Source organism: Geodermatophilus sp. URMC 63 (genome assembly GCF_053502565.1).
The window spans coordinates 1,531,515-1,586,511 of sequence record NZ_CP199956.1; the positions used below are offsets into that span (position 1 = coordinate 1,531,515).

The 54,997-nt window shown below is 75.4% G+C and carries 56 protein-coding genes, 2 pseudogenes and 1 riboswitch (2 of these 59 only partly in view); of the genes and pseudogenes, 20 read left to right on the forward strand and 38 right to left on the reverse strand.

Annotated elements, in window-relative coordinates; all coding sequences use genetic code 11:
* Both ACWIZO_RS07455 and ACWIZO_RS07460 read right to left on the reverse strand, forming a co-directional pair.
* A protein-coding gene (locus ACWIZO_RS07455; protein WP_448641862.1) for a DUF1707 SHOCT-like domain-containing protein crosses the window boundary here: on the reverse strand, positions 1 to 158 show its 5' portion. The gene continues 271 nt to the left of window position 1, outside the view; the window shows 158 of its 429 coding nt (coding positions 1-158); its start codon is at positions 156 to 158; its stop codon lies beyond the left edge, outside the window.
* 131 nt (positions 159 to 289) lie between these two features.
* Entirely contained in the window at positions 290 to 721 is a 432-nt protein-coding gene (locus ACWIZO_RS07460; RefSeq protein WP_448641863.1) for a MarR family winged helix-turn-helix transcriptional regulator, read from the reverse strand.
* Between the two features lie 49 nt (positions 722 to 770).
* Between ACWIZO_RS07460 and ACWIZO_RS07465 the strand changes: the two genes are divergently transcribed.
* Positions 771 to 2,636 carry an ABC transporter ATP-binding protein gene (locus tag ACWIZO_RS07465; RefSeq protein WP_448641864.1) on the forward strand — a complete coding sequence of 622 codons (1,866 nt, stop codon included), beginning with the start codon at positions 771 to 773 and terminating at the stop codon, positions 2,634 to 2,636.
* Here ACWIZO_RS07465 and ACWIZO_RS07470 read toward each other — a convergent pair.
* Positions 2,633 to 3,721 (reverse strand): winged helix DNA-binding domain-containing protein, encoded by a 1,089-nt coding sequence (locus tag ACWIZO_RS07470; protein WP_448641865.1) that lies wholly within the window; start codon positions 3,719 to 3,721, stop codon positions 2,633 to 2,635. The two genes, ACWIZO_RS07465 and ACWIZO_RS07470, sit on opposite strands and share 4 nt — an antisense overlap.
* Positions 3,722 to 3,774: 53 nt before the next feature.
* Here ACWIZO_RS07470 and ACWIZO_RS07475 point away from each other — a divergent pair, with 53 nt between their 5' ends.
* Positions 3,775 to 4,341 carry a GNAT family N-acetyltransferase gene (locus ACWIZO_RS07475; protein ID WP_448641866.1) on the forward strand — a complete coding sequence of 189 codons (567 nt, stop codon included), beginning with the start codon at positions 3,775 to 3,777 and terminating at the stop codon, positions 4,339 to 4,341.
* 22 nt (positions 4,342 to 4,363) lie between these two features.
* Here ACWIZO_RS07475 and ACWIZO_RS07480 read toward each other — a convergent pair whose 3' ends face one another.
* The 18 genes from ACWIZO_RS07480 to ACWIZO_RS07565 form a co-directional block, all read right to left on the reverse strand.
* Positions 4,364 to 5,263 (reverse strand): NAD-dependent epimerase/dehydratase family protein, encoded by a 900-nt coding sequence (locus tag ACWIZO_RS07480; protein WP_448641867.1) that lies wholly within the window; start codon positions 5,261 to 5,263, stop codon positions 4,364 to 4,366.
* 93 nt (positions 5,264 to 5,356) lie between these two features.
* On the reverse strand, positions 5,357 to 6,595 hold the full coding sequence (locus ACWIZO_RS07485; protein WP_448641868.1) for an EAL domain-containing protein: 1,239 nt from the start codon (positions 6,593 to 6,595) through the stop codon (positions 5,357 to 5,359).
* Positions 6,596 to 6,782: 187 nt separating this feature from the next.
* Positions 6,783 to 7,391, reverse strand: a complete 609-nt coding sequence (locus ACWIZO_RS07490) for an aggregation-promoting factor C-terminal-like domain-containing protein (protein WP_448641869.1) — start codon at positions 7,389 to 7,391, stop codon at positions 6,783 to 6,785.
* Positions 7,392 to 7,639: 248 nt separating this feature from the next.
* Positions 7,640 to 7,797: riboswitch (cyclic di-AMP (ydaO/yuaA leader) on the reverse strand.
* Positions 7,798 to 8,029: 232 nt separating this feature from the next.
* Positions 8,030 to 8,455, reverse strand: a complete 426-nt coding sequence (locus tag ACWIZO_RS07495) for a VOC family protein (protein WP_448641870.1) — start codon at positions 8,453 to 8,455, stop codon at positions 8,030 to 8,032.
* Positions 8,456 to 8,486: 31 nt separating this feature from the next.
* Positions 8,487 to 9,317, reverse strand: coding sequence for a TcmI family type II polyketide cyclase (locus ACWIZO_RS07500; RefSeq protein ID WP_448641871.1), 831 nt, complete (start codon positions 9,315 to 9,317; stop codon positions 8,487 to 8,489).
* The gene (locus tag ACWIZO_RS07505; protein ID WP_448641872.1) at positions 9,314 to 10,594 is read right to left on the reverse strand and encodes a cytochrome P450 family protein; all 1,281 of its coding nucleotides are present in this window, start codon (positions 10,592 to 10,594) and stop codon (positions 9,314 to 9,316) included. Before ACWIZO_RS07505 ends, ACWIZO_RS07500 begins: the two co-directional genes overlap by 4 nt.
* 41 nt (positions 10,595 to 10,635) lie before the next feature.
* Positions 10,636 to 13,485, reverse strand: a complete 2,850-nt coding sequence (locus ACWIZO_RS07510; protein WP_448641873.1) for an FAD-dependent monooxygenase — start codon at positions 13,483 to 13,485, stop codon at positions 10,636 to 10,638.
* A complete protein-coding gene (locus tag ACWIZO_RS07515; protein ID WP_448641874.1) occupies positions 13,482 to 13,820 on the reverse strand; it encodes an antibiotic biosynthesis monooxygenase family protein in 339 nt (112 codons plus the stop codon). Before ACWIZO_RS07515 ends, ACWIZO_RS07510 begins: the two co-directional genes overlap by 4 nt.
* Positions 13,817 to 15,169 (reverse strand): beta-ketoacyl synthase N-terminal-like domain-containing protein, encoded by a 1,353-nt coding sequence (locus ACWIZO_RS07520; protein WP_448641875.1) that lies wholly within the window; start codon positions 15,167 to 15,169, stop codon positions 13,817 to 13,819. Before ACWIZO_RS07520 ends, ACWIZO_RS07515 begins: the two co-directional genes overlap by 4 nt.
* Positions 15,166 to 16,461: a beta-ketoacyl-[acyl-carrier-protein] synthase family protein gene (locus ACWIZO_RS07525; protein WP_448641876.1), complete on the reverse strand. Its 1,296-nt coding sequence runs from the start codon at positions 16,459 to 16,461 to the stop codon at positions 15,166 to 15,168. Before ACWIZO_RS07525 ends, ACWIZO_RS07520 begins: the two co-directional genes overlap by 4 nt.
* Positions 16,458 to 16,880, reverse strand: coding sequence for a cupin domain-containing protein (locus ACWIZO_RS07530; protein ID WP_448641877.1), 423 nt, complete (start codon positions 16,878 to 16,880; stop codon positions 16,458 to 16,460). Before ACWIZO_RS07530 ends, ACWIZO_RS07525 begins: the two co-directional genes overlap by 4 nt.
* On the reverse strand, positions 16,877 to 17,845 hold the full coding sequence (locus ACWIZO_RS07535) for an ACP S-malonyltransferase (RefSeq protein ID WP_448641878.1): 969 nt from the start codon (positions 17,843 to 17,845) through the stop codon (positions 16,877 to 16,879). The genes ACWIZO_RS07530 and ACWIZO_RS07535 overlap by 4 nt, the downstream gene beginning before the upstream one ends.
* Positions 17,842 to 18,339 (reverse strand): SRPBCC family protein, encoded by a 498-nt coding sequence (locus tag ACWIZO_RS07540; protein ID WP_448641879.1) that lies wholly within the window; start codon positions 18,337 to 18,339, stop codon positions 17,842 to 17,844. The genes ACWIZO_RS07535 and ACWIZO_RS07540 overlap by 4 nt, the downstream gene beginning before the upstream one ends.
* A gap of 53 nt (positions 18,340 to 18,392) precedes the next feature.
* A complete protein-coding gene (locus ACWIZO_RS07545; RefSeq protein ID WP_446758125.1) occupies positions 18,393 to 18,656 on the reverse strand; it encodes an acyl carrier protein in 264 nt (87 codons plus the stop codon).
* A complete protein-coding gene (locus ACWIZO_RS07550) occupies positions 18,623 to 20,140 on the reverse strand; it encodes an acetyl-CoA carboxylase biotin carboxylase subunit (protein WP_448641880.1) in 1,518 nt (505 codons plus the stop codon). Before ACWIZO_RS07550 ends, ACWIZO_RS07545 begins: the two co-directional genes overlap by 34 nt.
* Positions 20,137 to 20,667: an acetyl-CoA carboxylase biotin carboxyl carrier protein gene (gene accB, locus ACWIZO_RS07555; RefSeq protein WP_448641881.1), complete on the reverse strand. Its 531-nt coding sequence runs from the start codon at positions 20,665 to 20,667 to the stop codon at positions 20,137 to 20,139. Before accB ends, ACWIZO_RS07550 begins: the two co-directional genes overlap by 4 nt.
* Before the next feature lie 2 nt (positions 20,668 to 20,669).
* The gene (locus tag ACWIZO_RS07560) at positions 20,670 to 22,436 is read right to left on the reverse strand and encodes an acetyl-CoA carboxylase carboxyltransferase subunit alpha (protein WP_448641882.1); all 1,767 of its coding nucleotides are present in this window, start codon (positions 22,434 to 22,436) and stop codon (positions 20,670 to 20,672) included.
* A gap of 46 nt (positions 22,437 to 22,482) precedes the next feature.
* Positions 22,483 to 22,809 carry a TcmI family type II polyketide cyclase gene (locus ACWIZO_RS07565; protein ID WP_446758129.1) on the reverse strand — a complete coding sequence of 109 codons (327 nt, stop codon included), beginning with the start codon at positions 22,807 to 22,809 and terminating at the stop codon, positions 22,483 to 22,485.
* Between the two features lie 422 nt (positions 22,810 to 23,231).
* Between ACWIZO_RS07565 and ACWIZO_RS07570 the strand changes: the two genes are divergently transcribed.
* Positions 23,232 to 23,912 (forward strand): LuxR C-terminal-related transcriptional regulator, encoded by a 681-nt coding sequence (locus ACWIZO_RS07570; RefSeq protein WP_448641883.1) that lies wholly within the window; start codon positions 23,232 to 23,234, stop codon positions 23,910 to 23,912.
* 426 nt (positions 23,913 to 24,338) lie between these two features.
* The gene (locus ACWIZO_RS07575; protein ID WP_448641884.1) at positions 24,339 to 24,989 is read left to right on the forward strand and encodes a LuxR C-terminal-related transcriptional regulator; all 651 of its coding nucleotides are present in this window, start codon (positions 24,339 to 24,341) and stop codon (positions 24,987 to 24,989) included.
* 60 nt (positions 24,990 to 25,049) lie between these two features.
* Here the strand turns inward: ACWIZO_RS07575 and ACWIZO_RS07580 are convergent, their stop codons facing one another.
* On the reverse strand, positions 25,050 to 25,904 hold the full coding sequence (locus ACWIZO_RS07580) for an FAS1-like dehydratase domain-containing protein (RefSeq protein WP_448641885.1): 855 nt from the start codon (positions 25,902 to 25,904) through the stop codon (positions 25,050 to 25,052).
* Between the two features lie 218 nt (positions 25,905 to 26,122).
* On the opposite strand from ACWIZO_RS07580, the gene ACWIZO_RS07585 reads away from it, so the two are divergent.
* Positions 26,123 to 27,199 carry an alkene reductase gene (locus ACWIZO_RS07585; protein WP_448641886.1) on the forward strand — a complete coding sequence of 359 codons (1,077 nt, stop codon included), beginning with the start codon at positions 26,123 to 26,125 and terminating at the stop codon, positions 27,197 to 27,199.
* Between the two features lie 110 nt (positions 27,200 to 27,309).
* Here ACWIZO_RS07585 and ACWIZO_RS07590 read toward each other — a convergent pair whose 3' ends face one another.
* Both ACWIZO_RS07590 and ACWIZO_RS07595 read right to left on the reverse strand, forming a co-directional pair.
* Positions 27,310 to 28,518: a sensor domain-containing phosphodiesterase gene (locus tag ACWIZO_RS07590; RefSeq protein WP_448641887.1), complete on the reverse strand. Its 1,209-nt coding sequence runs from the start codon at positions 28,516 to 28,518 to the stop codon at positions 27,310 to 27,312.
* Positions 28,519 to 28,697: 179 nt separating this feature from the next.
* On the reverse strand, positions 28,698 to 29,129 hold the full coding sequence (locus ACWIZO_RS07595) for a MarR family winged helix-turn-helix transcriptional regulator (protein ID WP_448641888.1): 432 nt from the start codon (positions 29,127 to 29,129) through the stop codon (positions 28,698 to 28,700).
* A gap of 90 nt (positions 29,130 to 29,219) precedes the next feature.
* On the opposite strand from ACWIZO_RS07595, the gene ACWIZO_RS07600 reads away from it, so the two are divergent.
* A complete protein-coding gene (locus tag ACWIZO_RS07600; protein ID WP_448641889.1) occupies positions 29,220 to 29,639 on the forward strand; it encodes a DUF6069 family protein in 420 nt (139 codons plus the stop codon).
* Positions 29,639 to 30,010, forward strand: a complete 372-nt coding sequence (locus ACWIZO_RS07605) for a PPOX class F420-dependent oxidoreductase (RefSeq protein ID WP_448641890.1) — start codon at positions 29,639 to 29,641, stop codon at positions 30,008 to 30,010. The genes ACWIZO_RS07600 and ACWIZO_RS07605 overlap by 1 nt, the downstream gene beginning before the upstream one ends.
* 103 nt (positions 30,011 to 30,113) lie before the next feature.
* On the opposite strand, the gene ACWIZO_RS07610 is transcribed toward ACWIZO_RS07605, so the two are convergent.
* Entirely contained in the window at positions 30,114 to 30,944 is an 831-nt protein-coding gene (locus ACWIZO_RS07610) for an SDR family oxidoreductase (RefSeq protein ID WP_448641891.1), read from the reverse strand.
* A 206-nt stretch (positions 30,945 to 31,150) separates the two neighbouring features.
* Between ACWIZO_RS07610 and ACWIZO_RS07615 the strand changes: the two genes are divergently transcribed.
* The 6 genes and pseudogenes from ACWIZO_RS07615 to ACWIZO_RS07640 all read left to right on the forward strand — a co-directional run bounded on the left by ACWIZO_RS07615 (position 31,151) and on the right by ACWIZO_RS07640 (position 35,180).
* Complete coding sequence (locus ACWIZO_RS07615; protein ID WP_448641892.1) at positions 31,151 to 32,284, forward strand: serine hydrolase domain-containing protein; 1,134 nt, start codon at positions 31,151 to 31,153, stop codon at positions 32,282 to 32,284.
* 34 nt (positions 32,285 to 32,318) lie between these two features.
* A complete protein-coding gene (locus ACWIZO_RS07620; protein WP_448641893.1) occupies positions 32,319 to 32,879 on the forward strand; it encodes a hypothetical protein in 561 nt (186 codons plus the stop codon).
* A gap of 145 nt (positions 32,880 to 33,024) precedes the next feature.
* Positions 33,025 to 33,591 (forward strand): annotated as a pseudogene (locus tag ACWIZO_RS07625) (peroxiredoxin family protein); the annotation flags it as partial.
* A gap of 45 nt (positions 33,592 to 33,636) precedes the next feature.
* Positions 33,637 to 33,855 carry a type II toxin-antitoxin system CcdA family antitoxin gene (locus ACWIZO_RS07630; RefSeq protein ID WP_448641894.1) on the forward strand — a complete coding sequence of 73 codons (219 nt, stop codon included), beginning with the start codon at positions 33,637 to 33,639 and terminating at the stop codon, positions 33,853 to 33,855.
* Positions 33,848 to 34,234: a type II toxin-antitoxin system VapC family toxin gene (locus tag ACWIZO_RS07635; protein ID WP_448641895.1), complete on the forward strand. Its 387-nt coding sequence runs from the start codon at positions 33,848 to 33,850 to the stop codon at positions 34,232 to 34,234. The genes ACWIZO_RS07630 and ACWIZO_RS07635 overlap by 8 nt, the downstream gene beginning before the upstream one ends.
* A gap of 13 nt (positions 34,235 to 34,247) precedes the next feature.
* Positions 34,248 to 35,180 carry an SDR family NAD(P)-dependent oxidoreductase gene (locus ACWIZO_RS07640; protein ID WP_448641896.1) on the forward strand — a complete coding sequence of 311 codons (933 nt, stop codon included), beginning with the start codon at positions 34,248 to 34,250 and terminating at the stop codon, positions 35,178 to 35,180.
* A gap of 7 nt (positions 35,181 to 35,187) precedes the next feature.
* Here the strand turns inward: ACWIZO_RS07640 and ACWIZO_RS07645 are convergent, their stop codons facing one another.
* The gene (locus tag ACWIZO_RS07645; protein WP_448641897.1) at positions 35,188 to 35,847 is read right to left on the reverse strand and encodes a response regulator transcription factor; all 660 of its coding nucleotides are present in this window, start codon (positions 35,845 to 35,847) and stop codon (positions 35,188 to 35,190) included.
* The gene (locus ACWIZO_RS07650) at positions 35,844 to 36,986 is read right to left on the reverse strand and encodes a sensor histidine kinase (protein WP_448641898.1); all 1,143 of its coding nucleotides are present in this window, start codon (positions 36,984 to 36,986) and stop codon (positions 35,844 to 35,846) included. Before ACWIZO_RS07650 ends, ACWIZO_RS07645 begins: the two co-directional genes overlap by 4 nt.
* A 188-nt stretch (positions 36,987 to 37,174) precedes the next feature.
* Here ACWIZO_RS07650 and ACWIZO_RS07655 point away from each other — a divergent pair, with 188 nt between their 5' ends.
* Both ACWIZO_RS07655 and ACWIZO_RS07660 read left to right on the forward strand, forming a co-directional pair.
* Positions 37,175 to 38,050, forward strand: coding sequence for an ABC transporter ATP-binding protein (locus tag ACWIZO_RS07655; protein WP_448641899.1), 876 nt, complete (start codon positions 37,175 to 37,177; stop codon positions 38,048 to 38,050).
* A 35-nt stretch (positions 38,051 to 38,085) separates the two neighbouring features.
* Positions 38,086 to 38,847, forward strand: coding sequence for a hypothetical protein (locus ACWIZO_RS07660; protein WP_448641900.1), 762 nt, complete (start codon positions 38,086 to 38,088; stop codon positions 38,845 to 38,847).
* Between the two features lie 71 nt (positions 38,848 to 38,918).
* Here ACWIZO_RS07660 and ACWIZO_RS07665 read toward each other — a convergent pair whose 3' ends face one another.
* From ACWIZO_RS07665 to ACWIZO_RS07685, 5 genes are read right to left on the reverse strand one after another with little or no spacing between them, the layout of a single operon-like run.
* Positions 38,919 to 39,566 (reverse strand): SRPBCC family protein, encoded by a 648-nt coding sequence (locus ACWIZO_RS07665; RefSeq protein ID WP_448641901.1) that lies wholly within the window; start codon positions 39,564 to 39,566, stop codon positions 38,919 to 38,921.
* Positions 39,563 to 41,977, reverse strand: coding sequence for an aerobic carbon-monoxide dehydrogenase large subunit (gene cutA / locus ACWIZO_RS07670; protein ID WP_448641902.1), 2,415 nt, complete (start codon positions 41,975 to 41,977; stop codon positions 39,563 to 39,565). The genes ACWIZO_RS07665 and cutA overlap by 4 nt, the downstream gene beginning before the upstream one ends.
* Positions 41,974 to 42,492 carry a (2Fe-2S)-binding protein gene (locus tag ACWIZO_RS07675; protein ID WP_448641903.1) on the reverse strand — a complete coding sequence of 173 codons (519 nt, stop codon included), beginning with the start codon at positions 42,490 to 42,492 and terminating at the stop codon, positions 41,974 to 41,976. Before ACWIZO_RS07675 ends, cutA begins: the two co-directional genes overlap by 4 nt.
* Positions 42,489 to 43,364, reverse strand: a complete 876-nt coding sequence (locus ACWIZO_RS07680) for an FAD binding domain-containing protein (RefSeq protein WP_448641904.1) — start codon at positions 43,362 to 43,364, stop codon at positions 42,489 to 42,491. Before ACWIZO_RS07680 ends, ACWIZO_RS07675 begins: the two co-directional genes overlap by 4 nt.
* Entirely contained in the window at positions 43,361 to 44,848 is a 1,488-nt protein-coding gene (locus ACWIZO_RS07685; RefSeq protein ID WP_448641905.1) for a uracil-xanthine permease family protein, read from the reverse strand. Before ACWIZO_RS07685 ends, ACWIZO_RS07680 begins: the two co-directional genes overlap by 4 nt.
* Before the next feature lie 163 nt (positions 44,849 to 45,011).
* Between ACWIZO_RS07685 and ACWIZO_RS07690 the strand changes: the two genes are divergently transcribed.
* Positions 45,012 to 46,490, forward strand: a complete 1,479-nt coding sequence (locus ACWIZO_RS07690) for an FdrA family protein (protein ID WP_448641906.1) — start codon at positions 45,012 to 45,014, stop codon at positions 46,488 to 46,490.
* Positions 46,487 to 47,893 carry a DUF1116 domain-containing protein gene (locus ACWIZO_RS07695; RefSeq protein ID WP_448641907.1) on the forward strand — a complete coding sequence of 469 codons (1,407 nt, stop codon included), beginning with the start codon at positions 46,487 to 46,489 and terminating at the stop codon, positions 47,891 to 47,893. The genes ACWIZO_RS07690 and ACWIZO_RS07695 overlap by 4 nt, the downstream gene beginning before the upstream one ends.
* An 83-nt stretch (positions 47,894 to 47,976) precedes the next feature.
* Here ACWIZO_RS07695 and ACWIZO_RS07700 read toward each other — a convergent pair whose 3' ends face one another.
* Together ACWIZO_RS07700 and ACWIZO_RS07705 are read right to left on the reverse strand one after the other, a co-directional pair.
* On the reverse strand, positions 47,977 to 48,636 hold the full coding sequence (locus ACWIZO_RS07700) for a 3-oxoacid CoA-transferase subunit B (RefSeq protein ID WP_448641908.1): 660 nt from the start codon (positions 48,634 to 48,636) through the stop codon (positions 47,977 to 47,979).
* Positions 48,633 to 49,301, reverse strand: a complete 669-nt coding sequence (locus tag ACWIZO_RS07705) for a 3-oxoacid CoA-transferase subunit A (protein WP_448641909.1) — start codon at positions 49,299 to 49,301, stop codon at positions 48,633 to 48,635. Before ACWIZO_RS07705 ends, ACWIZO_RS07700 begins: the two co-directional genes overlap by 4 nt.
* A gap of 81 nt (positions 49,302 to 49,382) precedes the next feature.
* On the opposite strand from ACWIZO_RS07705, the gene ACWIZO_RS07710 reads away from it, so the two are divergent.
* Positions 49,383 to 49,991, forward strand: a complete 609-nt coding sequence (locus tag ACWIZO_RS07710) for a hypothetical protein (RefSeq protein ID WP_448641910.1) — start codon at positions 49,383 to 49,385, stop codon at positions 49,989 to 49,991.
* On the forward strand, positions 49,988 to 50,512 hold the full coding sequence (locus ACWIZO_RS07715) for an RNA 2'-phosphotransferase (RefSeq protein WP_448641911.1): 525 nt from the start codon (positions 49,988 to 49,990) through the stop codon (positions 50,510 to 50,512). The genes ACWIZO_RS07710 and ACWIZO_RS07715 overlap by 4 nt, the downstream gene beginning before the upstream one ends.
* 48 nt (positions 50,513 to 50,560) lie before the next feature.
* Here ACWIZO_RS07715 and ACWIZO_RS07720 read toward each other — a convergent pair.
* Positions 50,561 to 51,274, reverse strand: a pseudogene (locus tag ACWIZO_RS07720) (SDR family NAD(P)-dependent oxidoreductase); the annotation flags it as partial.
* Between the two features lie 38 nt (positions 51,275 to 51,312).
* Entirely contained in the window at positions 51,313 to 52,401 is a 1,089-nt protein-coding gene (locus ACWIZO_RS07725) for a PP2C family protein-serine/threonine phosphatase (protein WP_448641912.1), read from the reverse strand.
* Between the two features lie 135 nt (positions 52,402 to 52,536).
* Here ACWIZO_RS07725 and ACWIZO_RS07730 point away from each other — a divergent pair, with 135 nt between their 5' ends.
* Positions 52,537 to 52,824, forward strand: a complete 288-nt coding sequence (locus ACWIZO_RS07730) for a Dabb family protein (protein WP_448641913.1) — start codon at positions 52,537 to 52,539, stop codon at positions 52,822 to 52,824.
* A 108-nt stretch (positions 52,825 to 52,932) separates the two neighbouring features.
* Here the strand turns inward: ACWIZO_RS07730 and bar are convergent, their stop codons facing one another.
* Positions 52,933 to 54,039 carry a barbiturase gene (gene bar / locus ACWIZO_RS07735; protein ID WP_448641914.1) on the reverse strand — a complete coding sequence of 369 codons (1,107 nt, stop codon included), beginning with the start codon at positions 54,037 to 54,039 and terminating at the stop codon, positions 52,933 to 52,935.
* 13 nt (positions 54,040 to 54,052) lie between these two features.
* Positions 54,053 to 54,997 carry the 3' portion of a carbamate kinase gene (locus ACWIZO_RS07740; RefSeq protein WP_448641915.1) on the reverse strand. Its footprint extends 9 nt past the window's final position, so 945 of the gene's 954 nt are visible here — the last part of the coding sequence; the start codon falls outside the window, past its right edge; its stop codon occupies positions 54,053 to 54,055.

The window sequence follows — 54,997 nt, forward strand, 5'->3', positions numbered from 1 at the left end:
TCGCCGCGGGTGCGCGCCGCCCACACCGCCTGCACCCGCTGGTCGAACTCGTGCAGGTCGAGCTGGCCGTGGCCGACCGCCCGGCGCAGGTGCTCCTGCACCGCCGTCCGCTCGACGTCGGACACCCGCAGCTCCTGGGTGCGGACCGGTTCCGTCATGGCCCGATCGTGGCACCGATGCCCCCCGTGCGGGGTCCGCCGACCGGTTGACTCCGCTCCCCGCTCCTGCGGCCCCGCTGCAGGGGCCCGCCCCGAGCGGAGCGAGGGGTGGGGGGCAGCGGGGTCCTTCTTCAGTCGGCGAGCGCGCGGAGCAGGCGGGCGAGCTCGGTGCGGTCGGCGGGGGTCAGCCGGGCGAACAGGTCACGGCTGTCCGCGGCGCGGGCGGCGTCCACCTCGGCCAGCACCCGCCGCCCCTCGTCGGTCGGCCGGAGCACCACGGCCCGGCGGTCGGTGGCGTCGGGCGTCCGCTCCGCCAGGCCCCGCTCCTGCAGGGCGTCGGCCACCTCGGTGGCCGAGCGCGGGGCGATGTGCAGCGCGTCGGCCAGGTCGGACAGCCGCACGCCCTCCCGGCTGCCGACCACCCGCAGGGCCCGGGCGTGGTGCGGCGAGAGGTCCCAGGGCGCGAGGAGGTCGCGCCACCGCCGGCGCTGGCTGCGGGCCACGCGCGCCAGCAGCTCCGCCAGCGCGGCGGGGTCGTCGGCTCCCAGGGAATGGTCGGCCACGTCCTGAGGTTACCGGACCGTGAGGTAACCTCACCGATGACCTCGGGAGGTGGTCGGCATCGACGAGACGACCCCGGGCCGCGGGAGCGGCCCCCGTGGGCGTGCCGGGGGCACGGGGCGCACCGCCGACCCCGCCGACCGGGCTCAGCTGGAGCGCGCACCGGTCGCCCTGCGCCGGGTGGCGGCGCTGTTCCGCCCGTACCGCTGGCAGGTCGCGACCGTCGTCGCGCTCATCGTCAGCTCCTCGGTCGTCGCGCTGGCGACGCCGTTCCTCGTCCGGCTGGTCATCGACCGGGCGATCCCGCACCAGGACGTCCGCCTGCTGGTGTGGGCGGTCGCCGGCATGGTCGCGGTCACCGGCGCGACGGCCGTCCTCGGCGTCGTCCAGACCTGGCTGTCGACGACGGTCGGCCAGCGCGTCATGCACGGCCTGCGCACCGCCGTCTTCAGCCACCTGCAGCGCCAGTCCCTCGGCTTCTTCACCCGCACGCGCGGCGGCGAGGTGCAGTCGCGGCTCACCCACGACATCGGCGGCATGCAGTCGGTGGTCACCTCGACGGCGACCTCGCTGGCCTCCAACGCCACCACCGTCGTCGGCACCGTGGTGGCGATGGTGGCGCTGTCCTGGCGGCTGTCGCTGCTGTCCCTCGTCGTGCTGCCGCCGGCGATCGCGCTGACCCGCAAGGTGGCGCGGATGCGCCGCGCGGTCACCGCCCAGCGGCAGCGCCACCTCGCCGACCTGCACGGCCAGGTCGAGGAGGGGCTGAGCGTCAGCGGCGTCCTGCTGGGCAAGACCCTCGGCGCCGGCCCGGCCGCCTCCCGGCGGTTCGCCGACACCTCGGAGGACCTCGTGGGTCTCGAGGTGCGGTCGCAGCTGGCCGGGCGGTGGCGGATGGCCTCGATGAGCATCGTCTTCGCCGGCATCCCCGCGCTGATCTACCTGTTCGCCGGGCTGCCGGCGACCTCCGGCGGCATGACGATCGGCACGCTGGTCGCCTTCACGACCCTGCAGGGCGCGCTGTTCCGCCCGCTGATGGGCCTGCTCGACGTCGGCGTCTCGGTGACCAGCTCGATGGCGCTGTTCAGCCGGGTGTTCGAGTACCTCGACCTGCCGGTGGACGTCGACGACCCGGCCGACCCGGTCGAGCTCGACCCGCCGTCGGTGCGCGGCGAGGTCCGCTGGGAGGGCGTCGACTTCTCCTACCCCGACGGCGCCCGCCCGGCGCTGGCCGGCGTCGACGTCAGCGTGCCCGCCGGCACCACGCTGGCGCTGGTGGGCGAGACCGGCTCGGGCAAGTCGACGATGGCCTCGCTCGTCGCCCGCCTGGCCGACCCGACCGCCGGGCGGGTGACGATCGACGGCGTCGACCTGCGCGACCTGCGGCTGGCCACGCTGGCGCAGGTGGTCGGCGTCGTCTCGCAGGAGACCTACCTGCTGCACGCCACGGTGCGGGAGAACCTGCGGCACGCCCGCCCGGACGCCACCGACGCCGAGATCGAGGCCGCCGCCCGCCGCGCCCAGGTGCACGACGTCATCGCGGCGCTGCCCGACGGCTACGACACCGTGGTCGGCGCCCGGGGCCACCGGTTCTCCGGCGGGGAGAAGCAGCGCCTGGCGATCGCCCGCACCCTACTGCGCGACCCGCGCGTCCTGGTGCTCGACGAGGCCACCAGTGCGCTGGACACCGCCACCGAGCGCGCGGTGCAGGCGGCGCTGGACGAGGCCCGCCGCGGCCGGACGACGATCACCATCGCCCACCGCCTGTCGACCGTGCGGCACGCCGACCGGATCGTCGTCCTCGACGCCGGGCGGGTGGTCGAGTCGGGCACGCACGCCGAGCTGGCCGCCCGCGGCGGCCGCTACGCCGCACTGGTCGCCGCCGGCGACGACGCCGAGGACCGGCTGGCCGCCTAGGCGATGACGACGGCCCCGAGCCGGACGCCGCGGAACCCGGCCAGGCGCTCGGCCTGCTCCCCGACGGCGGCCCGGACGGCGGGGGAGAACGGCACCCACGGCTCGACGGTCACCGTCAGCGACGACCCGGCCTTCCGCGGTCGCCAGAGGCCGGCGATCCCGCCGTCGTGCAGCACCGCGCCCGGCCGGCCCAGCGTCGGCCACAGCGCCTTCCGCCGCGCCGGGTCGGCCACCAGCGTCTCGCGGTCCCGGCCCTGCAGGAACAGGTCGAACGGGCCGAGCAGCCGGGTGGCGGCGGGCGGCGGGCTCCCGAGCGCGTCGGCGTCGGCGGCCGGCAGCCAGCGGCGCTGCCCGTCGACCTCCACCTCCACGACGTCGTCGGGCCAGTGCGCCCGGACGTCCTGCACCGGCGCGTCGAGGTAGCCGGCGACGTGCTGCGGGGTGGCCGGGCCGAGCAGGCGGAGGTACCCGCGGACGACGTCGAGCCGCGCGGGCACGCTCTCGGCGGGCGCGAACCCCGGGACCGGCCGCAGCACCGGCGGGGAGGTGCCGGGCTCCAGCTCCAGCCCCGCCCGCAGCGCGGCGAGCCGGAACGGCTGCTCGTAGAGGTGCACCGCGCCGCAGGGCCGGCAGGAGCGGTTGTAGGGCTCCTCCATCGCGTCGGACAGCGCCCGCGACATGGCGCCCTTGACCATCGGGGTGGTGACGATCTCCCGCATCCGGTCCGCGATCCGGTCCAGCGCGGTCAGGACCGGGATGCCGGCCGCCCGCAGCGGCCGGGCCGCGTCGAACACGCGCTTGGCGGCGTCGGCCTCGGAGAACGGCGCGGTCGCGGCGGCGACGCCGGGCAGGTCGGCCCGGCGGTACAGGTGCGGTGCGCCGCGGACCGTCCACACGGTGGCCAGCTCCCCGGGCCCGGGGACGACGCCGCGGACCGCCAGCGCCCACAGCCCGCCGTCCGGGCCGGTGTCCTGCACGCCGAGGTCGAGGACGGCGGTGTCGGCGACCGTGCCGGCATCGCGGTCCAGCTGCTGGGCGGCGACCCGGTGGGCGAGGACGTCGCGGGCGGTGGCGGAGAGCGGCACGCTCCGCACCGTAGGCCCGGCCGGGGACGGGGTCCTCCTCCTAGCCTGGCGCGGTGCTCGACGGCCCGGTCACCTTCCGTCCCCTCACCCGCGCCGACCTCCCGCTGCTCACCCGCTGGCTGGAGGAGCCGCAGGTGGCCCGCTGGTGGGCGCACGAGACCACGCCCGAGGCGGTGGAGGCCGACTTCGGTCCCAGCATCGACGGCCGCGACGGCACGCAGGTGTGGGTGGTGTGCACCGGCGGCCGCCCGGTCGGGCTCGTGCAGCGCTACCGCCTCTCCGACGAGCCCGGGTACCTCGCCGAGCTCGCGCCGGTGGTCGACGTCCCGCCGCGGGCGCTGTCGATCGACTACCTGATCGGCGAGCCCGACGTCCGGGGCGGGGGAGCGGGCGCGGCGGTGCTGCGGGCCTTCGTCGCCGACTGCTGGGCGGCGTACCCCGACGCCGACGCCGTCCTGGTGCCGGTGGCCGCGGGCAACGTCGCGTCCTGGCGGGCGCTGGAGAAGGCGGGGTTCACCCGCGTCGCCGAGGGCCCGCTGACGCCGGACAACCCGGTCGACCCGCCCGACCACGTCGTCTACCTGCTGCGCCGGCCGGGCGACGGCGGCCCCACCGGATAGGACCGCGGCGCGCGGCCGCCGCTCACCGCGCGACGGCCACGCCGGCGAGCAGGCCGTCGCGGACGGACGGGAAGCGGGGCGCCCAGCCGGTGGTCGTCCGCAGCCTGCGGTTGCTGACCCGTTGCGAGCGGACCAGTGACTCGGCCGGCCCGCCGGCCAGTGCGGCGGCGCGTCCCGGGAGCGAGAGCAGCGGCCGCCGGCCGACCGCCGTCCCCAGCGCGGCGGCGTACTCACGGCGGGTCACCGGCTCGTCGTCGACGACGTCGTAGAGCCCCGCCGGTGCGCCCAGGGCGGCGACCACGGCGGAGGCGGCGTCGGCCAGGTGGATCGAGGACAGGTAGGCCCCCGGTGCGCCGGCGACGAAGGCGACGCGCCGGCGGGCCAGGCGCAGCAGCAGGTCGGTGTGCCCCGAGCCCGGCCCGTAGAAGAGCCCGAAGCGGAGCACCACGCTGTTCGCGACGCCGCGCGCGTTCTCCTCCGCCGCGAGGTTCGCCTCCGCCAGCGGGAAGGGGTCGGGTGCGACGTCCTCGTCGATCCACCCGGCCCCGCGGTCGGGGTAGAGGAAGGTGATCGACTCCTGGACGAGGCGGCCGACCCCGGCCGCCCGCACCGCCGCGGCGACGGCGGCCGAGCCCTCGCGGCGCACCCGCTCGTTGGCCGCCCAGGCCGACGGTCGGAGGAACGTCGACGGCGTCGGGATCGCGGTGGCGAGGTTGGCGACCGCGTCGTGGCCGGCGAACGCGTCGCTCAGCGCCGGACGGTCGAACAGCGACACCCCGCTCGGGACGGCGCCCAGCGCGGCCAGGCCCGCCGCCTTGGCCGGTGTCCGCGCCAGCGCGGTGACCTCGTGCCCGGCGGTGAGCAGGGCCGGGACGACGTGCCCCCCGATGGCCCCGGTGGCACCCGTGACGTACACCCGCACGTCGGCTCCTCTCCCCGGTGGCGACCGCGACCCACCCTGCCCGAGGACGCGCGCGCCCGGGAGGGCCGGCGGCGCGGGGCGGACGGGTGCCGCTCAGGCGGGGAGGAGTCCGGGGTGCGCGAGGCCGGCCGGCCGGGGCCCGGGGACGGCGGGCTCCGGGCCGGCGGGGGCGAGGGCCTCCGGTGGCCCGGGGCGGCCGAAGTGCCAGCCCTGCCCGAGGTCGACGCCGAGCCCGAGCAGTGCCGCGGCCTCCTCGGCGGTCTCGATGCCCTCGGCGACCACGGTGACGCCGCAGCCGTGGCCGAAGGTGACCAGCGACTCCACCAGCTTGGTCAGCACGGGGTCGGTGGTCAGGCCGCTGACGATGCTGCGGTCCATCTTGATGACGTCGGGGGCGGTGACCACGATGTGCCGCAGCGAGGAGAAGCCGGCGCCGACGTCGTCGATGGCCAGCCGCATGCCCCCGGCGCGGAAGGGCAGCAGCGCGCTGCCGAGGGCGTCGTAGTCCGCGACCGGGTCGTGCTCGGAGAGCTCGAGCAGGACCCGGTGCAGCGGCAGCGTGTGCAGCAGCGCGGAGAACTCCGGCGTCAGCAGGGTCTGCGGCGAGACGTTCATCGCCACGTAGCCGTCGACGCGGTCGAGGTGCTCGGCGGCGCGCCGCAGGGCCAGCAGCTCGACCTCGTGGCCGCGGCCGATGCTGTGCGCCTCCTCGAAGACGACGTCGGGGCCCTTGCCCCAGTCGGCGGGGAAGCGGCTGAGCGCCTCGGCGCCCACGCGGTCCCCGGTGGCCAGGTCGACGATCGGCTGCAGGACGACGGTCGGCCCACCGGAGGTGATCAGCGGGTCGAGCCGGCCGTCGATGTCGTCGCGGCGCTGCTGCGCGCGGAGCTCGGGCTCGATGATCACCGAGGCGGCCGACGCGAGGACCTCCATGAGGGCCTCGTCGCGCCGGGTGAGCTCCTTGTCGGAGGTGAAGCCGAAGGCGCAGAAGGTGCCGTAGAGGCTGCCGTCGGACAGCCGGACCGGCGTCGAGACGTAGCTGCGGATCCGCGGGATGCGCGCCGAGGGCAGCGACATCGCCAGCGGGTACCGCTTCACGTCGTCGATGACGGGGGGCAGGTCCCCGTCGAGGATCTTCTGGCAGAACGACGTCTCCTGGACGACCTTCGCGCCCTCCTGGACGAGGACCGGCACGCGGGCGTCGACCACCTCCAGGTGCTGGGTGGTCCCGTCCATGCGCGTCAGGAACGCCACGGGCATGTGCAGCGACGTCCTCGCCGTGCGCAGCAGGTCGGCGATCTGCTGCTCGGCGTCAGTGCGCTTCCTGGCCATCGTGTGCTCCCGTCCGGAGGGTCCTCCTCTGCATCGACGCAGGGGGCGGACACCTGGAACGGCCGGGAGCCGATCTCACCCGGACCGGTGAGACGGTCCGGCAGGCGCCTCCCGGGAGGGACCGCGGGGACGCCTGCGCCGGGGGCCCGCTCCCGCTGCTGAGAGGGGGCCCGCGGCGGTCAGGGGATCAGTACCAGTTGTTCGCCTGGTGGAAGTCCCAGGCGGCGCAGGAGCTGCCGTACCGGTTCTCGATGTAGATCAGGCCGGCGTCGATCTGCCGGTAGGGGTCCGACGTCTTGGCGATGCCGGTGCTGGCCCACGTGGAGTCCAGGAACTGCGCGATGCCGTAGGCGGTGCTGGTGGGGTTCTGCGCGTTGGGGTTCCACCCGCTCTCGGCCTCCCAGAGCGCGTCGAGGCAGCCGAACTGGGTGCTGTTCCCGACCTGGCCGGCGGCGTAGTCCTTGTACGCCTGCTCGCCGGTGGCGGCCGGTGCCGGCGCGGGGGCCGGGGCGGGAGCGGGCGCGGGGGCGGGAGCGGGCGCGGGGGCCGGTGCCGGCGCGGGGGCCGGCGCGGGAACGGCCGCGGGCGCGCCGTCCCGGTTGCCGCCCCACTGCCCCGTGGAGCCGCGGTCGCCGGGGTTCCACTCGTCGGCCTGCGCGACCGCCTGGCCGCCGAAGGCAAGGCCGAGGGTCATGACCCCCGTGGCGGTCAGCAGGAGCAGGGCGCGGCGGCGCGGCGGCGCGGCGGCGGGGGCGTTCTGGGCACAGGTGTGCTCGACAGCGGTGCGTGCGTGCATGGAGACGTCCTCCTGGAGACGCGGTCACCGTCGATCGGCGCCGCGGCGGTCGGGATGGGCTGCGGGCACCACGCCGTGCGCGCGGTGCCCGGGCGGGCAGGGCTCGACAGCCGGGCGTGCGGCAGCGGCCGGACACGGGGCCCGGCGGACGGCGCCGTACGACGGCTGGTGCGTGTACGTGGGCAGGCGGGAGCGCGACGGTCCCGGACCTGGACGCGCGGGGGCGGTGCCCCAGGCGCGAGTGATCTCCGTTCTCCCCGGGCCGCCTACCAGGTGAGCTGACGGGTTCGGGCTGGGAGTGCCCTACCCGCTCCCGGCGACGGCCGGGAGCGGGACTCACCCCGGTGGTACTGGTGGGTCCCCGGCTCGCGCCCACGGTGTGGACGCGACTCGGCGGCATCCGGCAGGGAGCCCCCGGGACGGAGGCGAGACGCCCGGCCGGACGCGGAAACGCTAAGGACGGGACCGGTCCGTGACAATCTCGTGACCTGAAACGGGTCGACCCGCGGTGCGACAGGCCGACGCCACGCCCCGGATCGCACTCGGGACGTCACGCCCCGCGACCACCGGGGCCCGGACGCACCGCAACCGCCGGGACCCAGCGGTCCCGGCGGTCGCGGTGCCGGCAGCGTGCGGTGTCAGGCGTTCCAGGGCGGCGCCCCACGCCGGAAGTCGGCGGCGGGGTGCTGGTCGGAGACGAGGCCGACCACGTTGCCGAAGGGGTCGACGACGGCCGCACTGACCACCGGCCCGTGCGGCGTGAGGGGGATGTACTCCTTGGCGCCCATCGAGGCGAGTCGCTCGAGGACGGCGTCGAGGTCGTCCACCCACCAGTTCCCGATCACGCCGCCCGGCTCGAACGCCGCGCTGAACGGGGCGGCGGTACGGGCGGCGATCGCCAGGCGGGTCCTCTCGTCGAGGTCGAACGCGGCATAGCTCAGCCGCCCGTCGGGTCCGGGCCGGGTGAAGGTGGGCCCCGAGCCCAGGACCTCCGTGTACCAGGCCGTGGCCGCGGCCACGTCGTCGGCCCAGTAGGTGAGCGACGCGATCCCGCGCAAGCTCATGGTGAGACCTCTTCTCGGTCGGTCGGCATCGTCAGTCCCCGGGTGTCCAGTCCGGGGCCGTCCAGCGGTGGAACACCCGGGCAACCGAGTCGCGTGGGGTCTGCCACGTCTCCGGGTTGTACGGGCTGACGTAGGGGGCGAGGTCGGCCATCACCTTGGCGAAGGCCGGTCGCATCGACTCGTGGTTCTCCCGCACGGCCGCGGCCTTGACGCGGTCCTGCTCCAGGAGGTGCACGAAGACGTCCTCCATCGAGTACAGCCAGCGGCCGGTGACGCCGGTCTCCGTCGGCAGCCCGCCGGCGTCGGACTCGGCGAACACCCGAGCGATGTCCTCCTCGGTGCCCGGCTTCATCCGCTGCACGATGACGGTCATCTCCCGGTCGGGGGAGACCTCACCCTCGGGCACCCACGAGTAGAACTGCTTGGCCACGGAGTGCGACGGGTTCTGCCAGTAGCTCGGGTAGGGCGTCACGTAGGGGGCGATGGCCTCGGCGATCGCCTGGAACGCCGGCAGGCCGCGGCGCTGCCCGGAGACCTCCGGGTCCTCCTTGCGCTCGATGACGTGCAGGTACAGGCCCTCGTAGGAGAGCAGGACGCGCCCGACGACGCCCATGTCCTGCGGCCGGGTCGTCCGGTCGTAGTAGGCGAACACCGGCCCCACCTTGTCCTCGGTGCCGGGGACCATCCGGCAGACGATGACGTTGCGGAACGGCCGCCACGAGGCCGAGGACCAGCTGGCGGGCGCCGTGGACGTGTTCGTGAACTCGACCGTGTCGTTCGCCCAGGGCGGTTCCGTGGGCGTCGTCGAGGCGTCGGCCGCCGGGTCGGCCGACGTGCTGGTCGACGGGGTCGTCTGGGTCATCGCGTGCCTCCAGGGACGGGAGTGGGGGTGAATCGGAGGGGGAGCTCCAGCAACCCGCGGAAGGCCGAGGCCGCGGGGAGCCACTGCAGGTCCTCGACGGGGACGTCGAGGCGCAGGTCGGGCAGGCGGACGAGGATCCGCCGCAGTGCGGTCGTCGCCTCCAGCCGGGCCAGGGCGGTGCCCAGGCAGTAGTGGATGCCGTGGCCGAAGGCCAGGTGCGAGGTGGGGCCCCGGCTCAGGTCGAGCTCGTCCGGGTCGGGGACCAGCGCGGGGTCGTGGTTGGCCGCACTGAGCACGATGGTGACAATCGAGCCCGCCGGGACGGCGGCCCCGCCGATCTCGAGGTCCTCGGTGGCGAAGCGGAAGCTCGACACCGGCACCGACCCGTCGAAGCGCAGCAGCTCCTCCACGGCGTCCGGGATCCGGGAGGGGTCCTGCAGCAGCTCGGCCAGCTCCTCGGGGTGGGTCAGCAGCGCGACGACGGCGTTGCCGAGGAAGTCCGACGTCGTCTGGTAGCCGGCGAACAGCAGCAGGAAGGCGCTGGAGACCAGCTCGGCCTCCGAGAGCCGGCCGTCCCCGTCGCGGGCGGCGATCAGGGCGCTGACCAGGTCCTCGCCGGGCTGCTCGCGCTTGGCGGCGACCAGGCCGGTGAAGTACGCGTGCAGCCGCGACTGCGCCTGACCGATGGCGGCCCGGTCCTCCTGGGGGCTGCGCCCGCCGGTGCCGACGGTCCGGATGACCTGGGTGCCGGCCAGGATCTCCTCGTGGTCGGACTCGGGGATCCCGAGCAGGTCGCCGATGACCGCCAGCGGCAGCCGGAGGGCGAAGTCGTCGACGAAGTCGGTGGCGCCGCGCGGTGCGATCCGGTCCAGCAGGCCCTCGACGATCTCCTCCACGCGGGGCCGCATCGCCTCGATGCGCCGCGGTGTGAACGCCTGGGTCACCAGGCGGCGCAGCCGGCTGTGCTCCGGTTCGTCGGAGTTGAGCATGTTGGTGTTGATCTGCCGCGCCTTCTCGCCGAACACCGCCAGGTAGGTGTCCCCGGCGCGGTACAGGTCCTTGGACAGCCGCGGGTCCGACAGCGCCTGCTTGGCGTCGTCGTAGCGGGTGACGAGGAAGGAGTCGAAGCGCGGCGTCCGCACCTTCACGACCGGGCGCTCGGCGCGCAGCCGGGCGTAGACCGGGTAGGGGTCGGCGCGGAACTCGGGCGTGTAGATCTCCGCGCCGGGGACGACGTCGTCCGCCGTGCTCGGTGCGGGGTCAGCGGTCTGCGTCATGGGTCTCCCTCGGGTGGGGGTGGGCGTGGGGTGCGGTCGGGTCACTGCGCGAAGACCCCCGCCAGGTGGTCGCGCAGGGCGTCCTCGTCCAGCGGGCGGCTGCGGAAGCCGACGTGGCCGTCGGGGCGGACCAGGTAGGCCGCCGTCCCCGCGCCCGCGGTGCCGTAGGCGGCGGCGAAGGCCCCTCCGGCGTCGCGGACGACGGGCAGGTCGACCAGGGAGGGCACCCGGGCGTCGGGGGCCGCGAGGAGGTAGGCCGTCACCTCGCCGCGGGTCTGCTGCCGCACACCGACGGCGAGCTTCTCCAGAGCGAGCACCTGCTCCTCCGGGGCACCCGCGTCGGCGTGCAGCAGCAGCGTCGAGCGGGTGCCGCGGGTCAGGTCGAACAGCCGCAGCGGGTGGGCCACGCCGAAGCGCCGCAGGCCCTGCACGTCCGGCGCGCGGTGCCCGGGCTCCGGCCCGGCGGGGAAGCCGCCGGGGGCCATCTCGCCGACCAGCGGGCTGCCGGCGTAGTTCATGGTCATCTGCATCTCGAGCAGGAACTGGGCCTTCTCGTCGGCCATGTCCATCTCGTCGGTGAACGCGATGGCCACGGCCCGGTCCACGATCATCTTCCCGGCGGGACGGCGCTCGGCCTCGTAGCTGTCCAGGAGCGCGGGCGCGGCCTCCCCCCGGACGGCGAGGGCGAGCTTCCAGCCCAGGTTCCAGGCGTCCTGGATGCCGGTGTTCATCCCCTGTCCGCCGGCCGGCGGGTGCAGGTGCGCGGCGTCGCCGGCGACGAACACCCGCCCCTCGCGGTAGCGGTCGACGATGCCGTGCTTGATCCGGAAGATCGACGACCAGCGCAGGTTGCTCGCCGTCGTCCCGGGCGGGCCCAGGTCGTCGATCGCGGCCTGCATGTCGGCCAGCGTCGGCGGCTCGTACTCCTGCCAGAACCCGGGCGGGACGACGCCGGAGCCGACCGCCTCCTGCCACCGCTCGGGCGCCAGGGTCGCGATCCGGTAGCGGTTGCGGCCCTTGAGCGGGACGCAGACGAGCATCCCGGTGAAGTCGTCCTCGTTCTCGATCCGCACGAAGCGCACCAGGTGCCCGGCCGGCAGGTCCCAGTCGACGTCGACGTCGCCGAGCATGAACAGCTGCGGGAACATCGACAGGCCGCCCTCGAAGGAGAGCCCCAGCCCCGACCGGACGGCGCTGTGCGCCCCGTCGCAGCCGACCAGGTACTGCGCCCGGGTGGTCTCCTCCCCGCCGTCGGCGTGCCGCAGCCGCGCGGTGACGCCCTCGTCGTCCTGGGCGAAGGCGACCAGCTCCACCCCGCGCTCGACGACCACGCCGAGGGAGGCCAGCCGGGCGCCGAGGATGCGCTCGGTGTCGTACTGCGGCAGCCCGAGGTGGGCGTAGGGCAGCTCGTCGAGGCCGGCCCAGTCGACCTGGTGGGTCTGCACGCCGTTGACGAACACCGTCTGGCCGTACAGCCAGATCCCGGCGTCCATCGCCTCGGTGACGATGCCCTGGTCCTCCCAGATCTCCATCGTCCGGCAGTGGATGCCGATCGCCTTGTCCGCCTGGGTGGAGGCCTCGGGCCGCTTGTCGACGACCCGGACGGCGACGCCGCGGCGGGCCAGCTCGATCGCGTGGGTCAGGCCGGCCGGCCCGGCGCCGACGACGAGCACCTCGACCGCGCGCCCGGCCGTGCGCGCGACGTCCCCGAGCTCGGCCGCGGCCGGCAGCGGCGCCGCCGCGACGTGCCCGTCGTCCGGCTTCTCCACGAACTCCTGGACGCTGGCGCTGGGCACCGTGCTCACCGGCGGCCCGGCCAGCACCTCGAGGTCCGGCTCGGGCGTCACGGGGACGGCAGCGGGCACGGCGGCGGGCACGGTGTCGGGCACGGAGACGGTGTCGGCGGTCGCCGACGGCGGCTCGGGGCGCACGCGCAGCGCGAAGACCCGGCGGTCCTCGCCCCGGGCCAGCCAGCGGCCCAGCGGCCCGCCGGCCCAGTTCGCCGGCTCCGCCGTCCAGTCGGTGAAGTGCTGCTCGGAGTCCCACTCGGCGACGACGTGGTAGCGGCGCCCGTCGGCCTCGCGCAGCAGCTCCTCGCGGGCGTGCCCCGGGGCGCTGCGGGCGAGCTGCGCGGCGGCGAGGTAGGCGAGCTCGAAGGCCTCCTGCTCCCAGGGCTCGACGGCGACGGCGCTGTCGACGCGCACCCGCTCCACCTCGACGTCCCCGCCGGGGGAGAGCAGCGGCGGGTAGTCCGCGTCGGCGTCGGGTCGCCGGCGGATCTCCAGCACCTCGCGCCGGAACTCCACCGAGTGCCACCGCGCCAGCGGCGCGCCGGCCGCCATGTGGGACGGGTCCTCGACCCAGGCCACGAAGTCGGCCTCGGACTCCCACTCCGCGAAGATGTGGTACCGCAGGCCGGCGGCGTCGCGCAGCAGCTCCTCGCGCACGTACCCGGCGGAGTCGCCGATCCGCTCGGTGACCGTGGTGTACGCGCGCTCGAAGGCCACCTGCTCGCCGGGCTTGACGCTGGTGGAGAAGTCGATGCGCACCGGCCGGGGCCGCTCGGCCGACACCGTCGCGAGGACGGTGAAGGTCGAGCGGGTGGCGTCCTCGCGCAGGTCGCGCAGCGCCTCGGTCAGCGTCTCGCGGGCGGCGCTGCGGCCGAAGGCGTCCACCGACGCCCGGTCGGTCCAGTCGCTGACGATGGCGAACCAGCGCGGGTCGGCCTCGTCGCGCATCAGCTCCTGGCGCAGGTTGCCCGGCACCCGGCTGATCTCCGCGGCGGCCTGCCGCCAGGCGGCCTCGAACGCGGCCTCGCGGCCCTCCTGCGCGCGCATCCGCAGCAGGGTCCGCACGGCCGCCGGGGTGCCGGCCTCCGGCGCCGCCGTCATGCCGCCCCCTCCGCGCGGCCCACGCCGGGGACCACGGCCAGCACCTCGTAGGTGTTGCGGGCCGCGTCCTCGCGCAGGTCGCGCAGCGCCTCGGTCAGCGTCTCGCGGGCGCTGCTGCGGCCGAACCCGTCGACCGCGGCCCGGTCGGTCCAGTCGCTGACGATGACGAAGGTGCGGGGGTCGTCGGCGTCCCTCACCAGCTCCTGCCGCACGTTGCCCGGTACTTGGCTGATCTCCGCGGCGGCGCGGCGCCAGGCGGCCTCGAACGCCGCCTCGCAGCCCTCCCGCGTCCGCATCCGCAGCATCGTCCGGACGGCGGCGTCCCCGGCCGTCACGTCGGGTCCTCCTCGGGCCGGTGCCGGCGCAGCACGAGGCTGCTGTTGAAGCCCCCGAAGCCGCGGGCCAGGACGACGACGACGTCGAGCTCGCCCTCGCGGTTCTCCCGCACGAGGTCCAGCCCGTACTCGGCCACCGGCTCGTCGACGTTGCCGGTCGCCGGGATCACGCCGTCACGCATCGCCAGCAGGGCGGTCGCCACGTTGAGCGCCGACCCGCCGGCCATCAGCCGGCCGGTCCAGCTCGACGGCGCCGTCACCGGCACGCCGTGCTCCCCGAACACGCCCGTGATCGCCTGCGCCTCCAGCGCGTCGAGCTCCGGCACGCCGGCGCCGTCGGCCACCACCAGGTCGACGTCCTCCGGCCGCACGCCGGCGTCGGCCAGCGAGATGCGGATGGCCCGCGCGTACTGGGTGGCGTCGGGGGCGGCGTCCTCGTGGTGGTGGGCGTCGTGCGTGGCGCCGTAGCCGACGACCTCGCCCCACACGTGCTGCGCACCGCGGGCCCGCGCGGCGTCGGCCTCCTCGACCAGCAGGATGGCGCCGCCCTCGCCGACGACGTGGCCGTTGGCCCGCCGGTCGAAGGGCTTGTAGGCGTCCTCGGGGCGGGTGGCGGTCGACAGCCGCCCGCTGGTCGCCTGGCACAGCAGCGCGTACGGCGTCATGCCGGCCTCGGTGCCGCCGACGAGCACGGCGGGGGTGCCGCGGCGCGCCACGCGCCGCGCCCAGCCGATGCTGTCCAGCCCGCCGGCGCCCTCGCTGACGACGACGCCCGAGGGCCCCTTGTAGCCGTCGCGGATCGACACCTGGCCGGTGCTGGCCGCGTAGAACCAGGCGATCGACTGGTAGGCGCCCACCGACTTGGGCCCCTTGGCCCACAGCCCCTGGATCTCGTGCTGGCTGAACTCGTTGCCCCCCGAGCCCGCGGCCAGGAACACCGAGGTCGCGTAGGCCTCCTCCGGCGGCACGTAGCCGGCGTCCTCGGCGGCCAGCGTGGCCGCCGCCAGCGACATCCAGGTCCAGCGGTCGGTCTGCACCTTCAGCTGGGAGGCGACGTACTGGTCGGGGTCGAAGTCGTGCACCTGCCCGGCCAGGGAGATGCCGTACTTCGAGGGGTCGAAGCCCTCGATCGGGCGCACCCGCAGCTCCCCGCGCAGCACGCAGCGCCAGTGCTCCTCGACGCCGATGCCGGTGGGAGCGACGACGCCGATGCCGGTGACCAGCAGCCGCGTCGTCCGCCCGCGCCGGTCCGGGATGATGGCGCGGCCCGTGGGTGCGGTGTCGCGGGCGGGGCCGGCCACCTCGGCGACGACCCCCTCCTCGCTGAGGACGGTCGGGTCGGCTGTCATGAGGCCCTCCTGTCGGGCTTGGCCAGCACGATGGCCGACTGGAATCCGCCGAACCCGCTGCCCACGGAGACGGCGACGTCGACCTTGTGGTCGCGGGCGGTCTTGGGCACGTAGTCGAGGTCGCACTCGGGGTCGGGCACCTCGTAGTTGGCCGTCGGCGGCACGACCTGGCGCTGCACGGCGAGTGCGGTGGCGGCGATCTCGATGGAGCCGATCGCGCCGAGGGAGTGCCCGACCATCGACTTCAGCGAGCTCATCGGCACCTTGTAGGCGGCCTGGCCGAGGCTGAGCTTGACCGCGGCCGTCTCGTGCCGGTCGTTCTGCTTGGTCCCCGAGCCGTGGGCGTTGACGTAGCCGACCTCCGCGCCGTCGATCCGGCTCTGGGAGAGCGCCTGGTCCAGCGCCTCGGCCATCTCCACGCCGTCGGGGCGCAGCCCGGTCATGTGGAAGGCGTTGCAGCGGTTGGCGTAGCCGGTGACCTCGCAGTAGATCTCCGCCCCGCGGCGCTGGGCGTGCTCGAGCTCCTCGAGGACCAGCACCGCGGAGCCCTCGCCCATCACGAAGCCGTCGCGGCGGGCGTCGAAGGGCTTCGAGGCGTGCTCGGGGTCGGCGTTGTTGGCCGTGGTCGCCCGGATGGTGTCGAAGCAGGCCATCGAGATCGGGGAGATGGGCGCGTCGCTGGCGCCGGCGATCACGACGTCGGCGTCGCCGTCCTCCACCAGCTGGCTGCCGTACCCCACCGCGTCGATGCCGGAGGTGCAGCCGGTGGAGACCACCGTCGCCGGGCCCTGCGCCTTGAAGCGCACCGCGAGCTCCGTGGCGCCGCAGCTGGGCACGAGGGCCTGGTGCAGGAACCGCGAGGCGTAGCGCGGGTCGACCAGCCAGTGGCTGCCCGCGTCGCTGACGTTGACGTACTCGTTCTCCAGCCGCATGGTCGCGCCGACGGCGCTGCCGAGGGTGACCCCGACCCGCTCGGGCTCCGGGGCGTCCGGCGCGTCGCCCACGCCCAGCCGCAGCCCGCTGTCGGCGACCGCCTCGTCGGCGGCCACCATCGCGAACTGCACGAAGCGGTCGTTGCGGTACACCTCGTGGGCGCTCAGGCCGAGCGCGCGCGGGTCGAAGTCGACCTCGGCGGCCACCTGCGACCGGAAGCGGCTGGGGTCGAAGAACGTGATCCGCCGGGTCGCCGTCCGCCCCGCCGTGATCATGTCCCAGAACGCCTCGCGGCCGACCGACCCGGGCGCGACGACGCCGATCCCGGTGACGACGACCCGGCGACGGTCCGCGCTCACCGCACGCCCGGGGCGAGTTCGGTGTCGACGTGGCCCAGCTCCGGCCGCGGGGCCAGCGGGCCGCAGAGGAACACGAAGAACGCCGTCGTCGAGGTGTCGTTGACGATCCGGTGCCGGACCCCGATGGGGATGTGGACGGCGGACTCGGCGGTCAGCCGCCGCTCCTCGCCGTTCAGCGTGACCAGGACGTCGCCGGTCTGGCAGTAGAGGAACTCCTCCGAGTACGGGTGCCAGTGCTCGGTGACGACCTCTCCCGGCTCGAGGGTGAGCGTGCCCATGAAGCCGGCGGTGGAACCGACGCTCGTGGGGGAGAGCAGGACGCGGATGTCACCGCCACGCCGGCGGTTGGGCGGCGCCTCGGCGCGGGACACCGTCGGCCCGACGTGCACGGCGGACGGGGCGTGCTGGATGGTGGTCATGTCTTTCCTCCGGTGGGGGCCGGGCCCGCGGCCGCGGGCTCCGGTCGGTCGGTCGGCAGCGGCGCGCCGGGTCCCGCGGCGAGCTGTACGGGGAGGTCGGGGACGACCTGGCGGACCAGGGGGCCCAGGACGGGGACGGGGGCGATCTCGACGACGGTGGTGGCGCCGGCCTCGACCAGCGCGCGGGACGTGGCCTCCCACTGCACCGGCGAGGTGAGGTGGTCGCGCAGGCACCGGGCCAGGTGCTCGGGGTCGCGCGTGGGCCGGCCGTCGGCATTGGGCACCACCGGCACGTCGGGCTCGGACCACTCGAGGTCGGCGAACGCGGGGGCGAGGTGCCGGGCGACCGGCTCCATCAGCGGGCCGTGGCAGGCGGCGCGCCCGGGCAGCCGGACCAGGTCCAGCCCGGCGGCGAGGACGGCCTCCCGCGCCCGGGCCAGCTCCTCGCACCGGCCCGAGAGCACGACCTGCGCGGGTCCGTCGACCGACGCCACCGACAGCGCCCCCGTGCCGCCGAGGTCGGCGACGACGGCCCGGGCGACGTCGCCGGCACGCGGCCCGACGACGGCGGCCATGCCCGCGCAGGACGGGCGCGGCGACAGCGACAGCAGCTCGGCGCGCCAGTGCACGAGCTCCACGACCTGGTCGAGTGGCAGTGCGCCGGCGACGACCAGGGCCGCGTACTCGGCGACGCCGTGCCCGGCGACGACGACCGGCCGCAGGCCGCGGGCGGCCAGGCTGCGGAAGCCCGCGACCCCGCTGACCACGACCTCGACGTGCGCCGCCACCGGGTCGGAGAGGTTCAGCGGGTCGCGCCACCAGTCGGCCACGTCCCGCCCGACGACCGCCGAGGCCTCGCTCACGACCTCCCGGGCCGGCTCGTCGCCGAGCCAGGCGTCGACCGCGCCGGCGCGGGCGCCGCTCTCGCCCGCGATGACGACGGCGACCCCGGGACGGCCGGTCACCGCGCCGGCTCCGGGTTCCCGGCGGCCGCCTCCACCTTCTCCTTGATGATCCCCATCTGGATCTTGGAGTTGCCGTCGATCCGCCGGGTCATGCCCTCGGTGTCGATCGGCGCCTGCGGGCGCATCCGGAAGTCCTGGATCCAGCGCATCCGGGTGCCGCTGCCCTCGGGGGCGTAGGTCCAGCGGATGTCCATGAACTCGAAGGGCCCGGGCTCGACGCGGCGGGCGGTCACCTCGTGGGTCGCCGGGTCGAGGGTGCGCTCGGACACCCAGCTCCAGACCTTCCCGTTGTCGTCCGGGTGCATCGTGAGCCGGAACTTGAAGTACGTGTCGGTCGACTCGAGGATCTCGACCTCGGCGTACTCGGTGAACAGGTCCGGCCACGTGGGCAGGTCGTTGGTCATCTGCCAGACGTGGTCGATCGGGGCGTCGATGTAGATCGAGTTGTCGGTGTGGCCGGCGGTCTGCGTGCCCGGCTCGGTGGTGCTGCTCATCGGTGAGCTCCTCGGGGTGTAGAGGGGGTGGGCAGGGAGGTCCTTCTCCCCTCTCAGGCCATCCCGGCCGGGCGGGAGACGGCCGCGTTGACCGTCGCGACGATGTCGCCGAGCGTGTGGTCGTCCGGGTTCTCGCTGGACATCTCGGCCCCGAAGCGCTCCTGCAGCTCGGTCTGCATGGAGAGGAAGGCCAGCGAGTCCAGGCCGATGTCGGCGAAGTGCGCGTCCGGGTCGGTGGTGTGCGCGGACGCCGGCAGGCCGGTCTTCTCGCTGAGCAGGGCCATCAGGTCGTCGAGAGTGAAGGTCGTGTCTGACACGGGATCTGTCCTTCCGTAGAGGTGGAGCCGTCGGGCTGGGTCTCCTCGACCGGGGTCTGGACGAGGGAGAGGGAGCCGCGCGCGGTCGGCAGACCGGGCGCGGGGGAGTCGGTCAGGTCCGCCGCCCGGGCGAGGACCTCGGGCAGCGCCCGGTCCAGGAACTGGACGTCGTGGCGGTCGGCGACGACGTCGGGGTCGCGCAGCAGCGCCCGGTGCAGGGCGATCGTGGTGTGCACGCCCGGGCCCTCGACCCGCATCTCGGCCAGCGCCCGGTCCATGCGGCGGATGGCCTGGTCGCGGTCCGGCGCCCAGACGACGAGCTTGCCGAGCAGCGAGTCGTAGTCCGGGCTGACCGTGTCGCCCTGGCGGTAGCCGGTGTCGAACCGGGTCCACGGCCCGTCGGGGACCTGCAGGACGTCGAGCCGGCCGGGGGCCGGGGCGAAGCCGCGCGTGGGGTCCTCGGCGTTGATCCGGCACTCGATCGCCGCGCCGCGGGGGACGACGTCCTCCTGCCGGAACGGCAGCCGCCGGCCGGCCGCGACGAGGATCTGCTCGCGGACGAGGTCGATGCCGGTGAGCAGCTCGGTGACCGGGTGCTCGACCTGGATCCGGGCGTTCATCTCCATGAAGTACGCGTTGCCGGAGCCGTCGACGAGGAACTCCATCGTGCCGGCGCCGGTGTAGCCGACCGACAGCGCGCCGTGGACCGCCAGCCGGCCCAGCTCGGTCCGCTGCTCGGGCGTGAGGTGGCCGGCCGGGCCCTCCTCCAGCAGCTTCTGGTGCCGCCGCTGCAGGGAGCAGTCCCGTTCGCCCAGGGAGACGCCGTTGCCGTGGCTGTCGCAGAGGACCTGCACCTCCACGTGCCGCGCGCGGGGCAGGTACCGCTCGACGTAGACGGTCGGGTCGCGGAACACCGCGCGGGCGGTGGCCCGGGTGGCGGTGAACGCGTACTCGAAGTCCGGCTCGGCCGACACCACGGTCATCCCCCGACCGCCGCCGCCGGCCGCGGCCTTGATGATCACCGGGTAGCCGATCCGGGCGGCGATCTCCCGGCCCTCGTCGGCCGTGCGGACCGGCTCGACGACGCCGGGCAGCAGCGGCAGGCCGGCGTCGGCCATGAGCCGGCGCGCCGTGGCCTTGTTGCCCATCTGCTGCATGACCGCCGGCGGCGGCCCGACGAAGGTCAGCCCCTCGGCGGCGCAGATCTCGGCGAAGTCCGGGTCCTCGGAGAGGAAGCCGTAGCCCGGGTGGATCGCGTCGGCGCCGGAGCGCAGGGCCGCCTCCACGATGTTGGGCACGTGCAGGTAGCTGCGCCGGGGCGCGGGCGGCCCGATGTGCACGGTCTCGTCGGCGAGGGCGACCACGGCCGAGTTGCGGTCGGAGGTCGAGTGGACGGCGACCACCTCGATGCCGAGCTCCCGGCAGGCCCGCGCGATGCGGACGGCGATCTCGCCGCGGTTGGCGATGAGCAGGCGGTCGATCACCGGCCCCACCCCGCCGGTCGCAGGCGCAGCAGGACCTGGTCGTACTCGACGGACTCGGCGTCGCCGACGAGCACCTCGGCCACCACGCCGGCCTCGTCGACGACGATCGGGTTCATCAGCTTCATCGCCTCGACGATCCCGACGGTCTGGCCCGGCTCGACCTCGTCGCCCACGCGGACGAAGGGGTCGGCTCCCGGCGAGGGGGCGGCGTAGTACGTGCCGACCAAGGGGGACCGGACGGCGGTGGTGCCCGCCGTGTCCTCCTCGGCCACCCCGTCGTCCGGGCCCGGGTCGGCACCGCCGACGGCGACGGTGCGCACCGGCGCGGCGCCCGCCGGGGAGGCGGTGCCGGCCGCGGCGGACTCGGCGGCCCACTCGACCTCGATCGCCCGGTCGCCGTCGCGCACGGTGAGCCGGCGCAGCTCGCCGGGGAGCGCGCGGGCCAGGGCCACGACCTCGTCGCGCAGGTCGGTCTCGGGTGCCGCGCCCGGGGCGCCGCTGCGGGGGGTGAGCTCGCTGGCGGTCACGGTCAGCTCCCCACCGGCTGCAGCGCCCGGCCGTCGTCCCCGCCGATGCGCGACAGCCGCCGGAAGCGGGTGTCGCGCAGCGTGGCCACGTCCAGGCGGCAGACGTCGTCGAGCTCGCGGACGAGGGCCTGCCGCAGCAGGCGGGCCGCGGCGGCGGGGTCGGTGTGGGCGCCGCCCGGCGGCTCGGGGACCACGGCGGTGGCGATCCCCGAGGCCTGCAGGTGGGCCGCGCCCAGCCGCATCGCGCGGGCGGCGGTCGGTGCGGCCACCGCCGTCCGCCACAGGATGGCGGCACACCCCTCCGGGCTGATGACCGACAGGTACGCGTTCTCCAGCACCAGCAGCCGGTCGGAGGTGCACAGCGCGAGCGCGCCGCCGCTGCCGCCCTCCCCGGTGACCACGGCCACGACCGGGACCCGCAGCCGGCTGCTGCGCATGATCGTCTCGGCGATGGCGTGCGACTGGCCGCGCTCCTCGGCCTCCGGGCCGGGGTGGGCGCCGGGGGTGTCGACGAGGGTGACGACCGGCAGGCCGAAGGACTCGGCGTGGTCGAACAGCCGCATCGCCTTGCGGTAGCCCTCGGGGTGCGGCATCCCGAAGTCGCGGGCCACCCGCTCGCGGACGGTGTGGCCCTTCTCGTGGCCGACGACGACGACCGTGCGGCCCCCGATGGAGGCCACCCCGCCGACGACGGCGCGGTCGTCGGCGAACGCGCGGTCACCGTGCAGCTCGACGAAGTCGTCGAACGCGGTGTGCAGGTAGTCCAGCGTCGTCGGCCGCTCGGCGACCCGCGCCCGCTGCACGACGTCCCAGGGGTCGGCCCCCTGGTCGACGTCCTGCTCGACGTCCTCGGCCGCCCGGTCCTCGCTGCCGTCGTGGGTCCCGTCCTCGGCCCCGTCGTCCGGGGTCCTACCGGCCTGCCCGGCGTCGCCCGGGGTGCCGGCCCCGTGCAGGGCGAGCAGCCGGACGAGCAGCGGCCGGATCTCCGCGCGGCTCTCCACGCGGTCGACCAGGCCGTGCGCCAGGAGGAACTCGGCGGTCTGGAAGTCGGGGGGCAGCTCGGCGCGGATCGTCTCCTGCACCACGCGCGGGCCGGCGAAGCCGACGTGCGCGCCGCGCTCGCCGACGAGGACCGACGCGAGCGTGGCGAAGGACGCCGAGACGCCGCCGTAGGTGGGGTCGGTGAGCACGCACACCGACAGCAGCCCCGCCTCGCGGAGCCGGCCGTACGCCTGGCTGACGCGGGCCATCTGGAAGAGGGAGAAGACGCCCTCCTGCATGCGGGCACCGCCGCTGGCGCAGACGCTGACCAGGGGAACGCTGCGCTCGAGGGCCAGCTCCGCCGCACCGCTCACCCGGCGGCCGACCTCCACGCCCATGCTGCCGCCGAGGAAGGCGAAGTCCATGACGGCGACGACGACCTCGGCGCCGCCGATGCGGGCGGTGCCGACGACGACGGCCTCCGACTCGCCGGAGCGGCGGGCGGCCTCCTCCAGCCGGTCGGGGTAGTCGCGCAGGTCGGTGAAGGCCAGCGGGTCGGGCGCACCCGGTGGGAAGGCGGTCTCCTCGAAGCTGTCCGGGTCGACCAGCAGGTCGATGCGGGCGCGGGCGCTCAGCCGCAGGTGGTGGTCGCACTCGGGGCAGACGTTGAGGTCCCGGTCGAGCCGCCGGCGGTAGAGCAGCCACCCGCAGGCGGGGCAGGAGACCCAGCCCACCGGCCCGGACGGGGCGGGGACGGCCGGAGCCGGGGTCGCTGACGAACGTGTCATGGCGTGCCTCTCGGCCACCCGGGCGGACGCACCGCCCGGAGGACCATCACTCGGTGGACGAGGTCCAGTGGTAGAAGCGGCGGGCCATCGCGTCCTGCGGTGAGCGCCAGTTCGGGTCGTAGGCCTCGATGTAGGGCTTGAGGTCCTCGCTCACGGCGCGGAAGGCCGGCAGCGACTGGGCGATCCGCATCGCCTCCGGCGGCGGCCGGTCGAAGTCGATGAGGTGCACGTAGATGTCGTGGAACGTGTAGAGGGACCGGTTGCGGACGCCGATCTCGTGGGGCATCGAGGTCGCGTCGTAGCGGCCGAAGACGGCGGCGACGTCGTCGGCGTCGGCCGGCGCCATCTTCGCGATGATCATCGTCTGGTGCACGGGGTCTCCAGCATCGTCACGGCCCGGGTGGGGCGGAGGGGGTGCGATCGACGCTAGGTCGGCGCGAGCCCCCCGGACACCGGCCATCCGTCGCCTTCCGGGCAGGTCCGGAGGGGGACGGGGGCGCACGACCACCCCCGTCGCGGGGACCGCGACGCCCTCCTCGGGGCCCGGGCGGCACCTCCCCGGGGAGCGAGGTCCCGGACCTCGGGGATGCCCACCCCCCGCTCGGGTAGTGGGTCGGCCCCCTACCCGGGTATGAACTCGCCGGGAGTTGGGCCGCCGCCTCGCCGCCAACGGTGGCGATCGGTGGTCCCACCCCCTAACTTCGCCCATCTGACCTGGCGACTCGCGCCTCGGAGGACGGAGCGGAGCACACGGACATGGACGGCGGACCGGACCACGACCCCGACCGTGTCGTCGTGACCGGTACCGGGTCGCCGGTCCGGGTGCTGGTCTGCGACGACCACGAGGTGCTGCGGCACGGCCTGCGCACCGTCCTGCGCCAGGCGCCCGACCTGGCCGTCGTGGCCGAGGCCGCCGACGTCGACGAGGCGCGGTCGCTGGCCGCCAGCAGCCGCCCGGACGTCGTGCTGCTGGGGCTGGACGCCCAGGGGCCCGGCGTGCAGGACCTCGTGCGGACGCTGAGCAGCCGGGGCACCCGCGTCGTCCTGCTCGGCGAGGCCTGCGTCGGCAGCGACGCCGTCGACGCGCTCCGGGCCGGTGCACGGGGTTACGTGCACGCGGCCGTCAGCTCGCAGCGCCTCATCGAGTACGTGCGCGCGGTGGCCCGCGGCGAGACCGTCCTCGACCCCAGCGTCACCGGGGAGCTGCTGACCCGGCTCGACGGCGAACGGGACGGCGACGGCCACCGCGCCGGGCAGAACCCGCTGACCGCGCGGCAGCAGGCCGTGGCCGAGCTCGTGGCCGAGGGGCTCAGCAACGCCGAGATCGCCGCCCGCCTGCAGCTGAGCCGGGCCACCGTCAAGGGCCACATCACGGTGGCGCTGCGCCGCCTCAACCTCCGCGACCGGACACAGCTGGCGATCCACGTCCACCGGGCCACCCAGCCCGGGGCCGGTGTGCTGCCGGTCGAGGGCTGAGCCGCCCGTGCGCTCGGTCGGGCGTGAGGTCCGACCCTGAGCTGCGCCTGCGCTCAGCCCGCGCGCGGAAAGGGGTTCCGATACGGGCCCGCCGGGAGAACGCTGGGTGTCGGGGGTGGCAGCACGCGACAACATGACCGGGCGCAACTCGCTGGTGCACCACTACAGTCGGTTGGGTCCGGAGTAGACGGACGGGTGTCGGAACGTCGACTCGCCACGCGCACGCACGGAGAGCCGGCAGCAGGGGGCGACATGGGGAACGAGGTGTTCGGCACGGGGCCCGGGCTCAGGCCACCGCACCAGCGGGGGCCCGGGGAGACGGGGGGCCGCACACACCCGAGTGGCACGATGCGGCCGCCGCCGCCCCGGGGGTCTGCCCGACCGGCCCCGCGCGCGCTGCACGCGGCGCGGCCGCCGACGACGCTGGTGTGCGTCCTGCTCTGCGAGGACCAGGAGGTCTTCCGCATCGGCATGCGCGAGGTCCTGGAGGCCGAACCCGACATGGCCGTCGTCGCGGAGACCAGCCACCTGCCCGAGGCGCTCGAGGCGGCCGACGGCGCGCGGTCGAAGGTGGTCGTCGTCGTCCGGCAGGGCCTGGTCGCCGGCGCCGCCCTGCCGCTGCTGCGCGACCTGTGCCGGCAGGACACCGCGGTGCTCGTCCTCGCCGAGCCGGGGACGGAGTCCGAGCCGGAGCTCGTGGAGATCCTGCAGGCCGGCGTGCGCGGCTACCTGCCCCGCCGGTCGGACGCGCAGCGGCTGGTCGACGGCGTGCGGGCGCTGGCCCGGCACGAGGCCGCGCTCGACCCCACGGCGACGAACCGGCTCGTGCAGTACCTGACCACGCCGCGGGAGCGGCCGGCGCCCGCGGGACGGGTGCTGGACCGGCTCACCGAGCGGCAGCGCGAGGTCGCCGAGCTGGTGGCGCAGGGGATGAGCAACGAGGAGATCGCCCGCCGGCTGTTCCTGAGCCTGGCAACGGTGAAGAGCCACCTCACGGCGTCGATGCGCCGCCTCGACGTCCGCACCCGCACGCAGCTGGCCATCCTGGTCAACCGGGACCGCTCACCGGCCGCCTGACCCGGCCGGTTCGCGACGACGGCGCCCCGGGTCGGCACCCGGTGCACCGGTGCCGCGGGCTCAGGACAGCGTCGCCGTCCCGGTGACCGACGCGGCCGCCCCGCGCGCGGCGGCGGTCAGCTCGAGGCGGTCGCCGTCGGCCCGGCCGGTCGCGCGCACCGGGGTGCCGGCGTACGCGGGGCGGGTCAGCCGGTGGGTGAAGGAGGCGACGGCCCGGTCGGGGAGGTGCCGGCGCGGGACCTCGAGCAGCAGCAGGGCGAGCAGCGGTCCGTGCACCACCAGGCCGGGGTGGCCCTCGACGCCGGTGACGTAGGGCCGGTCGTAGTGGATGCGGTGCGCGTTGTAGGTCAGTGCGCTGAAGCGGAAGAGCAGCGCCTCGTCGGGGAGCACCTCGACGGCGGGCAGGGCGGCGTCCTCCGGGACCGGGGACCCGGCACCGGCCGGAGCCGGGGACGAGCCCGCCTGCTGGGACCGGTAGACGACGTCCTGCTCCTCGGTGAGCAGCAGCCGCCCGGCCTCCCGGTACTCGCTGCGCACGGTCACAAGCAGCATCTCGCCGCTGCGGCCGTTCTTCGGCGCGCACCGGGTCAGCGAGGAGGTGCGGGTGACGCTGGCACCGACCCGCAGCGGCGCGGCGACCTCCATCCGCCCACCGGCGATCATGCGGCGGCGGTGCGGGATCGGCGGGAGGAAGTGGCCCTCGCGCGGGTGCCCGTCCTCGCCGAGCGCGGCGGTGGCCGGGCGGTCGAGGAAGCTGAACCAGTGCCAGCCGGGGGGCAGCGGGTCGCCGTCGTCGCGGACGGGGGAGGGCTGGTCGAGGACGGCGGCGAAGGCCGTCGCGGGGCCCGGGTCGACCAGGGCGGAGTCGGTCACCGGTCCGGGGGCCCAGCCCTCGACGGCGGACGGCAACGTCACGGTGTCCTCCTCGACGGGTGGCATGGGCGACTGTTCGTCCACCGGAGTGTGCCCGTGGCCCCTGCGTCGCTGCTGTCGAGCCCGCGGCACCGGGCCGGACCCGGTGGGCCCTCAGCCGGCCGCCGTCCCTCGTCGTCGACGCGGCCCGCGCCGTCGCCGGGCAGTGAGGCCGGTCGCACCGCGGAATGGCGCGGGCCGCTGCGGTGTCGGAACTCCCCGTGGACCTCTTCTCACCCGTGACCCTGGGCGACATCGAGCTGGCGAACCGCGTCGCGATGGCGCCGCTGACCCGCATGCGGTCCGGGGCGTCCGGTGTCCCCGGTGACCTCGTCGTCGACTACTACGCGCAGCGGGCCTCGCTCGGCCTGATCGTCACCGAGGGCACCTACCCGGACATCGAGGGCCAGGCCTTCGTCGGCCAGCCCGGCATCGTCACCGACGAGCAGGTCGAGGGCTGGCGCCGCGTCGCCGACGCCGTCCACGCCCGCGGCGGCAAGGTCGTCGTGCAGGTCATGCACGGCGGCCGGGTGACCCACCCCGACGTCAACGGCGGCCACCGCGTCGTCGCCCCCAGCGCCATCGCCATCGACGGCGCCGGCCACACCGAGAAGGGCAAGCAGCCCTACCCGGTGCCGCACGCGCTGACCGCCGACGAGGTGCGCGCGACCGTGCAGGACTTCGTCCGCGCCTCCGAGCGCGCCGTCGAGGCCGGCCTGGACGGCGTGGAGATCCACGGCGCGAACGGCTACCTGCTGCACGAGTTCCTGTCGCCGGCGTCCAACGTCCGCGACGACGAGTACGGCGGCTCGCCGGAGAACCGCGCCCGCTTCGCCGTCGAGGTCGTCACGGCGGTGGCCGAGGCCATCGGCGCCGGCCGCGTCGGGCTGCGGATCTCACCGGAGCACGACATCCAGGACGCCTACGAGACCGACCGCGCCGACGTGCTGGCCACGTACGGCGCGCTCGTCGACCAGCTGCGCCCGCTGGGGCTGGCCTACCTCTCGGTGCTGCACCGCGAGCCGGCCGGTGACCTGGTGCAGGAGCTGCGGCGGCGCTTCGACGGCCCGCTGATGATCAACAGCGGCTTCGGCTCGGTGACCACCCGCGAGGAGGCCGTGGCGCTCGTCGACTCCGCGCACGCCGACGTCGTGGCCGTCGGCCGGGCGGTCATCGCCAACCCCGACCTCGTCGAGCGCTGGGCCGGGCAGCACCCGGAGAACGAGCCGAAGGCGCACCTGTTCTACGCGCCGGGCGCCGAGGGCTACACCGACTACCCGACGCTGCGCGCCAGCTGAACGGAGGACCCCTCCCCACCCCTCGCACGTTCGGGGCGGTGCCCTGGAGGGGGCCGCTCCCGCGTCCCGCAGGGCCCGGCGGCGTGTCGCCGCCGGGCCCTGCGGCGTCCTCAGGCGGGCAGGCGCGTGACCCCGGGTGCCTGCACCGCGCCCTCGTCGACCAGCGTGTCGGCGGGTGCCGGCCGGCCGAAGAACCACCCCTGGCCGCCGTCCACGCCGAGGGTCTGCAGGACGGCGTGCTCGGCCGCCGTCTCCACGCCCTCGGCGACGACGGAGACGTCGACGCCGTGCGCGAAGTCGACCAGCGACCGGGCGAGCCTGGCGAGGATCGGGTCGGAGTCGACGCCGCTGACGATGCTGCGGTCCATCTTGATGACGTCGGGGGCGGTGACCACGATGTGCCGCAGCGAGGAGAAGCCCGCGCCGACGTCGTCGATGGCCAGCCGCATGCCGCGGGCCCGCAGCGGGGCCAGCGCCGCGCCGAGGGCGGCGTAGTCGCGGACCGGTTCGTGCTCGGAGAGCTCCAGGACCACGCGGTGGAGCGGCAGGCCGGCGAGCAGGTCGACGCACGCCGGCGTCACCACGGTCTGCGGTGAGACGTTCATCGACACGTAGCCGGACACCTCGTCCAGCAGCGCCGCGGCGCGGCGGAGGGCGAGCAGCTCCAGGCGGTGCCCCTGCCCGATGCCGTGGGCCTCGTCGAAGACGACGTCGGGCGTACGGCCCCACTCGGCGGGGAAGCGGCTGAGCGCCTCGGCGCCGACGCGGGCGCCGGAGCAGAGGCTGACGATGGGCTGCAGGACGACGTCCGGGCCGCCGGCGGACACCACCGGCGCGAGGCGGTCGCTGACCGCGGCCCGCCGCTGCTCGAGCCGGACCTGGGGTTCGATCACCAGCGCCGCGGCGTCGGCGAGCACCTCCATGAGGGCCAGGTCCCGCGGGGAGACCTCGGGGTCGGTGGTGAGGCCGAAGGCGCAGAACGTGCCGTAGACGGCGCCGTCGCTGAGGACCACGGGGACGCTGACGTGCCCGCGGACCTGCGGCAGGTCGGCCGGGTGCAGTCGCACGGCCTCGGGGACGGCGCGGGCGTCGGGCATGACCTGGGGTAGGCGCCCCTCGACGACGGCGAGGCAGAAGCCGCTCTCGCGCGGACCCGAGTAGCCGGCGTAGATCTCCGGGAGCACCGAGTCGACGACCTGCACCGTGCGCGTGGTCTCGTCGATCCGGCTGAGGAACGCCGCGCTGAGGTCGAGCTTGCGGCGTGCCGTCCGCAGCAGGCGGGCGACCTGCCGCTCCGCCTCCGAGCCCCCGTGCGCCACGCGCCCTCCCCTTGGACGTCCCTGTCCGTCAGACCGGCATCGTGAGTCGCCGGAAGCGCCACTACAGACGGATGCGTTCCGCACATCTTCCACGAGCGGTGACTCTCCTGTCACTCACCGCTGCGAAGTGGCGGTCCCTCGCACGACGGACGGCGGACGACGCGGATGGCCGGGGTCGCTCACCGGTCCGGCTGCAGGCCCGCGGCGAGGCCGCCGAGCAGGGCGGTGAGCCGGTCGGCGTCGGTGGACGCCGCGGCCAGCGTCCGCTCGGCCAGCTCGCACCAGGCCGCCTCGAGGGCGGGCATCAGGGACCGTGCCCGGTCGGAGAGCTCGACGATGGTGACCCGGCCGTCGGTGGGGGACGGCCGGCGGACGACGAGTCCGGCGGCCTCCAGCCGGCGGACGCTGCCGGTGATGGTGGGGGGCTCGCAGCCGCTGGCCACCGCGAGCTGGACCTGGGTGCGCGGCCCGTGCGCGTGCAGCTCGAGGAGCAGCACCTCCTGACCCGGGTGCAGGCCCAGCGGTGCCAGCAGCTGCGCCGCGACGGCCCGGTGGCGCATCGCGAGCGCGCGGACCGCGTCGTTGACCCGCTGGGCGCAGGCGAGGTCCATGCGCTCTCCTCTTGTGGCCGAGAAGGTTAGGCGCCTAACCTCCGTGGATCTCGTTAGGAGCCTAACGAACTAGATGTGGAGGAGCGTGCCATGACCCCCTCGACTCCCTCTCCGACGACCACGCGACAGCACCTGACCGTGGGTGCAGCGGTCCTGACCGTTCTAGGCGGTGCGGCCGCGGCTGCGCTCGTGTGGACGGTGGCGGTGCTGCTCCTCGGCGCCGACGTCCGCGTCACCACGGGACGGCACGAGCAGGCGGTGGGAGCGGCCGCGGTCGTGCTGGCCGCCGCCGTGGCCGGCCTCCTGGGCACGGCCCTGCTCGGCGTCCTCCTGCGGTCGGCCCGCCGCGCGGTGCCCGTCTGGCGTGCCGTGGCCCTCGCGGTCCTGGTGCTGTCCCTCGCGGGGCCGCTGTCCTCGGGGCGGGGCACGACGTCGGTCGCCGTCCTGGTGGCGCTGCACCTCTCCGTCGCCGCGGTGCTGGTCCCGCTGCTGCCGCGGGCGGTCCGGTGATGCCGGCGCCGGTCCGGGCGACCGCGCGCTTCAGCGACGCGGAGCTGGCGTACCTGCTGGGCGAGCGACGGCTCGGGCGGCTGGCCACGGCCGACGCGTCGGGGCAGCCGCACGTCGTGCCGGTCGGGTGGAGCTACGACGCCGAGCGGGGCACCATCGACGTCACCGGCCGCGACTTCGCCTCGACGCGCAAGTACCGCAACGCGCGGGCCAACCCGCGGGCGGCGTTCGTGGTCGACGACGTCCTGCCGCCGTGGCGCCCCCGCTGCGTGACCGTGCAGGGGGAGGTGGAGGTCGTCGAGCCGGCGGCCGGCGAGGCCCTCATCCGCATCCACCCGCACACGATCGTGTCCTGGGGTCTCGACGCCTGAGCGTCCCGCAGCTGATCACCTCGGGTCCGGCGGGGCCTCGTGTCGTGCGAGGCCCCGCTCGGCCCGAGGTGATCACCCAGTACGCGGCAGAGGGGGGAGCGGGTCAGGCCGGGCTGCCGTGGGCGGCGATGGACACCGGCTCCCACTCCCGCCAGGTGGCCAGGCGGGACTCGTAGTCGCGGGTGGCGATGGCGAGTGGGCCGTCGCCGAAGAAGACGCGCAGCGGCGGCTCCTCGGCGTCGACGACCCGGAGGACCGCCTCGCGGGTGGCCACGGGGTCGCCCGGGTTGCCCGCGCGGGCCTCCCGCTGCTCGGCGGCCTGCTCGCGGAAGGTGTCGTAGGCCGGGTCGGGGGCGGCGTGCTTCGCCGAGGCGCCGCCCCAGTCGGTGGAGTACGCGCCCGGCTCGATGATCGTCACCTTGACGCCGAAGTCGGCGACCTCGGCGGCGAGGGACTGGCTGAGGGCCTCCAGCGCCCACTTCGAGGCGTTGTAGACGCCGATGTTCGGGAACGCGCTGATCCCGCCGATGCTGCTCACCTGCAGGACGTGGCCGGAGCCCTGCGCGCGCAGGTACGGCAGCGCGGCCTGGGTGACGAACAGCGCGCCGAACACGTTGGTGTCGAACTGCGCCCGCGCCTCGGCCTCGGAGACCTCCTCGACCATGCCGAACTGGCCGTAGCCGGCGTTATTGACGACGACGTCGAGGCCGCCGAAGTGCTCGTGCGCCCGGGCGACGGCGGCGAACACGGCGTCCCGGTCGGTCACGTCGAGCCGGATCGGCAGGATCGCGTCACCGAACCGCGCGACCAGGTCGTCGAGGGTCTGCGGGTCCCGGGCGGTGGCGGCCACGGTGTCGCCGCGCTCCAGGGCGGCGATCGTCCACTCGCGGCCGAAGCCGCGCGACGCGCCGGTGATGAACCAGGTCCTGGCCATGCGTCTCTCCTCGAAAGGGTCGGGCGGGCGCGCGGACGTCGTCGTCGGCAGCGCGCATCTGGGGTGGCCGACCACGAGACGGCGCGGGCCACCGACGCGACCAAGCGCGGCGCCCGGGGATCTGTTCCGCGACCGTGCCGGTGCCGTGTCGTGGTCTCATCCTCTGGAGCGCACGACACCGGGGTCGTGCCGGACGAGGAGGTTCCGTGGCCGAGGTGCACGGCAGCTGCGACGACCGGTTCTCCGGGGTGCGCGAGGCGCTGGAGCGGCAGCTGGACGGGGACGAGCTGGGTGCGTCGGTCGCGGTCGACCTCGACGGGGAGACCGTCGTCGACCTGTGGGGCGGGTACCGCGACCTCGACCGGACCACTCCGTGGACCGAGGACACGATCGTCAACGGCTGGTCGACGACGAAGACCGTCCTGGCGCTCGCCGCGCTGCTCCTGGTGGAGCGCGGCGAGCTCGACGTGTACGCGCCGGTCGCCGACTACTGGCCGGAGTTCGCGGCGAGGGGGAAGAAGGACGTCGAGGTGCGGCACCTGCTGTCGCACACGTCGGGCGTCTCGGGTTGGGAGCGGCCGTTCTCGATCCGGGACATGTACGACTGGCCGTCGGCGACCGAGCGGCTGGCCGCGCAGGCGCCGTGGTGGGAGCCGGGGACGGCGTCGGGCTACCACGCGAACAACCAGGGACACCTGGTCGGCGAGGTGGTCCGGCGGATCACCAACACGACGTTCCGGCAGTTCGTGGCGACCGAGATCGCCCGGCCGCTGGGTGCGGACTACCAGATCGGGGCGCGCGAGGCGGACTGGCACCGGATCGCGCCCGTCGTCCCGCCGCCGCGGTCCGACGACGACCCGCAGCCGCCGGACCCGGAGTCGGTGGTGGTGAAGACCTTCACCGGGCCGGTCTCCTCGGCGGAGGCCGCGAACTCCCCGGAGTGGCGCCGGGCCGACCTGGGGGCGCTCAACGGGCACACGAACGCGCGCGGGCTGCTGCAGGTCGTGCGGGTGCTGTCGCTCGGCGGCACGGCCGGCGGCGTCCGGCTGCTGTCACCGGAGACGATCGACCTCGTCTTCGACCAGCAGTCCGACGGCGTGGACTTGGTGCTCGGGGTGCCGCTGCGGTTCGGGATCGGCTACTGCCTCGGCTCCCCGGTCGTCCCGTACGTGCCCGGGGGGCGGACCTTCTTCTGGGGCGGCTGGGGCGGGTCGCTGATCGTCATGGACCTCGACCGCCGGCTGACGATCTCCTACCTGATGAACCGGATGGCGCCGGGCGTCCTGGGCTCCGACCGCAGCGAGGCCTACGTCCGGGCGGTGTACGCGGCACTGGGCTGAGGGTCCGGGGTCCGGGGTCCGGGGGAGGTGCGGCATGGACCTCGACGACGTCGTGCCGGTGGCCGACCACGTCACCCGACAGTCGCGGGTGATCGACGCGCCGCCGTCCGTGGTGTGGGAGGAGCTGCACCGGCTGCGGATCTCGTCGCTGCCGGTCACGCTGCTGCTCAGCGCCGCGCGGGCCCTGCCGGTGCTGCTGGCGGGCAGGGGGCGCCGCCGGGGCGGCCTGGACCGGGCCTTCCTCGACGTGGTGCCCATCCCCGAGCTGGCGTCCGACCCGCCGTCGCACGTCGTCTTCGGAGGCGTGCTGCAGGCCTGGCGGCTGACCGGCGGCCGGCGCCCGCCCGTGCTCGACGCGGCCGGCGTCCGGGAGTGGTCCGAGCCCGGCTGGGTCAAGGTCGGCATGGAGTTCCGCCTGAGGCCGGCCCTCGGCGGCACGCGGCTGAGCTGCGAGACCCGGGTCGTCGCCACCGATGCGGCGACGCGGCGGCGCTTCGGCCTCTACTGGCTCGCCGTCCGGCCGGGCAGCTCCGCCATCCGGTGGGAGCTGCTCACCGCCGTCGCGATGCGGGCGGAGGCGCGCGCCGGCAGCTGAGGTCGCCCTCGCCGGCCGGGCGGGCAGGGACGGGCCCTCCTAGGCTCGGCGGATGGACTCCGCCGACCTGCTGGCCCTGCGCTCCGACGAGCGCGCTGCCCTCGTGCTGATCGGTCTGCGCGGCGACTGGTAGCCGTACTGCTGCGCCCAGGCGGTCCGCCTGGCCCGATCGCTGTCCCGCCTCGCCGACGCCGGCGCGGAGGTGGTACTCGCCTCCACCGACCCGCCGGAGGTGCAGCTGGGGATGAACCGCACGTGGCACCTGCCCTACCGGTGGGTCAGCGACCCCGACGGCTCGCGCCTGGCCAAGCCGCTCGACGCCTGGGACGGGGACGCGTCGATCTTCCGCCCCGTCGTCGTCGTGGTGGCCCCGGACGGCAGGGAGGTGTTCCACGAGCTGTCCCGGGACTTCACCGACCGCTCGGACGACGAGCCGATCCTCGCCTCCGTCGAGGCGCTCGGGCTCGACCCGGTGCCGCTGCCCGCAACGTGGGATCCCCCGGACACCGAACCGCGGCCGTCGAAGCGGGCGTTCCAGCCGTCGTCGTTCATCCCCTACTTCCGCGCCATCAAGTTCAACACCGGCGCGCTGGCCGAGCGGATGGTCGACGAGCGCGACCGCGACCAGCTGCTCACCGAGCAGCACATGGCCGAGACGTTCCTCGCGGCGTTCGACGAGTGGCGCGCCGAGCACCCACCAGACCGGCAGTAGGGGCCCGGGGCTCGACCCAGTGTGTACCTTGTGTGTATGCCCCGGGTGAACATCTACCTCCCCGAGGATCTGGCTGCGGCGGTCCGGACAGCGGGGATCAACCTGTCGTCGCTGACGCAGGACGCGATCAGGCAGCACCTGGCCGGGCGGACGACGGACGCCTGGTTGGCGACGCTCGACCCTGCGCCATTGCTGGTGTCGCATGACGACGCGCTCGCCGCCCTGGACGCAACGCGGGAAGAGCCGGCCACCCGACATGGCTGAGGTGGTCCTCGACGCATCGGCGTTCGTGGACCTGCTCCTGGGCAACCCCCTGGGTGTCGCTGTCCGCTCACGGCTCGCCGGTCAGTCACTCCACGCGCCCGGACACGTCGACGCGGAAGTGCTGTCCGCACTCGGGCGGCTGAACCGCGCCGGGGACCTGGACGACGACACGGTGACGCGGCTGCTCGGTCGCGTGGTGGAGGCCCCGATCCATCGCCATCCCGTGCAGACTCTCGTCACCGGCGCCTGGGCTCGACGCCACCAGCTGCGTCTGGTGGACGCGCTGTACGTGGAGCTGGCAGCTGTCCGGACGGCGGTGCTCGTGACGACCGATCGTCGGCTGAGGGCCGTGCCGATGGTCGACGTCGTCGTGGCGTAGAGAGAGCCGGGGCATGGTCTGGACCGAGCGCGACATCCCCGACCTGACCGGCCGGACGGCGGTGGTGACCGGCGCCAACGGTGGGCTGGGCCTGCAGACGGCGCTCGCGCTGGCCGGTGCAGGAGCGCACGTCGTCCTCGCCGCCCGCGACCCGGCGAGGACGGCCGCTGCGGAGCGGCGGATCCGGGCGAGCTCCCCCGCGGCGTCGCTGGAGACGGTGCCGCTGGACCTCGGCGACCTCTCCTCGGTCGCGGCCGCCGCGACCTGTGTGCTGGACCGGCACGAGCGCGTGGACCTGCTGGTGGACAACGCCGGGGTGATGGCGGTGCCGCGGCGGACCACCACCGACGGGTTCGAGGAGCAGTTCGGCGTCAACCACCTGGGGCACTGGGCGCTGACCGCGCGACTGGTGCCGGCGCTGCTGCGGTCGCCGGCCGCGCGGGTGGTGACGGTGACGAGCACGGCCCGGCACCGGGCCCGGCGGCTGGACCCGGCCGACGTCCACCTCGAACGGGGCTACGGGGCGTGGAGCGCGTACGCGCGGTCGAAGATGGCCAACCTGCACTTCGGGCTGGGGCTGCAGCAGCGGTTCGCGGCGGCCGGCGTCGCGGCGAGCAGCCTGCTCGCGCACCCGGGGCTGACGAGCACCGACCTGCAGGCGCGGGCCGTGCGCGAGGGCGGCGCCGGCCGGCTGGGTCCGGTGTTCGAGCTGCTGACGGCGCGGTCGGGGATGTCGCCGTTCGAGGGCGTCCGGCCGCAGCTGCGTGCGGCGACCGACCCCCGTGCCCGGGGCGGGGAGCTCTACGCGCCGCGGTACGGCTCGCACGGCCCGGCCGTGCGGCGCCCGGTCCTGCGCCGGCGCGGACTGCAGGAGCGGATCGACGTCCTGTGGCAGGTCAGCGAGCGCGAGACCGGCATCCCGCTGGAGGTCGGGCCGGTCGCGTGAACGCGGCTCAGTCCTCCAGCAGGCCGGCCTCGTGGGCGAGGATGGCGGCCTGCGTGCGGTTGGCCAGGCCCAGCTTGGCGAGCAGCCGCGAGACGTAGGTCTTCACCGTCGCCTCGCTCACGTACAGCCGCTTGGCCAGCTCGGCGTTGGACCCGCCGCTGCCCAGCAGCTGCAGCACCTCGCGCTCGCGGTCGGACAGCTCCCGGATCCGGCGCAGCGCCTGGGCCCGGCGCGGCGCCGCCCGCCGGTCGACGTAGGACTCGATGAGCGCGGCGGTGACCTTCGGCGACAGCGTCGCGGTGCCATCGGCCACCGCGCGGACGGCGGCGGCGATCTCCCGCGGGGGGGTGTCCTTGAGCAGGAAGCCGGCGGCCCCGGCGGCCAGCGCCGCGTACACGTACTCGTCGGCGTGGAAGGTCGTGAGGACGGCGACCTGCGGCGGGTCGGGCAGCGCGAGGATCTCGCGCGTCGCCGCCAGCCCGTCCTTGCGCGGCATCCGGACGTCCATGAGGACGACGTCGGGCCGCAGCTCCTGCACCGCGCGCACCGCGGCGAACCCGTCACCGGCCTCCCCGACGACGGTGACGTCGCCGGCCGCCTCCAGCACGGTCCGCAGCCCGAACCGCACCAGCTCCTCGTCGTCCACGAGGAGGACCGAGATCGTCATACCGGGATCACCGCCTCGACCAGGAAGCCGCCGTCCAGCCGGCGCTCGGTGCGGAGCCGGCCGTCCAGCGTGCGCACGCGCTCGCTGAGCCCCACGAGGCCGAAGCCGCCGCCGGAGCCGGGGCGGGCGGGCTCGAGCGGCGTCCCGTTGACCACGCGGACGACGAGCCGGGCGGGCTCGCGGACGACAGCCACGTGCACCGGGGCGCCGGGCGCGTGCTTGCCGGCGTTGGTCAGCGCCTCCTGCACGATGCGGTAGGCCGCCCGGGAGACGGCGGGCTCGACCGGGGCGGCGTCGGCCGGCGGGAGGCCCAGCGCGACGGTCATCCCGGCGGCGCGGCACTCCTCGACCAGCCGCTCGAGGTCGTCGAGGCCGGGCTGCGGGGTGAGCGGGGCGTCGTCGTCCTCCCCGGCGCGGAGCACCCCGACCGCCTGCCGCAGCTCGTCGAGGGCCTGCCGCCCGGCCAGCTGCACGTGGCAGGCGAGCTGCTCGACGCGCTCCCGGTCGGTGGCGGCCATCTCGATGGCGCCGGCCTGCAGCACCATGAGGCTCACCCGGTGGCCGACGGCGTCGTGCATCTCGCGGGCGATGCGGGCGCGCTCGGCGGCGATGGCCTCGCGGGCGAGCAGCTCCCGCTCGGCCTCGGCCCGCTCGGCGCGCTCGGTGAGCGCCGTCATCAGGTCGGCGCGGGCCCGCACCCAGGCGCCGATGGCACCGGGCAGCAGGACGACGAACGCGATGCCCGCCAGACCGCCGACGACCTCGCCGATCGAGGGTCCGGTCCAGAACTGGCTGACCGCGACCGCCCCGGCGACGCCTGCGACGGCCCGGGCGGCCCACCCGCCGGTGTAGCGGCCCACCGCATAGGCACCCAGCGGGATGGCGCCGCCCACCGCCGGTGCCACGGCCCCCATGGCGGCCGCCAGCAGGAAGGGGACGAGCGGCGCCCGGCGGCGGAGGAACAGCAGGAGCAGGCTGACGACCACCGACCCGGTCGCCGCGATGGACGATGACACCGGATCGGGGCCGGGGGTCCAGTTGACCGCGCTGACGCTCAGCCCGCCGAGGACGGCGAGGAGCGCCTCGAACCAGACGCTGCGCGCCGAGAGGCCCGGCCACAGACGCGCGCGGAGCCCCATGCGCAGCAGCGTAGGGCGGTGATCGCGTCGCGCGGGTCGGCCGCGGGATGACCGCCGACGTCTCCTTTCGGATGACGAGCCGTAGCCGTCCGACCAGCGGGTTCGAGGCTCACGGCTGACGCGGACGAGGGGCCCGCCGCGGTTCTCTGTGCATCACCACCACGGCGGACCACACGGAGGAGCCCCCGATGATCACGGTCAGCGGACTGACCAAGGAGTACGGCGGCCGGCGGGTCGTCGACGAGGTGTCGTTCGAGCTGGAGCCCGGCACGGTGACCGGCTTCCTCGGCCCCAACGGCGCCGGCAAGAGCACGACGATGCGGATGATCACCGGCCTGGTGCCCGCGTCGTCGGGCACCGCGACGGTCGCCGGCGTCCCCTACACGGCGCTGCCCAACCCGGGAGCGGTCATGGGCACGCTGCTCGACGCGGCGGCGGTGCACCCCGGTCGCACCGGCCGGACGCACCTGCGGCTGCTGGCCGCGACGATCGGCGTCCCGGCCACCCGCGTCGACGAGGTGCTGGAGATGGTCGACCTGACGGCGGCCGGAGGGCGCCGGATCGGCGGCTACTCCCTCGGCATGCGGCAGCGGCTCGGCATCGCGGCGGCCCTGCTCGCCGACCCGCCGGTGCTGATGTTCGACGAGCCGGCCAACGGCCTGGACCCGGAGGGCATCCGCTGGATGCGCGACCTCCTCCGCGGCCACGCGGCCCGCGGCGGCACGGTGCTGCTGTCCAGCCACCTGCTCGGCGAGGTCGAGCACACCGTCGACCGGCTGCTGGTCATCGGCTCGGGCCGGATCGTCGCCGACGGCCCGATCGGCGAGCTCCTGACCGGCGACGGGACCGCGGTGCGGGCGGCCGACGCGCCGTCCTTCGAGGCGGAGCTCGCGGCGGCCGGGCTCGAGGTGCAGCACCGCGACGACGGCGTCCTCGTCGTCCCCGGCGCCGGCCCCGAGCGGATCGGCGCGCTCGCCGCGGCCGGCGGCCACGCCCTGATCGACCTGCGGCCCTCCCAGCAGGGCCTGGAGGAGCTGTTCTTCCAGCTCACCGACGCGTCATGACCACCACCCTCCCTTCTCCCCGAGAGGCAATCGACATGAGCACCACCCTCGCCCCCGCCGTCGTCCCGGTCGCCGGGTCGACCGCCCGGCGGACCGCTCCGTCCTTCCCGGCCCTGACCGGCCTGGAGATCCGCAAGTCCCTGTCCACCCGCTCCGGCCGGTCGGTGGCCGCGCTGGCCGTGCTCGTCGGCCCGCTCGGCGTCCTGTTGGCCACCATGACCAGCGGCGGCGGGGTCGCCGCCGCGATGGCCCTCGGCATCATGGGGATGCTGATCGCCTTGGTCCTGCTCGCCCTCGGTGTGCTCTCGACCGCGGGGGAGTGGACGCACAGGAGCGTGCAGACGACCTACCTGCTCGTCCCCCAGCGGGGACGGGTGCTGGCCGCCAAGGCCACGGCGATGGCCGTGCTCGGGCTGGTGCTGGCGTCCCTCGGCGTCGGCGGGGCGGTCGGCGCGCTGGCGCTGTTCACGTCCGGGGTCATGTGGTTCGCGGCCGGCCAGGCCGTGGTCGCGGTGATCGCCTCCGGGGCGGCGTTCACCGTCATCGGCGCCGGGATCGGTGCGGCGGTGGGCAACTCGGCGGCCGCGATGACCGGGACCTACCTGACGGTGCTGGGCATCCTGCCGGTGCTGAACTCGGTCAAGCCGGAGATCGCGTCGAAGCTGGACCCGGCGAGCGCGATCGTGACGCTGGCCCAGCACGGCGCGGCGACGACGCCGATCGCGGTCATCACCGGCTGGGTGGTCGTCTCGACGATCGCCGGGGTGCTCATCACCCGCCGCCGCTCGGTGGCCTGACCCGATCCGCACCTCCACCACACGCCGAGGGCCCTCTCGATCCGGTCGGGAGGGCCCTCGGCGTGTGCCCGTCAGCCCGTGCGGCGGCCGAGGAGCCAGCCGACGACGACGCCGAGCAGGGTGAGGCCGGCGCCGCCGACCGCGCCCACGGCGAGGGTCCGCAGGTCCGCGGACGGCGCCGTGGGCGCCATCCGGGGTGCCTCGGGCGGCGCTGCGGGCGCTCCCGCGGGAACGGCGTCCGTCGAGCTCACCGCGGTCGACGACGGGCGGGGCGCGGCGGCACCGCTCAGCTCGGCGTCGACGGCGGTGAAGAACTGGCCGGCCATGCGCTTGGCGACGCCGGTGATCATCCGCTGGCCCACGCCGGCCACCGGCCCGCCCACCACGGCGTCGGCGGAGTAGGTGAGCGTCGTCGTCCCCTCGTCGGACGGCGACAGCTCGATCGCCACCTTCGCCCGCACGTTGCCCGGCGCCCCCGCGCCCGAGGCGTGCATGACGTAGGACGACGGCGGCCGCTGGTCGGTCAGCCGCACCTCGCCGGCGTAGGTGCCCTTCACCGCCCCGACGCCCACGGCGACGTCCATCCGGTACGCGTCCTCGCCGGTGCGCTGCAGCGACAGGCAGCCCGGGATCGTCCGCGCCAGCACCTCCGGGTCGGTGAGCAGCGCCCACACCCGGTCCGGGGACGCGTGCAGCACCGCCGAGCCGTCCAGGTTCACGCGAGCGCTCCTCCCCGGCGCGCCGAGGCCGCCGTCCGTTCCGTGGCCGGATCCCGCACCAGGTCGTAGAGCTCCGACGGCGAGATGGGCATCGCCGTCACCCGCCGGCCCACCGCGTCCTCGATCGCCGAGGCCAGCGCCGCCGACCCCGGGATCACGCCCGCCTCGCCGGCGCCCTTGATGCCCAGCGGGTTGAGCGGCGAGGGCGTCTGCTGGTGGTCGATGACCACGTCGGGCACCTCGGAGGCGTAGGGCACGAGGAAGTCCATGAACGAGGCGTTCTGCAGCTGCCCGTCGGCGTCGTAGGCCATCCGCTCGTACAGCGCCCCGCCCACGCCCTGCGCGACGCCGCCGTGCACCTGCCCCTCGACGATCATCGGGTTCACCACGTTGCCGCAGTCGTGCACCACCGCGTACTGCACGACGTCGATCTCCCACGTCTGCGGGTCGATCTCCACCACCGCCGCGTGCGCGCCCGAGGCGAACGTCGAGCGCAGCGGTGAGTAGTAGTCGCGGTGTTCCAGGCCCGGCGCGTCGCCCGGCGCCACGGGCGGCTTCGTGTCGTCGTGGGTGGCGAACTGCGTCGCCTGCTTGGCCGCCTCGTCGAAGGCGTAGCGCAGCGGGTTGGACAGGACGGCGACCGTGCGCAGCGGGATCGACGCCCCCGGCGTCCCCTTGACCTGCACCAGGCCCTCGTCGATCTCGAGGTCGCCCGGGTCGACCTCCAGGACGTCGGCGGCGATCCGCAGCGCCTTCTCCCGGACGCCGCGCGCCGCCAGCGCGATCGCGTTGCCGCTCATCACCGCCGCCCGCGAGGCGAAGGTGCCGACCGCGTACGGGAAGCGGCGGGTGTCTCCGGTGGTCACCTCGACGTCCTCGATCGGCACCCCGAGCTCGGAGGCGACGATCTGCGCGAACGACGTCTCGTGTCCCTGGCCCTGCGAGGTCAGCCCGGTCGACACCAGCACCTTGCCGCTGCCGAGCACCTGCACGTGCCCGCCCTCGTAGGGCCCGGGCCCGGTGCCCTCCACGTACAGCGCCATCCCGGCGCCGAGCAGCTTCCCCCGCGATGCCGCCTCGGCCCGCCGCTCCTCGACGGACCCCCAGCCCACCAGGTCGGTCAGCTTGTCGAGCAGCCCCGGGTAGTCGCCGGAGTCGTAGACCACGGGCCGGCCGTCCTGGAACGTCAGGTGGTGGTCGTAGGGGAACTGGTCGGGCGTGATCAGGTTGCGACGGCGGACCTCGGCGCGGTCGAGGCCGAGCTCGTCGGCGATCCGGTCCATCGTCCGCTCCATGGCGAAGCAGGCCTGTGGCCGCCCGGCGCCGCGGTACGGCGTGACGATGACGGTGTTCGTGTAGACGCTCTCGACCACCACCCGGTACACCGGGACCACGTACGGCCCGACCAGCTGCGTCGCGGTGATGATCGGCACGATGATCCCGTAGGGCGTGTAGGCGCCGTTGTCGTGCCAGACGTGCACGTCGAGCGCGGTGAGCCGGCCGTCGTCGTCGAACCCGACGGTGACCTCCTGCCGCTGCCCGCGCTCGTGCGCGCTGGAGACGAAGTGCTCGCGGCGGTCCTCGGCCCACTTCACCTCGCGGCCCAGCGCGATGGCGGCCATCGGCACCAGCAGCTCCTCCGGCCACGGGTGCACGATCTTGACGCCGAAGCCGCCGCCCACGTCGGGCGCGACCACCTCGACCCGGTCGAGCGAGAGCTCCAGCTTCGCCGCGATCGCCGCGCGCACCGACGTCGAGGCCTGGGTGCTCGAGTACACGCGCAGGCTGCCGTCGTCGGCGTCCCAGCGGGCGTGCACGCCCTTGCCCTCCAGCGGCGTGCACGCGCTGCGCTCGATGGTCTGGGTGAACGTGAGCGTGTGCGGCGAGGCGGCGAGCGCCGGCTCGACGTCGCCGGTCTCCTGGTGGTGCCGTGCGGCGACGTTGTCGGGGACGTCCGGGTGGACGGCGTGCTCGGCGGCGCGGGCGGTGTCGATGCCGACGACGACCGGCAGCTCCTCGTAGCGGACGACGATCCGCTCGGCGGCGTCCTCGGCGACGTACCGGTCGGTGGCCACCACCATCACGACCGGCTCGCCGACGTGGTGGACCACGTCCTTCGCCAGCGGGTAGCCGGTGCGCGGCGCGTGCAGCTGCGGGTGGGGGATGAGCACCGGCAGCGGCTCGGCCATCGGGCCGGTGAGGTCCTCGTAGGTGTAGATGGCGACCAGGCCCTCGACGTCCAGGGCGCCGTCGACGTCGACGTCGACCACCCGGGCGTGTGCGTGCGGGCTGCGCACGAAGGCCGCGGCCAGCGCGCCGGCGCCGATGTCGTCGAGGTAGCGCCCGCGGCCGGTGATCAACCGCGCGTCCTCCCGTCGGCGGACCGGCTCCCCGAACAGCTTGGTGGTCACCGGGCGTCCTCCCGCATCGTGGCGGCGGCGGAGCGGACGGCCTTCTTGATGTTCGCGTAGCCCGTGCACCGGCAGAGGTTGCCGCCGACGAGGTCCTCGACCTCCTCCTCGGTGATCTCCTGCGCCGGGTCCCGCGCCTCGAGCCCGGCCGCGATGGTCACCAGGAACCCCGGCGTGCAGAAGCCGCACTGCAGCGCGTGGCACTCGCGGAAGGCCTCCTGCACCGGGTGCAGCACCTGCCCGCCCCGGTGGTCGTCGCGGGCCAGCCCCTCCACCGTGGTCACCGCGGCGCCGTCGGCCTGCACGGCCAGCACCAGGCAGGAGCGCACCGGCTCGCCGTCCAGCTGCACCGTGCACGAGCCGCAGACGCCGTGCGCGCAGCCCACGTGCGTGCCGGTCAGCCCCAGGTCGTCGCGCAGCAGGTCCGACAGCACGCGCCGCACCGGCACCCGCGCTTCACGGGGAACACCGTTCACGGTCAGGGAGACGGTGCGCTCCGTGTCGACGCTCGTCATGGGACCCTCCCCGCCGCCTCGGCCGCGGCCTCGGCGAGCGTGCGCTCGGTCAGCACGCCGACCAGCAGGCGCCGGTAGTCGGCGGTGGCGTGCAGGTCGGGATCGGGGTCGACGAGCGTGCGGGCCAGCGCGCCGGCCGAGGCCCAGTCGGCGCTGTCGACCGGCTTGCCGGCCACCGCGTCGGTGAGGTCGTGCACCTCGGGCACCGGCCCCACCGACAGGTAGGCGGCGCGGACGGCGGCCACCCGGCGGTCCCCGTCGAGGGTGACGACGACGGCCGCGCCGCAGACGGCGTAGTCGCCCCGGCGCCGCGCGATCTCGGCGAACGCCGTCCCCGACCGCTCCGGCAGAGCCGGGAAGAACGCGTCGACGACGAGGGCCGGGCCGCTCAGCGAGGTCTCCAGCGGCCCGACGAACAGGTCCCGCCAGCCGACGGCCGAGCGTCCCGACGGCGTCGCCACGGTCACCGACCCGCCGGTCAGCGCGAGCACCGCCGTCATCTCCCCCGAGGGGTCGGCGTGCGCGATCGAGCCGACCGTCGTCCCGCGGTTGCGGATCGCCGGGTGCGCCACGTTCGCCGTCGCCCGGGCCAGTAGCGGCTGGACGCCGGCGGCGGCGCCGTCGCGCAGCAGCGCGGCGTGCCGCACCAGAGCACCCACCCGCACGCCGTCCCGGGTGGTCTCGACCGCGCCGAGGCCGGGCACCCGGTTGACGTCGACCAGCGTGGTCGGCGTCGCGAGCCGCATGGCCAGCAGCGGCAGCAGCGACTGCCCGCCGGCGAGCACCTTGGCGCCCGTCCCCTCGGTGGCGAGGACGTCGAGCGCCTCGTCGACCGAGCCGGGGTCCGCGTAGCGGAAGGGCGGCGGTTTCACCGCTCGAGCGTCCCCTTGCGGGCGTCGACGCCGGTGGGCCGGTCGTCGACCCCGGGACGGCCCACCCGGTCGACCGACGACGGGTCGGGGCTGACCTCGTGCCCCCCGGTGTGCCCGAGCGCCGGCCCGGTGCCCTCGACGAACCCGTGCTCCTGCAGCAGGGCCGCCTTCATCTCCGCCGGGGCGACCGCCCGGGCGACGTGCCAGCCGACCACGACGACGATCGTGCCGAAGGCGATGCCGCTCAGCGGGAAGGTGTCGGTGATCTGCAGGGTCACGTTGCCGACCGCGATGATGATGCCCGCGGCCAGCGGCACCAGGTTGATGGGGTTGGCGAAGTCGACCCGGTTCTCCTTCCAGATCTTGGCGCCGAGCAGGCCGATCATCCCGTAGAGGACGACGGTGATCCCGCCGAGCACCCCGCCCGGGATGATGTTGATCAGCGCGCCGAACTTGGGGCACAGGCCGAGCAGGATCGCCACGACCGCCGCGACGTAGTAGGCCGCCGTCGAGTAGACCCGGGTGGCGGCCATGACGCCGATGTTCTCGGCGTAGGTGGTGGTGGGGGAGCCGCCCACGGACGAGGCGATGACCGTGCCGAGGCCGTCGGCGAAGATCGCCCGGCCCATCACCGGGTCGAGGTCGCGCTTGGTCATCGCGGACACGGCCTTGACGTGCCCGGCGTTCTCGGCGACGAGCGCGATGACCGCCGGCAGCACCAGCAGGCTGAAGTTCAGCGAGAAGCTCGGCGCGGTGAACTGCGGCAGGCCGATCCAGTCCGCCTGGCCGACCGTGGCGAAGTCGATCCGGTCGCGGGTGACGATCGCGCCGGTGCCGTCGGGCGAGGTGATCTGCCCGGCGGTCACGTCGAGCAGGATCGACAGCAGGTACCCGAAGACCAGGCCGAGCAGGATGGAGATCCGGGCCCAGAAGCCGCGCAGCAGCAGCGAGGCGACGATGACGAAGACCATGGTCGCCAGCGCGACCCACTGGTCCTGCGGCCAGTACACCCCGGCCACCACGGGGGCGAGGTTGAAGCCGATGAGCATGACCACCGCGCCGGTCACCGCCGGCGGCAGCGCGGCGTTGATCGCCCGGGCCCCGGCGACGTGGATGAGGACGCCGACCAGGGCCAGCACGACGCCGGAGACCAGGATCGAGCCGACGACGTCCCCGGAGTCCCCGCCGTTGGCCCGGATGGCCACCACCCCGCCGACGAAGGCGGCGCTGGTGCCCAGGTAGCTGGGCACCTTCCCCTGGACGACGAGCAGGAAGATGATCGTCGCGACGCCGCTCATCATGATCGCGAGGTTCGCGTCCAGCCCCATGATCAGCGGGAAGACGAAGGTCGCCCCGAACATGGCGACGACGTGCTGGGCGCCGATGCCGATGGTCCGGGGCCACGAGAGGCGTTCGTCGGGGGCGACGGCCTCGCCCAGCGGAGGCGTCTTGCCGCCCGCGTAGAGCTTCCAACCGAACGCCATGGGTCCTCCTCGGCGGGGCTAGCCGGTGTACCGGGAGGCCCGCCCCCGGAGGCCGCCAATCTGTCACGGCGTGTCGACACGCGGAAGTACCTCAGTGCTAAATCGTCGTTGCCGCAGCCGACGACGTCTCAGCGCTGAGGTACCTCCCGCTACGGTCGGCGGGGTGAGCGCACCCGCCCCCGGACCGGGCGTCCGGCACGTCTCCCTGCGCAGCGGCGTCTACGCCGACTCGGTGCGGCTGATGCAGGTCAGCCGCGACGTCGGCACCCGCGACGGGGTCACCGCCGTCCTCGTCGCCATGGCCACGCCCCTCAACGTGGAGCTGGCCGCGGGCATGGGCCTGGCGCCCGGCGACGACGCCTCGCCCGAGCAGCTGCTCGTCGGGATCGCCGCCGTCGACGACGACGCGCTGGCCGCCGCGGTGGCCGCCGTCGACGCCGCGCTGGCCGAGCGGGAGCGCTCCCCCGCCACGGCCGACGCACAGCCGGCCCGCACGGTCGGCGCCGCCCTCGACGACCAGGACGGCGCCGCCCTCGCCGTCGTCAGCGTGCCGGGGCCCTACGCGGCGCTCGAGGCCGCCGACGCGGTCGCCGCCGGCCGCAGCGTGCTGGTCTTCTCCGACGGCGTGCCGGTCGAGCAGGAGGTCGCCCTCAAGCGAGCCGCGCGGCGGGCCGGCGTCCTGGTCATGGGTCCCGACTGCGGGACGGCGATCGTCTCCGGCGTGGCGCTCGGCTTCGCCAACGTCGTCCGCCGCGGCCCGGTCGGCGTGGTCGCGGCCTCGGGCACCGGCGCACAGCAGGTGTCCTGCCTGCTCGACGCGGCCGGCGTCGGGGTCTCGCACGTCCTCGGCGTCGGTGGGCGCGACCTGTCGGAGGCCGTCGGCGGGCTGGCCACGCTCGACGCGCTGGCGGCCCTGGACGCAGACCCCGTCACCGAGCGGGTGCTCGTCGTCTCCAAGCCGCCGGCGCCGTCGGTCGCCGAGGTGGTGGCCGGGGCGGCGGCACGGCTGTCGACGCCGGTCCGCTCGGCGGTGCTGGGCGCCGGGACGCCGGACCTCACCGCCGCCGTCGAGGCGCTGCTGGCCGACCTGGGGGTGGCCTCCCCGCGGTGGCCCGCCCGGCCGGGGAGCGGGACGGCCGCACCCGGCGCCGTCCTCAAGGGCCTCTACTCCGGCGGCACGCTGGCCGACGAGGCGATGCTGCTGGCCGCGCCGGTGCTCGGCGACGTCCGGTCCAACACCCCGCTGCGGCCCGACCTGGCGCTCGGGACGGACCTGTCCGCCCCCGGGCACGTGGTGATCGACTTCGGCGACGACGCGCTCACCGTGGGCCGCGCGCACCCGATGATCGACCCGACGCTGCGGCTGGAGGCGATCGCCCGGCTGGCCGCGTCGGGCGAGCCGGCGGTGCTGCTGCTCGACGTCGTCCTCGGCCACGGCGCCGACCCCGACCCCGCCGCCGCCCTGGCGCCGGCCATCGCCGCGGCGGGCCTGCCGGCGGTCGTCGCGCTCGTCGGCACCGAGGCCGACCCGCAGGGCTGGAGCCGCCAGGCCGACGCCCTCGCCGCGGCCGGAGCCGCCGTCTTCGCCTCCAACGCGCAGGCCACCCGGCACGCGCTCGACCTGCTGGGAGCCGCCCGATGAGGATCCTCGAGGACCCGCCGGCCGTCGTCGCCGCCGGGGTCGACGTCTTCTCCGCCGCACTGCGCGCGCAGGGCGCGCAGGTGACCGACGTCGACTGGCGGCCGCCGGCCTTCGGCGACCCGGCCGACCTCGCCGCGCTGGCGCTGGACCCGCGCCGCGCCGCGGCCAACCGGACGGCGGTCGAGCGGGTGCTGGCCGCCGGGTCGCACCTGGTCGACGTCCGGCCCGCCCGCGAGACGGTGGGGCTGACCGGCCGGACCCTGCTGCACTCCGGGCCGCCGCTGACCTGGGAGGCGGCGTCGGGCCCGATGCGCGGCGCGCTCATCGGCGCCTGCCTGTTCGAGGGCTGGGCGTCGACGGTCGAGGACGCCGAGGCGCTGCTGGCCTGCGGCGGCGTGACGCTCGACCCGTGCCACCACCACGCGGCCGTGGGCCCGATGGCCGGGGTGACCAGCCCGTCGATGTGGACCTGGTGCCTGGAGGACCCGGTCTCCGGCGGCCGGGCGTACTGCAACCTCAACGAGGGCCTGGGCAAGGTGCTGCGGATGGGTGCCTTCGGTGAGGAGGTGCTCACCCGGCTGGCCTGGATGCGCGACGTCCTCGGGCCGGTGCTGCAGCGCGCCGTGCGGTCGATGCCCGAGCCGCTGGACGTCAAGGCGGTGCTCGCGCAGATGCTGCAGATGGGCGACGAGGGGCACAACCGCAACCGCGCCGGCTCGCTGATGACCCTGCGCGACCTCGCACCGGCGATCGTGGCGGTCGACGCCCCGTCGGCCGACGTCGCCGCCGTCCTGCGGTTCATCGGCGGCAACGAGCACTTCTTCCTCAACCTCGGCATGCCGACGGCGAAGCTGGCGATGGACGCCGCCCGCGGCGTCCTCGGCTCGACGATGGTCACGGTGCTCAGCCGCAACGGCACGGAGTTCGGCGTGCAGACCGCCGGCACCGGCGACCGCTGGTTCACCGGCCCCGCGCAGACCCCGGTGGGCCTCTTCCTCGGCGACTACGGCCCCGAGGACGCCAACCCCGACATCGGCGACTCGGCGATCATGGAGACCTACGGCGTCGGCGGGTTCGCGATGGCCGCGGCACCCGCGATCGTGCGGTTCGTCGGCGGCACCGTGCCCGACGCACTGGCCACCACCGAGCGGATGTACCAGCTCACCCTGGCCGAGAACCCGGCGATGGCGATCCCGGTGCTCGGCTTCCGCGGCGCCCCCACCGGCATCGACGTGCTGTCGGTGGCGCGCACGGGGTGGCTGCCGCAGATCAACACCGGGATGGCGGGGCGGGTGGCCGGCACCGGCCAGGTCGGCGCGGGCCTGGTGCAGCCGCCGCGGGAGTGCTTCGAGCAGGCGCTGGCCGCCCTCGCGCAGGAGGCCCGCACCGCGCCGGCGGCCTGAGGCCCGTCGAGATCGCGCCATCTCGCACCCCCGGACGCCGTTCCGCGTGCGAGATCCCGTGATCTCGACCCGGACGGCACGGGTCAGGGCTCCAGCACGCCCAGGTCGTCGGCGAAGGTCAGCTGCGCGGCGGTGGCGCCCTGCAGGTCCTCCCGGGTCAGCCCGGCGACCATCTCCCGCACGCAGAAGCCCCCGGGCGTGACGTCGAGGACGGCGAGGTCGGTGTAGACGCGGTCGACCACGCCGGCCGCCGTCAGCGGGTAGGTGCAGCGCGGCAGCAGCTTCGGCTGACCGGACCGCGTCGTGTGCGTCGTCAGCACCAGCACCCGCTTCGCACCGACGGCGAGGTCCATCGCGCCGCCGACCGCCGGCGGGTGGCTGGCGTCGTCGGTGGCCCAGTTGGCCAGGTCGCCGGTCTCCGACACCTGGAAGGCGCCGAGCACGGTGACGTCGACGTGCCCGCCGCGCATCATCATGAACGCGTCGGTGTGGTGGAAGAACGCCCCGCCGGGCAGCAGGGTCACCGGCTGCTTGCCGGCGTTGATCAGCTCCGGGTCCTCCCGGCCGGGCTCCGGTGCCGGGCCCATCCCGAGGATGCCGTTCTCCGAGTGGTAGACGACCTCCTTCTCGGCGCCGACGCAGTCGGCCACCAGGGTGGGCAGGCCGATGCCGAGGTTGACGTAGGCGCCGTCGGGGATGTCGCGGGCGATCCGCCGGGCGACGTCCCGCGCGTCCAGCCTCACGCCGCCGCCACCCGGACGACGCGGTCGACGAAGATCCCCGGCGTCACGATCGCCTCCGGGTCCAGCTCCCCGAGCTCCACGAACTCGTCGACCTGGACGACGGTGAGCACGGCGGCCGCGGCCATCGTCGGGCCGAAGTTCCGCGCCGCCGTCCGGTAGACCAGGTTGCCCCAGCGGTCGGCGCGGGCGGCCTTGACGAACGCCACGTCACCGGGCAGGGGCTCCTCCAACACGTGCCGCCGTCCGCCGATCACCCGCACCTCCTTGCCGTCGGCCAGCAGGCTGTCGGCGCCGGTGGGCGTGAAGAACCCGCCCAGGCCGGCCGCCGCGGCCCGCATCCGCTCGCTGAGCGTGCCCTGCGGCACCAGCTCCAGCTCCACCTCACCGGCCCGCCAGCGCTCCTCGAACCAGACCGACCCCGCCGAGCGCGGGTACGAGCACACGATCTTGCGCACCCGCCGCTCGCGCAGCAGCGCCGCGACGTCGGTCTCGCCGGACCCGGCGTTGTTCGTGACGACGGTGAGGTCGGTGGTGCCCTGGTCGAGCAGCGCGTGCACCAGCTCCACCGGGACGCCGGAGGCGCCGAACCCGCCGACGAGCACGGTGGCGCCGTCCTCGATGCCCGCGACCGCGTCGGCCAGCGACGCAACCCGCTTGTCGATCACCCGCACCCCCGAGCTGTCGATGCCGTGCCCTGCACGCTAACCCGGTGGCGCGGCGACGGTCCGACCGCCAGGCTGCCGCCCGTGTGGACGACGACCGCGGCGGGCGGGGAGGACGGTCCCGACGAGGAGCACCTCCGGCGGATGGGGGCGCCGGAGAACGAGCTCCCGGTGGCGCTGCCGGTCAACGCCCTGCTCGCCCGCACCGGCGACGCCGCGGTCGCCCTGACCGGGCTGCAGGTGTACTCCACCGGGGTCGCGATGACGCTGGCCGTCCGGGTGCGCGAGGCCCCGGCGCCCGCGCGCGGCCTGTCGGAGCTCGTCTTCGAGCCCGAGCGGGCCGGGCTGCTGATCGGGGTGGAGCTGGCCGACGGCCGCCGGGTCGCCGGCGGGGGCCTGCCGGGCAACGACCCCGACCTGGTCTGGCAGCCCGGGTCCGGGTCGGCCGGGGACCGCACGGCCGACCAGGAGTGGTGGCTGTCCCCGCTGCCCCCCGACGGCCCGCTGACCGTCGTCGTCCGCTGCCCGGGGCTCGGCATCGAGGAGACGGCGACGCGGCTGGACGGGACGGCGATCCGGGCGGCCGCCGCAGGCGTCGTCGAGTTGTGGCCCTGGGCCCCGCCGGCACCGTGGGGCGAGGAGCCCCCGGCGCCGCCCGACCTGCCGCCGGGGTCCTGGTTCCGCGGCATGTGACCGACGTCGTCCGGCGGAGCAAGCGGCTCTCCTACGTGCTGCGCCACGCGCCCGGCAGCGTGGGGCTCACCCTCGACGCGGCCGGCTGGGCCGACGTCGCGGCCCTGCTCACCGCGCTGGGCTGGACGCGGGAGCAGCTCGACCGCGTCGTCGCGGGCAACGACGAGCGGCGCTTCGCCTTCGACGACACCGGCACCCGCATCCGCGCCAGCCAGGGGCACAGCGTCGCCGTCGACCTCGGGTACGCCGCGCAGGCCCCGCCGGCGGTCCTCTTCCACGGCACGGTCGAGCGCGTCCTGCCGGCGATCGAGGCCGAGGGGCTGCGGCCGGGGCGCCGGCACGCGGTGCACCTGAGCCCGGACGCCGAGACGGCCCGCCGGGTGGGCGCGCGGCGGGGCCGGCCGGTCGTCCTCCGGGTGGACGCCGCGGGCATGGCGCGCGACGGCGCCGTCTTCACCCGCGCGGCGAACGGGGTGTGGCTGGTCGACGCCGTCCCGCCGCGCTACCTGCGCCGGGCCTGACCGGCCGGCCGGTCGGCGAACTGGCGTCGCGACGATCCGCTCGTCGTGCACGCCGGCCGCGGCGGGGGAGCACAGCCAGCGGATCGGCGCGGCCACCACCTCGGGCGGGAGCAGCGCCGCGCGGTGCTCGGCGGGGAGGTCGTCGGGGACCATCCCGGTCGCCGTCGCCCCGCCCGGCAGCAGGACGTTGACCGTGACCGGGCTGCCGGTGAGGTCGGCGGCCATGATCCGCGACAGCGCCTCCGCCCCGGCCCGGGCCGGCCCGTGGGGCACGAACCCCCTCCGGTTCATCGTCGAGTGGTTCATCGAGACGTTCACGACGCGGCCGCCGCCGGCGGCGAGCCGCCGGGGCACCACCTCGCGGGCCACGAGGAAGCAGCCGGTCAGGTCGGTCGCCACCAGGTCGCGGAACCCGTCGGGGGAGACGGCCCAGAACGGCTGGGGGTCGGACAGGAACCGCGGGTCGACCGTGCGCATCCCGATCCCGGCGTCGTCGACCAGGACGTCGAGCCCGCCGAGGACGCCGAGCGTCACCTCCACGCCGCGCGCGACCGAGCCCTCGTCCCGGACGTCCATCCCGACCCCCACCGCGCCCGGGCCCAGCCGGTCGGCCGTCGCCCGCGCCCGGTCGCCGTCCCGTCCGGTCACCGCAACCCGCGCCCCGGCGTCGAGGAGGGCCGCGGCCATCGCCGCGCCCAGCCCGCTCGTCCCGCCGGTCACCAGCACCCGGACGCCGTCGGCCCGTGCCCCGTCCTCGCCCATGCCGCCGTGCAACACCGGCCCGGCGGCGCCGGCAGCGCTCAGCGGTCCCCGGTCGCCGTGCCGGCCAGGCGGACGGCGAGCACCGCCACGTCGTCGTGCCCGGTGCCGGACAGCTCGGCGAGCAGCCCGTCGCACAGCTCGTCCAGCGGCGCCGGTGCCCGCCGGCGCAGCTCCTCGACCAACCACGCGCTGCCCTCGTCCAGCGACCGGTCCCGCCGCTCGACGAGGCCGTCGGTGTAGAGCAGCAGCGTGTCGCCGGGCCGCAGCCGCAGCGTCGCGTCGGTGCGGCGGACGCCGGGCTCGACCCCCAGCAGCCGCTCGGGGGTGCGCTCGAGCAGGCGGACCGTCCCGTCCCGCCCGACCAGCGCCGGCGGCGGGTGGCCGGCGTTCGACCAGCACAGGTCCGCGCCGTCGTCGGCGGGCGTGAGGACGGCCACGACCGCCGTGACCAGGGTGGGGCCGGCCAGGCGCGCCATCGCCCGGTCCAGCGCGTCGAGCACCTGGGCCGGCGAGGAGGTGGAGACGGCGACCGCCCGGAGCATGCCGCGGACCTCGGCCATCGCGGCCGCGGCCCGGGCGTCGTGGCCGGCGACGTCCCCGATGACCAGCGCCGTCGCGCCGCCGGCCGCGGGGAAGGCGTCGTACCAGTCGCCGCCGATCCGTGCCCCGCGGACCGCCGGGAGGTAGCGCGCGACGGTCTGCGAGTGCGGCACCTGCGGCGGTGGGCCGAGCAGGTGCCGCTGCAGCGCCGTGGCGGCCTCGAGGGCGGCGCGGGCCGTCGCGGCCTGGGCGCTCGTGCGGGCCAGCTCGGCCTCGCGGTGCACCCGCAGCGCGCACGCGGCCTCGGCCAGCAGCCCGGCCACGGCCACCACGGCCAGCCGGACGGTCTGCGCGGGGACGGCCGCGGCGGTGTACTGCTCGTCGTAGACACCGAGCAGCGCCGCGGTCAGCAGCGCCAGCACGCCGTAGGCGGCGGTCGCCCGCCGGCCGGTGAGGCTGGCGGCCACCAGCGGCGCGATGGCCACGAGGCCCAGCAGCACCTGGCTGCGGCCCACGACGACGTCGAGGACGGCGACGAGGACCAGCAGGCCCGCGGGCAGCACGTGCGCCCGGATCGACCTGTCCACCGCCGCAGCCCCCGATCGCCGCCGCCCGGCCGGTGCGGGCGTGCCGACCCCAGGGTCCGCGACCGACCCCCGGATCGCGCGACCACGCGGTCACCCGGGCGTGCCGTCGGCGCGGCGCCGTCCGACGATGGGGGAGTGATCCGCAACGTCGTCGTCGGGAAGCTCCACCCGGGGGTCGAGCCCTCCGCCGTCCGCCCCGGGCTGGACGCGATCGCCGCCCTGCCGGTGACCGGCTGCGCCGACGTGCGCGTCGGCCTGGACGCCGGCCTGCGCGCCGGCGGGTGGGACTTCGCCATCACCAGCGACTGGGCCGACGCCGAGGCCTACCGCGTCTACGACCTCGACGAGGAGCACAACCGCATCCGCCAGGAGCTGTTCGACCCCTACTGCGCGCAGGTCGCCCGCGTCCAGTTCGAGACCTGACCGCAGGTCGACGGGGCGCCCCTGCCCAGTGGGCGGTTGCGGCCGTCGGGGACGGCGTGTCGGCGCGTGTCGCCGACCGCAACTGTGCACTCGGCCGACGGTCCGCGGCTACTGGGCCCGGATGATCGCCGCGACCGGGCCGCCACCCGACGGGCCCTGGTGTACCGCGGCCACCGACACGAACACCGCCGGGTCGCCGGTCACCGAGGCCGCCACCCCGCCGACGGTCGCCTTGATCTGCCGGTGCCAGAAGACGTCGGAGTCGTCGAGCATCGCGTTGCGCCGGCCGCGCACGTAGCCGGTCGGGTCGGCCTCGCACTTGAGGAAGACGTTGACCAGCCGGTCGCCGAGGTCGGAGGGGTGCGGCCGCTCGGGCAGCTCGAGGCCGGCATCGCGGATCGCGTTCCAGATGCCGTCCTGGTCCAGCGCGTCGCGCATCACCGAGTGGCCGATCCGGTAGGCCCCGCCGTGCCCGCGCGCGTTGCCGACGACGACGATCTGCGCCCGGTCGAGCTCCACGCCCGACGAGCACGAGGCGACGGCGCTGAACAGGGACAGGTCGCGCATGACCTGCTCCTGGCGCGGCATCTCGAGCTCGCCCAACGCCACCGCGATGCCCAGCGCCGTCGTCCCGTTGGACAGGTCCATCGAGCCGTGCGGCTCGTCGTAGTAGGTGTCCTCGCCGCGCGCCTTGGCGTCCCGGATGGTCTCGATGGTCAGCAGCGGCGTCTTGGTCTGCACGTAGTGGACGTCGGCGGGGTCGGTGATCCCGGCGGCCGCCATCGCCCGGCGCACCCCCGCAGCGACCTTCTCCACCATCGCCAGGCGGCCGATGTCCTCGGGCAGCAGCACCTCGCTCATCGCGTAGCCCACGGTCAGTCGCGGCTCGTCGGTCTTCTCGACGGCGTCCTCGGGCAGCGTCGCGAAGACCGTCGCGTGCGGGCTGATGACGCCGTCGGTCCCGCCCGACCACACGATCGGGATCTCCCCGACCTCCTCCTTCGAGCGGTTGCCCTTCTCCAGCAGCACCTCGCGGAAGGCCCGGTCGGCGATGATCCGCGTGTAGTCGTTGACCCCGCCGTTGCCCTCGGTCTTGCCGATGACGGCGACGACCCGGTCGGCCTCCATGACGCCGTCGTCGACGAGCCTGGCCAGCTCGGAGGCGTCGCTGACGTTGTGCAGCGGGATCTTGCGGACCTCGATCGGTGCGGGCACGTGTTCCTTCTTCCTATCGGGCGGTGAGCACGGTGCCGACGGCGTCACCGGTGACGGCGTCGGCGATGTTCTCCAGCGAGGTGACGACGGCGCGCGAGCCGCCTCCCTCGACGAAGCGGAGGACGGCGTCGACCTTCGGGCCCATGCTGCCGCGGGCGAACTGGCCGTCGCGGGCGTGCGCTCGGAGCTCCTCCACCGTGACGCGGCCGAGCGGGCGCTGGGAGGCCGTTCCGAAGTCCACCATCACGTTCGGGACGTCGGTGGCGATCACCAGGGTGTCGGCGTCCAGGTCGCGCGCCAGGACGGCGGCGGTGAGGTCCTTGTCGACGACGGCCTCGACACCGCGGAGGGCGCTGCCGTCGCAGCCGTCGTCGGACACCGGGATGCCGCCACCACCGGCGCACACGACGACGAAGCCGGCCGAGGCGAGGGCGTGGATCGCGGGGGAGTCGACCACCGACAGCGGTTCCGGGGAGGCGACGACCCGCCGCCAGCCCCGCGGGCCGCGGTCCTCCCAGACCTGACCGAGGGAGACGAACCGTTCGGCCTGCTCGCGCGGGAGGAAGCGACCCACCGGCTTGGAGGGGGTGGCGAACCCGGGGTCGCCGGCGTCGACGAGGGTGCGGGTCACCAGGGCGGCCGTGCGCCGCGCCAGCCCTCGGGCGGCCAGGGCGGCGTCGAGCTCGTCGGCGAGGGTGAAGCCGATGGTCGCCTGCGTCTGGGCGACGTTCCAGTCCAACGGCACCGGCGGCACGACGTGCGCGGCGAGCTCGTTCTTGACCAGCAGGTTGCCCACCTGCGGTCCGTTGCCGTGGGTGAGCACGACCTCGACCCCGGCGGCGACGACCTCGGCGACGTGACCGGCGGCGACGGCGAGGGCCGCACGTTGGGCACCGGGCGTGGCCGACCCGTCGGGCCCGGTCATCGCGTTGCCGCCCAGGGCGATCACGGCGCGGCG

What these genes read in the sequence shown, in the direction of transcription:
- ACWIZO_RS07595 (WP_448641888.1), bottom strand. Translation starts at nt 29,129, where the DNA reads ATGGACCTCGCCTGCGCCCAGCGGGTCAACGACGCGGTCCGCGCGCTC.
- ACWIZO_RS07505 (WP_448641872.1), bottom strand. Translation starts at nt 10,594, where the DNA reads ATGACGCAGACCGCTGACCCCGCACCGAGCACGGCGGACGACGTCGTC.
- ACWIZO_RS07490 (WP_448641869.1), bottom strand. Translation starts at nt 7,391, where the DNA reads ATGCACGCACGCACCGCTGTCGAGCACACCTGTGCCCAGAACGCCCCC.
- ACWIZO_RS07540 (WP_448641879.1), bottom strand. Translation starts at nt 18,339, where the DNA reads ATGAGCAGCACCACCGAGCCGGGCACGCAGACCGCCGGCCACACCGAC.
- ACWIZO_RS07520 (WP_448641875.1), bottom strand. Translation starts at nt 15,169, where the DNA reads ATGACAGCCGACCCGACCGTCCTCAGCGAGGAGGGGGTCGTCGCCGAG.
- ACWIZO_RS07685 (WP_448641905.1), bottom strand. Translation starts at nt 44,848, where the DNA reads ATGGCGTTCGGTTGGAAGCTCTACGCGGGCGGCAAGACGCCTCCGCTG.
- ACWIZO_RS07510 (WP_448641873.1), bottom strand. Translation starts at nt 13,485, where the DNA reads ATGACGGCGGCGCCGGAGGCCGGCACCCCGGCGGCCGTGCGGACCCTG.
- ACWIZO_RS07695 (WP_448641907.1), top strand. Translation starts at nt 46,487, where the DNA reads ATGAGGATCCTCGAGGACCCGCCGGCCGTCGTCGCCGCCGGGGTCGAC.
- ACWIZO_RS07530 (WP_448641877.1), bottom strand. Translation starts at nt 16,880, where the DNA reads ATGACCACCATCCAGCACGCCCCGTCCGCCGTGCACGTCGGGCCGACG.
- ACWIZO_RS07620 (WP_448641893.1), top strand. Translation starts at nt 32,319, where the DNA reads ATGGACCTCGACGACGTCGTGCCGGTGGCCGACCACGTCACCCGACAG.
- ACWIZO_RS07605 (WP_448641890.1), top strand. Translation starts at nt 29,639, where the DNA reads ATGCCGGCGCCGGTCCGGGCGACCGCGCGCTTCAGCGACGCGGAGCTG.
- ACWIZO_RS07600 (WP_448641889.1), top strand. Translation starts at nt 29,220, where the DNA reads ATGACCCCCTCGACTCCCTCTCCGACGACCACGCGACAGCACCTGACC.
- ACWIZO_RS07650 (WP_448641898.1), bottom strand. Translation starts at nt 36,986, where the DNA reads ATGGGGCTCCGCGCGCGTCTGTGGCCGGGCCTCTCGGCGCGCAGCGTC.
- ACWIZO_RS07655 (WP_448641899.1), top strand. Translation starts at nt 37,175, where the DNA reads ATGATCACGGTCAGCGGACTGACCAAGGAGTACGGCGGCCGGCGGGTC.
- ACWIZO_RS07660 (WP_448641900.1), top strand. Translation starts at nt 38,086, where the DNA reads ATGAGCACCACCCTCGCCCCCGCCGTCGTCCCGGTCGCCGGGTCGACC.
- ACWIZO_RS07495 (WP_448641870.1), bottom strand. Translation starts at nt 8,455, where the DNA reads ATGAGCTTGCGCGGGATCGCGTCGCTCACCTACTGGGCCGACGACGTG.
- ACWIZO_RS07610 (WP_448641891.1), bottom strand. Translation starts at nt 30,944, where the DNA reads ATGGCCAGGACCTGGTTCATCACCGGCGCGTCGCGCGGCTTCGGCCGC.
- ACWIZO_RS07645 (WP_448641897.1), bottom strand. Translation starts at nt 35,847, where the DNA reads ATGACGATCTCGGTCCTCCTCGTGGACGACGAGGAGCTGGTGCGGTTC.
- ACWIZO_RS07500 (WP_448641871.1), bottom strand. Translation starts at nt 9,317, where the DNA reads ATGACCCAGACGACCCCGTCGACCAGCACGTCGGCCGACCCGGCGGCC.
- ACWIZO_RS07635 (WP_448641895.1), top strand. Translation starts at nt 33,848, where the DNA reads ATGGCTGAGGTGGTCCTCGACGCATCGGCGTTCGTGGACCTGCTCCTG.
- ACWIZO_RS07560 (WP_448641882.1), bottom strand. Translation starts at nt 22,436, where the DNA reads ATGACACGTTCGTCAGCGACCCCGGCTCCGGCCGTCCCCGCCCCGTCC.
- ACWIZO_RS07640 (WP_448641896.1), top strand. Translation starts at nt 34,248, where the DNA reads ATGGTCTGGACCGAGCGCGACATCCCCGACCTGACCGGCCGGACGGCG.
- ACWIZO_RS07675 (WP_448641903.1), bottom strand. Translation starts at nt 42,492, where the DNA reads ATGACGAGCGTCGACACGGAGCGCACCGTCTCCCTGACCGTGAACGGT.
- ACWIZO_RS07485 (WP_448641868.1), bottom strand. Translation starts at nt 6,595, where the DNA reads ATGGCCAGGAAGCGCACTGACGCCGAGCAGCAGATCGCCGACCTGCTG.